The 56,694-nt window shown below is 59.3% G+C and carries 56 protein-coding genes and 1 pseudogene (1 of these 57 only partly in view); 24 read left to right on the top strand and 33 right to left on the bottom strand.

The window, feature by feature from the left end:
* The 10 genes in view from IED13_RS24610 to IED13_RS24565 are tightly spaced (at most 16 nt apart) and all read left to right on the top strand, a layout consistent with a single transcriptional unit that may run on beyond the window.
* On the top strand, positions 1 to 731 hold the 3' portion of the coding sequence (locus IED13_RS24610; protein WP_191125770.1) for a hypothetical protein. The gene continues 109 nt to the left of window position 1, outside the view; the window shows 731 of its 840 coding nt (coding positions 110-840); the start codon falls outside the window, past its left edge; the stop codon is at positions 729 to 731.
* A gap of 10 nt (positions 732 to 741) precedes the next feature.
* Positions 742 to 1,452, top strand: coding sequence for a type IV secretion system protein (locus IED13_RS24605; RefSeq protein ID WP_191125783.1), 711 nt, complete (start codon positions 742 to 744; stop codon positions 1,450 to 1,452).
* A 16-nt stretch (positions 1,453 to 1,468) separates the two neighbouring features.
* Positions 1,469 to 1,657 (top strand): hypothetical protein, encoded by a 189-nt coding sequence (locus IED13_RS24600; RefSeq protein WP_191125769.1) that lies wholly within the window; start codon positions 1,469 to 1,471, stop codon positions 1,655 to 1,657.
* Complete coding sequence (locus IED13_RS24595) at positions 1,654 to 1,848, top strand: hypothetical protein (protein ID WP_191125768.1); 195 nt, start codon at positions 1,654 to 1,656, stop codon at positions 1,846 to 1,848. The genes IED13_RS24600 and IED13_RS24595 overlap by 4 nt, the downstream gene beginning before the upstream one ends.
* 8 nt (positions 1,849 to 1,856) lie before the next feature.
* Positions 1,857 to 2,987 (top strand): TrbL/VirB6 family protein, encoded by a 1,131-nt coding sequence (locus IED13_RS24590; protein ID WP_191125767.1) that lies wholly within the window; start codon positions 1,857 to 1,859, stop codon positions 2,985 to 2,987.
* Positions 2,984 to 3,700, top strand: a complete 717-nt coding sequence (locus IED13_RS24585; RefSeq protein WP_191125766.1) for a VirB8 family type IV secretion system protein — start codon at positions 2,984 to 2,986, stop codon at positions 3,698 to 3,700. The genes IED13_RS24590 and IED13_RS24585 overlap by 4 nt, the downstream gene beginning before the upstream one ends.
* On the top strand, positions 3,697 to 4,500 hold the full coding sequence (virB9, locus tag IED13_RS24580) for a P-type conjugative transfer protein VirB9 (protein WP_191125765.1): 804 nt from the start codon (positions 3,697 to 3,699) through the stop codon (positions 4,498 to 4,500). The genes IED13_RS24585 and virB9 overlap by 4 nt, the downstream gene beginning before the upstream one ends.
* A gap of 6 nt (positions 4,501 to 4,506) precedes the next feature.
* Complete coding sequence (gene virB10 / locus IED13_RS24575) at positions 4,507 to 5,862, top strand: type IV secretion system protein VirB10 (RefSeq protein WP_191125764.1); 1,356 nt, start codon at positions 4,507 to 4,509, stop codon at positions 5,860 to 5,862.
* On the top strand, positions 5,825 to 6,880 hold the full coding sequence (gene virB11, locus IED13_RS24570) for a P-type DNA transfer ATPase VirB11 (RefSeq protein WP_191125763.1): 1,056 nt from the start codon (positions 5,825 to 5,827) through the stop codon (positions 6,878 to 6,880). The genes virB10 and virB11 overlap by 38 nt, the downstream gene beginning before the upstream one ends.
* Positions 6,858 to 9,050 carry a type IV secretory system conjugative DNA transfer family protein gene (locus IED13_RS24565; RefSeq protein WP_191125762.1) on the top strand — a complete coding sequence of 731 codons (2,193 nt, stop codon included), beginning with the start codon at positions 6,858 to 6,860 and terminating at the stop codon, positions 9,048 to 9,050. The genes virB11 and IED13_RS24565 overlap by 23 nt, the downstream gene beginning before the upstream one ends.
* 29 nt (positions 9,051 to 9,079) lie before the next feature.
* Here the strand turns inward: IED13_RS24565 and IED13_RS24560 are convergent, their stop codons facing one another.
* Both IED13_RS24560 and IED13_RS24555 read right to left on the bottom strand, forming a co-directional pair.
* Positions 9,080 to 9,556 (bottom strand): DUF4149 domain-containing protein, encoded by a 477-nt coding sequence (locus tag IED13_RS24560; RefSeq protein WP_191125761.1) that lies wholly within the window; start codon positions 9,554 to 9,556, stop codon positions 9,080 to 9,082.
* A gap of 4 nt (positions 9,557 to 9,560) precedes the next feature.
* Positions 9,561 to 10,061, bottom strand: a complete 501-nt coding sequence (locus tag IED13_RS24555) for a group III truncated hemoglobin (protein WP_318652314.1) — start codon at positions 10,059 to 10,061, stop codon at positions 9,561 to 9,563.
* A 171-nt stretch (positions 10,062 to 10,232) separates the two neighbouring features.
* Between IED13_RS24555 and IED13_RS24550 the strand changes: the two genes are divergently transcribed.
* Positions 10,233 to 11,096 (top strand): LysR family transcriptional regulator, encoded by an 864-nt coding sequence (locus tag IED13_RS24550; RefSeq protein WP_191125760.1) that lies wholly within the window; start codon positions 10,233 to 10,235, stop codon positions 11,094 to 11,096.
* On the opposite strand, the gene IED13_RS24545 is transcribed toward IED13_RS24550, so the two are convergent.
* From IED13_RS24545 to IED13_RS24485, 13 genes are all read right to left on the bottom strand, one after another.
* Positions 11,061 to 11,639 carry a disulfide bond formation protein B gene (locus IED13_RS24545; protein ID WP_191125759.1) on the bottom strand — a complete coding sequence of 193 codons (579 nt, stop codon included), beginning with the start codon at positions 11,637 to 11,639 and terminating at the stop codon, positions 11,061 to 11,063. The genes IED13_RS24550 and IED13_RS24545 overlap by 36 nt on opposite strands.
* Positions 11,636 to 12,682 carry a dicarboxylate transporter/tellurite-resistance protein TehA gene (gene tehA, locus IED13_RS24540; RefSeq protein ID WP_191125758.1) on the bottom strand — a complete coding sequence of 349 codons (1,047 nt, stop codon included), beginning with the start codon at positions 12,680 to 12,682 and terminating at the stop codon, positions 11,636 to 11,638. The genes IED13_RS24545 and tehA overlap by 4 nt, the downstream gene beginning before the upstream one ends.
* Positions 12,683 to 12,997: 315 nt before the next feature.
* Complete coding sequence (locus IED13_RS24535; protein ID WP_191125757.1) at positions 12,998 to 13,474, bottom strand: hypothetical protein; 477 nt, start codon at positions 13,472 to 13,474, stop codon at positions 12,998 to 13,000.
* Entirely contained in the window at positions 13,471 to 13,809 is a 339-nt protein-coding gene (locus tag IED13_RS24530) for a TehB family protein (RefSeq protein WP_191125756.1), read from the bottom strand. The genes IED13_RS24535 and IED13_RS24530 overlap by 4 nt, the downstream gene beginning before the upstream one ends.
* The gene (gene fdxA, locus IED13_RS24525) at positions 13,806 to 14,150 is read right to left on the bottom strand and encodes a ferredoxin FdxA (RefSeq protein ID WP_191125755.1); all 345 of its coding nucleotides are present in this window, start codon (positions 14,148 to 14,150) and stop codon (positions 13,806 to 13,808) included. Before fdxA ends, IED13_RS24530 begins: the two co-directional genes overlap by 4 nt.
* A 75-nt stretch (positions 14,151 to 14,225) precedes the next feature.
* Positions 14,226 to 15,236 carry a cytochrome d ubiquinol oxidase subunit II gene (cydB, locus tag IED13_RS24520; RefSeq protein WP_318652313.1) on the bottom strand — a complete coding sequence of 337 codons (1,011 nt, stop codon included), beginning with the start codon at positions 15,234 to 15,236 and terminating at the stop codon, positions 14,226 to 14,228.
* Positions 15,233 to 16,633, bottom strand: a complete 1,401-nt coding sequence (locus IED13_RS24515; protein ID WP_191125754.1) for a cytochrome ubiquinol oxidase subunit I — start codon at positions 16,631 to 16,633, stop codon at positions 15,233 to 15,235. The genes cydB and IED13_RS24515 overlap by 4 nt, the downstream gene beginning before the upstream one ends.
* Before the next feature lie 287 nt (positions 16,634 to 16,920).
* Positions 16,921 to 17,349, bottom strand: coding sequence for an Rrf2 family transcriptional regulator (locus tag IED13_RS24510; protein ID WP_191125753.1), 429 nt, complete (start codon positions 17,347 to 17,349; stop codon positions 16,921 to 16,923).
* Between the two features lie 228 nt (positions 17,350 to 17,577).
* The gene (locus IED13_RS24505) at positions 17,578 to 18,315 is read right to left on the bottom strand and encodes a superoxide dismutase (protein WP_191125752.1); all 738 of its coding nucleotides are present in this window, start codon (positions 18,313 to 18,315) and stop codon (positions 17,578 to 17,580) included.
* A 292-nt stretch (positions 18,316 to 18,607) separates the two neighbouring features.
* Positions 18,608 to 18,913, bottom strand: a complete 306-nt coding sequence (locus IED13_RS24500; protein WP_210323744.1) for a cupredoxin domain-containing protein — start codon at positions 18,911 to 18,913, stop codon at positions 18,608 to 18,610.
* Between the two features lie 99 nt (positions 18,914 to 19,012).
* Positions 19,013 to 20,041, bottom strand: coding sequence for a catalase family peroxidase (locus IED13_RS24495; RefSeq protein ID WP_191125750.1), 1,029 nt, complete (start codon positions 20,039 to 20,041; stop codon positions 19,013 to 19,015).
* Positions 20,042 to 20,337: 296 nt separating this feature from the next.
* A complete protein-coding gene (locus IED13_RS24490; RefSeq protein WP_210323743.1) occupies positions 20,338 to 20,973 on the bottom strand; it encodes a hypothetical protein in 636 nt (211 codons plus the stop codon).
* 301 nt (positions 20,974 to 21,274) lie between these two features.
* On the bottom strand, positions 21,275 to 21,934 hold the full coding sequence (locus tag IED13_RS24485) for a helix-turn-helix transcriptional regulator (RefSeq protein WP_191125749.1): 660 nt from the start codon (positions 21,932 to 21,934) through the stop codon (positions 21,275 to 21,277).
* A gap of 120 nt (positions 21,935 to 22,054) precedes the next feature.
* Here IED13_RS24485 and IED13_RS24475 point away from each other — a divergent pair, with 120 nt between their 5' ends.
* From IED13_RS24475 to IED13_RS24450, 6 genes are all read left to right on the top strand, one after another.
* On the top strand, positions 22,055 to 22,990 hold the full coding sequence (locus tag IED13_RS24475; protein WP_318652312.1) for a catalase family peroxidase: 936 nt from the start codon (positions 22,055 to 22,057) through the stop codon (positions 22,988 to 22,990).
* Between the two features lie 181 nt (positions 22,991 to 23,171).
* On the top strand, positions 23,172 to 23,897 hold the full coding sequence (locus tag IED13_RS24470; protein ID WP_210323742.1) for a helix-turn-helix transcriptional regulator: 726 nt from the start codon (positions 23,172 to 23,174) through the stop codon (positions 23,895 to 23,897).
* Positions 23,898 to 24,111: 214 nt separating this feature from the next.
* Positions 24,112 to 24,975 carry a hypothetical protein gene (locus IED13_RS24465; RefSeq protein WP_191125748.1) on the top strand — a complete coding sequence of 288 codons (864 nt, stop codon included), beginning with the start codon at positions 24,112 to 24,114 and terminating at the stop codon, positions 24,973 to 24,975.
* Positions 24,972 to 25,901: a hypothetical protein gene (locus IED13_RS24460; protein ID WP_210323741.1), complete on the top strand. Its 930-nt coding sequence runs from the start codon at positions 24,972 to 24,974 to the stop codon at positions 25,899 to 25,901. The genes IED13_RS24465 and IED13_RS24460 overlap by 4 nt, the downstream gene beginning before the upstream one ends.
* Positions 25,902 to 26,082: 181 nt before the next feature.
* Positions 26,083 to 26,901 (top strand): hypothetical protein, encoded by an 819-nt coding sequence (locus IED13_RS24455; protein ID WP_191125747.1) that lies wholly within the window; start codon positions 26,083 to 26,085, stop codon positions 26,899 to 26,901.
* Positions 26,898 to 27,542: an RES family NAD+ phosphorylase gene (locus IED13_RS24450; RefSeq protein ID WP_191125746.1), complete on the top strand. Its 645-nt coding sequence runs from the start codon at positions 26,898 to 26,900 to the stop codon at positions 27,540 to 27,542. The genes IED13_RS24455 and IED13_RS24450 overlap by 4 nt, the downstream gene beginning before the upstream one ends.
* 89 nt (positions 27,543 to 27,631) lie before the next feature.
* On the opposite strand, the gene pdxR is transcribed toward IED13_RS24450, so the two are convergent.
* The 5 genes from pdxR to IED13_RS24425 form a co-directional block, all read right to left on the bottom strand.
* Positions 27,632 to 29,053 carry a MocR-like pyridoxine biosynthesis transcription factor PdxR gene (gene pdxR, locus IED13_RS24445; RefSeq protein WP_248312756.1) on the bottom strand — a complete coding sequence of 474 codons (1,422 nt, stop codon included), beginning with the start codon at positions 29,051 to 29,053 and terminating at the stop codon, positions 27,632 to 27,634.
* 22 nt (positions 29,054 to 29,075) lie between these two features.
* Positions 29,076 to 29,810 (bottom strand): NAD-dependent epimerase/dehydratase family protein, encoded by a 735-nt coding sequence (locus tag IED13_RS24440; protein WP_318652311.1) that lies wholly within the window; start codon positions 29,808 to 29,810, stop codon positions 29,076 to 29,078.
* Between the two features lie 90 nt (positions 29,811 to 29,900).
* Positions 29,901 to 30,656: a DJ-1/PfpI family protein gene (locus IED13_RS24435; protein WP_191125743.1), complete on the bottom strand. Its 756-nt coding sequence runs from the start codon at positions 30,654 to 30,656 to the stop codon at positions 29,901 to 29,903.
* A complete protein-coding gene (locus IED13_RS24430) occupies positions 30,653 to 31,270 on the bottom strand; it encodes an FMN-dependent NADH-azoreductase (RefSeq protein WP_191125742.1) in 618 nt (205 codons plus the stop codon). Before IED13_RS24430 ends, IED13_RS24435 begins: the two co-directional genes overlap by 4 nt.
* Positions 31,267 to 31,758: a GNAT family N-acetyltransferase gene (locus IED13_RS24425; RefSeq protein WP_191125741.1), complete on the bottom strand. Its 492-nt coding sequence runs from the start codon at positions 31,756 to 31,758 to the stop codon at positions 31,267 to 31,269. The genes IED13_RS24430 and IED13_RS24425 overlap by 4 nt, the downstream gene beginning before the upstream one ends.
* Positions 31,759 to 32,159: 401 nt before the next feature.
* On the opposite strand from IED13_RS24425, the gene IED13_RS24420 reads away from it, so the two are divergent.
* Positions 32,160 to 32,621 (top strand): carboxymuconolactone decarboxylase family protein, encoded by a 462-nt coding sequence (locus IED13_RS24420; protein WP_191125740.1) that lies wholly within the window; start codon positions 32,160 to 32,162, stop codon positions 32,619 to 32,621.
* 43 nt (positions 32,622 to 32,664) lie between these two features.
* A complete protein-coding gene (locus IED13_RS24415; RefSeq protein ID WP_248312755.1) occupies positions 32,665 to 33,186 on the top strand; it encodes a nuclear transport factor 2 family protein in 522 nt (173 codons plus the stop codon).
* A 47-nt stretch (positions 33,187 to 33,233) separates the two neighbouring features.
* Here the strand turns inward: IED13_RS24415 and IED13_RS24410 are convergent, their stop codons facing one another.
* Complete coding sequence (locus IED13_RS24410; protein ID WP_191125739.1) at positions 33,234 to 34,193, bottom strand: LysR substrate-binding domain-containing protein; 960 nt, start codon at positions 34,191 to 34,193, stop codon at positions 33,234 to 33,236.
* 353 nt (positions 34,194 to 34,546) lie between these two features.
* Positions 34,547 to 36,721: a catalase/peroxidase HPI gene (katG, locus tag IED13_RS24405; protein WP_191125738.1), complete on the bottom strand. Its 2,175-nt coding sequence runs from the start codon at positions 36,719 to 36,721 to the stop codon at positions 34,547 to 34,549.
* Positions 36,722 to 36,904: 183 nt separating this feature from the next.
* On the opposite strand from katG, the gene IED13_RS24400 reads away from it, so the two are divergent.
* The gene (locus IED13_RS24400; RefSeq protein ID WP_191125737.1) at positions 36,905 to 37,117 is read left to right on the top strand and encodes a hypothetical protein; all 213 of its coding nucleotides are present in this window, start codon (positions 36,905 to 36,907) and stop codon (positions 37,115 to 37,117) included.
* A gap of 191 nt (positions 37,118 to 37,308) precedes the next feature.
* Positions 37,309 to 38,181: a bestrophin family protein gene (locus IED13_RS24395; protein WP_191125736.1), complete on the top strand. Its 873-nt coding sequence runs from the start codon at positions 37,309 to 37,311 to the stop codon at positions 38,179 to 38,181.
* A 77-nt stretch (positions 38,182 to 38,258) separates the two neighbouring features.
* On the opposite strand, the gene IED13_RS24390 is transcribed toward IED13_RS24395, so the two are convergent.
* From IED13_RS24390 to IED13_RS24365, 6 genes are all read right to left on the bottom strand, one after another.
* Positions 38,259 to 40,100, bottom strand: coding sequence for a ribonuclease J (locus IED13_RS24390; protein WP_191125735.1), 1,842 nt, complete (start codon positions 40,098 to 40,100; stop codon positions 38,259 to 38,261).
* Positions 40,101 to 40,360: 260 nt separating this feature from the next.
* The gene (locus IED13_RS24385; protein WP_210323740.1) at positions 40,361 to 40,882 is read right to left on the bottom strand and encodes a DUF805 domain-containing protein; all 522 of its coding nucleotides are present in this window, start codon (positions 40,880 to 40,882) and stop codon (positions 40,361 to 40,363) included.
* A 258-nt stretch (positions 40,883 to 41,140) separates the two neighbouring features.
* A complete protein-coding gene (gene ctaD, locus IED13_RS24380) occupies positions 41,141 to 42,739 on the bottom strand; it encodes a cytochrome c oxidase subunit I (RefSeq protein ID WP_191125733.1) in 1,599 nt (532 codons plus the stop codon).
* A gap of 464 nt (positions 42,740 to 43,203) precedes the next feature.
* Positions 43,204 to 43,956: an alpha/beta fold hydrolase gene (locus IED13_RS24375; RefSeq protein ID WP_191125732.1), complete on the bottom strand. Its 753-nt coding sequence runs from the start codon at positions 43,954 to 43,956 to the stop codon at positions 43,204 to 43,206.
* 116 nt (positions 43,957 to 44,072) lie between these two features.
* Positions 44,073 to 45,656, bottom strand: coding sequence for a DEAD/DEAH box helicase (locus IED13_RS24370; protein ID WP_191125731.1), 1,584 nt, complete (start codon positions 45,654 to 45,656; stop codon positions 44,073 to 44,075).
* Between the two features lie 163 nt (positions 45,657 to 45,819).
* The gene (locus IED13_RS24365) at positions 45,820 to 46,419 is read right to left on the bottom strand and encodes a carbonic anhydrase (protein ID WP_191125730.1); all 600 of its coding nucleotides are present in this window, start codon (positions 46,417 to 46,419) and stop codon (positions 45,820 to 45,822) included.
* Between the two features lie 499 nt (positions 46,420 to 46,918).
* Between IED13_RS24365 and cynR the strand changes: the two genes are divergently transcribed.
* Positions 46,919 to 47,800: a transcriptional regulator CynR gene (cynR, locus tag IED13_RS24360; RefSeq protein ID WP_318652310.1), complete on the top strand. Its 882-nt coding sequence runs from the start codon at positions 46,919 to 46,921 to the stop codon at positions 47,798 to 47,800.
* Between the two features lie 222 nt (positions 47,801 to 48,022).
* Here cynR and IED13_RS24355 read toward each other — a convergent pair whose 3' ends face one another.
* The 3 genes and pseudogenes from IED13_RS24355 to secA all read right to left on the bottom strand — a co-directional run bounded on the left by IED13_RS24355 (position 48,023) and on the right by secA (position 52,999).
* Positions 48,023 to 48,832 carry a HesA/MoeB/ThiF family protein gene (locus IED13_RS24355; protein WP_191125729.1) on the bottom strand — a complete coding sequence of 270 codons (810 nt, stop codon included), beginning with the start codon at positions 48,830 to 48,832 and terminating at the stop codon, positions 48,023 to 48,025.
* Positions 48,833 to 49,019: 187 nt separating this feature from the next.
* A pseudogene (locus tag IED13_RS24350) lies at positions 49,020 to 50,222 on the bottom strand (DNA polymerase III subunit gamma/tau); the annotation flags it as partial.
* A 53-nt stretch (positions 50,223 to 50,275) separates the two neighbouring features.
* Entirely contained in the window at positions 50,276 to 52,999 is a 2,724-nt protein-coding gene (secA, locus tag IED13_RS24345; RefSeq protein WP_191125727.1) for a preprotein translocase subunit SecA, read from the bottom strand.
* Positions 53,000 to 53,947: 948 nt separating this feature from the next.
* Here secA and IED13_RS24340 point away from each other — a divergent pair.
* Both IED13_RS24340 and IED13_RS24335 read left to right on the top strand, forming a co-directional pair.
* The gene (locus IED13_RS24340) at positions 53,948 to 54,451 is read left to right on the top strand and encodes a redoxin domain-containing protein (protein WP_191125726.1); all 504 of its coding nucleotides are present in this window, start codon (positions 53,948 to 53,950) and stop codon (positions 54,449 to 54,451) included.
* A gap of 17 nt (positions 54,452 to 54,468) precedes the next feature.
* A complete protein-coding gene (locus IED13_RS24335) occupies positions 54,469 to 55,011 on the top strand; it encodes a response regulator transcription factor (RefSeq protein WP_404801908.1) in 543 nt (180 codons plus the stop codon).
* Positions 55,012 to 55,050: 39 nt separating this feature from the next.
* Here IED13_RS24335 and IED13_RS24330 read toward each other — a convergent pair whose 3' ends face one another.
* Positions 55,051 to 56,385, bottom strand: a complete 1,335-nt coding sequence (locus tag IED13_RS24330; RefSeq protein WP_318652315.1) for an ATP-binding protein — start codon at positions 56,383 to 56,385, stop codon at positions 55,051 to 55,053.
* Positions 56,382 to 56,694: SURF1 family protein (locus IED13_RS24325; protein WP_318652309.1), on the bottom strand; the 313-nt coding region annotated here is incomplete at its 5' end. The genes IED13_RS24325 and IED13_RS24330, both read right to left, overlap by 4 nt.

Here is a 56,694-nt window from a genome sequence, read left to right as displayed (position 1 = left end):
CAGCAAGCACGACGATCAAGCTGGTGCCGGTGACGACACAGCGCAAGGAGGCCAATAGCGGCGTCAAATGCGCGGTAACGACGGGCAAGAAGGCCAGCGTTACCAATCCGACGGTTCAGCCGCAAGCCGGCGCGGGCGCGCAAACGATCCACTCGTATGGTCCCGACATGCCGCTGACGAAGGACGCGACCGCCCAAGGCGCTGCGCTCAACAGCCAAACCCTGTTCCAGTCGAGCGGCGACGTGGTTGGCGGGCTCGATGCGAGCCGCTCGACGATCGCTGCGGCGCAGTCCGGCTTTCAGGCGGCCACTGGCCAGGTCGGCACGGCGCAAACCGTCATGGCCGCGATCGACATGAACAGCGCCGCACGCCTGCAGAACAATCTCGTCTGGAACAATGTCATTGCCTCGGCGAACCTTTGGGTCACGGCGGTAAACGCGCTCAATCTGGCCCAGACCAGCGACATGAGCCGCACTGCCATGGGGATGCGCGCATCGACAAGCCCTCAGACGACCACGCAGGGTCCGGCCTGCCCCGTGGGCACGATCGGGACGGGCACGGCAAGCGATCCCTGCCGTTCTCCGTCGACCTGCCAGACGACTCCGCCGGGCGCCACGCCCGATCCAGCCTGCGTGAGCGCCCGCTATGTCGATACGAACAACAACGTTCTCTTCTATCTCGCCCAGATCCAGAACGCGGCAAACGCCGCAGCAACATCGAACGGTCGCTAGGGAGGTTCCGATGCGCGCTCTTTTCGCAACTGCAGTTCTTTTCACCGCCCTCGGATTGGCGCCCGCGCGAGCGCAGGTTCCTGTGATCGACAACGCCAATCTCGCAAAAGCGCAACAAATCGCCAGCGACACCAAATCGATCCTGACTGCCGATCAGCAGATCATGCAGTTCACGCAAAAGACGCTTGCCGCGGTGACCGGCGATCGCTCCTCGCAAGCCCAGGGATCGCTGGCGCAGATGGCCCTCGGCGGCGGATTCACCATGGCGCAGGCACCCTCGCTTGGCTCGGTGATCTCCGGCGGAGCATTGTCTTTCGCCGGCATGGGCTCCGGCTCCCAGAACATCGTCTCGACGTTGATCAACGGTCTTCAGCTCGTCCAGACGATCACCGGATTGGCCAATGGCCAGAGCCACGCGGTCGATACCGCCTACAAAAATTCGGTCAACGTCGCGGCGACGCTGTCGGGCTTGATCAACTCGACCCAGAGCGCGGTTCAGACGCGCTCGCAGGCCTTCACGCAAGGTGGCCAGCAAATCGGCAGCGCCCAGGACCTGAAGGGCAGCGTCGACCAGAACACGCAGGTCCAGATCCAGACGGGTCAGACCGTCAACGAGCTGAATGGCGTCGTGAACAATGCCGCGGCTGCTGCGAACCAGGCCAATCTCGACCGGATCGCAGCGGAGTCCTCGGCCGCTCGCGCCATGAAGTTCACGCAGTGATGTAGGGGATGGGGCTTTGTCACCACGTTTTGTTGTCGTCACTATTGTCGTCGCACTCGCCGTCGGACTTATCGCCGGACGCGCGATTTTCAGCTCACCGCATCCGAGCCCCATCAACAATCCCACTGCAGCGGCGCAGGACGATGCGGCCGCCGCCGCTTCCCGGGCGATGACCTTTACCCAGCCGAAGGCGCCGGCCAAATGACGACAATCGCCCGCTATTGCATTCTCGCCTTGGCGGCGCTCGCGCTCGGCGGCTGCGCCTACAAGCCTTTGAAGGCGCCCTGTTCTGCCGACGAGGCCGGGACGCCGCTCGCATACACAGACAGCCCCTCCCACCAGGTCCCGGCGTCGTTCACAGCGCTCGACAGCTGCGGCCCAATGCGGCCGATCTGAGGAGCACGATGGGCAACACCTTCAACATCACTTCACTCCTGCAGTCGGTTGACCAGATCGGCCAAAACTACGTTCAGAGCGCCTACCAGGCGCTGTCCAACGCCGCGACCTCCGGCGGTGCGACAAGCGCCGCCGGCCTCCTGCTGACCCTTTACGTGATCTTCTGGGGCGTTGGCATCTGGCAGGGCACGTCCACCGGCGGGCCCGCCGATCATGCCTTCCGGCTGTTCCGCGCCTTCATGATCTACGCGCTGGCGACCAGCTGGAGCGACTTTCAGACGCTTGCCTATAACGCCTTGAACAGCGGGCCCTCCGCGATCGGCAACGCCCTCCTGAGCGTCGTCACCACGCCGAACAACACCGGAACGGCTGCAAACCTCACCTCGGTCAACGGCGTGCAGTCGGCGCTGCAGAACATGTGGGACACGACAAACTCGGCGACCGAAGCTTTCCTCCAGAACGCCGGAATCACGAACTGGGGACCGTATATCTTTGCCGCTGTTTTCTACGTGGTGATGGCGATCCTGATCGGCTTTGCCATCTTCCTCATCATTCTGTCAAAGCTGTTCATGTGGCTGCTGCTGGCGCTCGCTCCAGTCTTCATCATCCTTTTGCTGTTCGGTGCCACCTCGCGCTTCTTCAGCGGTTGGCTAAGCTCGATCGCGCAATACTTCGTGGTTCAGGTGCTCGTCTACGCTTTCCTCGCCTTCTACGTCTCACTCATCCAACAGTCGATCGATGCGCTGAACGGCGTCGCCAGTTCAAAATCGGCAACCTGGGCGACGATCGGTCCCGTGGTCCTGCTGGCGATCATCGGCATCCTGCTGCTCAGCCAGATCAACAACGTCGCGGCGGCCATCGCTGGCGGCGTCCCGATCTCCTCACCACGGGTCGGCGCGGTCCTTGCGACCGCGACCGGCTTCCGGTTCGGTGTTGCTGCGAACCGTGCCCGGCTGGCCTTCCGCAATCCCTTCAACCCGGCCTCAGTCTCGCGGCGTGAAGAACTCGCTTCCCGCCAGCGCGCGCGTGTCGGCCTGCGCTCGGCCTCGTGGGCGCAGTCGGCGGAATTCCGGCGGCTGGCCGATCAGATTCGCAATTCGGCCTCGACGCCGACACCAGGCGGCGGAGGGAGGCCATGAGCGACGCGACCGCCCCTGAACCGAAACGTGTGGATCCCCGCTACTATGTCGAGGGTGCGACCTGGGAACAGGACATTGCCCGGCGCAATCGCAATTCGCGGGCGCTCGCCTGGATCGTCGCCGCCGTGATGAGCGTGGTCGCCGTCGCGGCGCTTGGCGTCCTTGCCTTGCTCGTCCCGCTGAAGACCTACGAACCGTACATGGTTGTCGTCGACAAGACGACGGGCTTCGTCGAGGTCAAGCGTCCGATGGCCGAGGGCGCACTCACCCAGGACGAGGCCGTCACGATGTTCAACGTCGTGCGCTACATCAAGGCGCGCGAGACTTACGACCCCCGTGCGCTGAAGGACAATTTCGATCTTGCCCAGTTGCTCGCCACCGGCGACGCCGCACGTGAGCTGACCGAAATCTATTCGCCCGCCAACCCCAACAATCCGGTCAAGCTGCACGGCACGAACACCGAGATCGCCGTCAACATCAAGTCGGTCACGTTTCCGAACAACCGCACGGCGCTGGTCCGGTTCTCGACGGACGAAAAGTCGGCGACCAGTGTCGTGACGCGAAACTGGGTCTCGCTCGTGCGCTTCCGCTATAGCGGTGCGCCGATGCGCAACGAGTGGCGCTTCGACAACCCTCTCGGCTTCCAGGTTCTGGAATATCGCCGCGACCAGGAGTCCGCGCCGTCTCCCGGCACGGCCGGAGCGCAGCAATGATCACGCGTCTCCTTGGCACTGCCCTTGTCCTTTGCCTCATCACCGCTCCCGCGTTCGGAGAGGCGCTTCCGCGACCGGGGCGGACCGATCCGCGCGTGCGTGACGTCGTCTACAACAAGGATAATGTGACGGCGATCGACGCAAGTTACGGCACGTCGACGATGATCCAGCTCCAGGCCGACGAAAAGATCGAGACGCTGGCGCTCGGCGACTCGGTGGCCTGGAAGGTCGAGCCGAACCGCAAGGGCGACATTATCTTCGTCAAGCCGGTCGAGAAGAACGCACAGTCGAACCTGAACGTGGTCACCGACAAGCGCATCTACGTTTTCCTGCTGCGCTCGAACACACGTCCGGCGACCAATCAGATTTACGCCGTGCGCTTTCGTTTCCCCGAGGACGAGACGAATGCGAAGCTGCTCGCCGAGGCCAAAGAGCGGGCCTCGAACCCCAATCTGGCCAGCCTCAACGTCGCCAACGCGAACAGCGACTACGGCTACAAGGGTTCGTCGGCAAACAAGCCCGTCGCAGTCTTTGACGACGGCACGAAGACGTGGTTCCGCTTCGAGGGCGAGACCCCGGCGATCTACATCGTCGATGCCGACCGCAACGAAAGCCTCGTCAATTTTCGCACCGAGGGACCCTATGTCGTTGTCGACAAGGTCTCGCCGCAGTGGACGCTGCGCAACGGCCAGGAATCAACCTGCATCTTCAATCGCCGGCTGACGAACATCCACGAGCCAAACGGGCTCGAGCCCTATGCGCCGCAGCGCGTCGGCATGGCCGCCAACGGGGGAGGGTGACGGGCGATGCCGACGCCTGATGATTATCGTTCATTCGAACTCGAGGCTTCGGCCGCGACTTCCGTCGCGCGCGGTAGCACGACCGTCAGCCGGTTCCTGAAATTCGGCATCCCGCTCGGCGCCGTTCTCGTCGCCGGATGGATGATCTACAATTCGACCAAGCCTCGCCCGACCAGCATGACGACGCCGGACAAGGAGGACTTTACGACCACGCAGTTCCCGGCGCCGTCGCTGTCGACACCGCGCCCGCAGACCGATCAGGGAACGATCGTGATTCCCAAGGCGCCGGAGGCGCCACCTCCTCCTCCCGTGCCACCGCCCGTCACCATCCAGCCGCCGGCGCCGCCCGAGCCGCCGCTCGCGATCAGTCCGCCAAACGACGACGAGGCTCGCCGTCTCGCCGAGCTCGAACGGCAGCGTCAGGAGGAAGAGGAGCGCCGAAAGTGGGAGCGCCTCCGTGCGCCGCAGGTGATCTCCGACAATGCCGCGGCGGCCGCCGCCGGGTCGGTCAATCCCGACAGCAGTGGCTCCGCAAACGCCGCTCAGCCGGACGATGATCCGAACCGGCGCTTCCTCGCCTCGGTGTCCGCGGGCGGCGTCGACACGGCACGTGCCACCAAGAACCCTCGCATCGATGCACTTGTCGCGCAGGGAACGATGATCCGCGGCGTTCTCGAAACGGCCGTGCAAAGCGATCTGCCAGGCATGGTCCGCGCCGTGGTGACCGAGAACGTATGGTCGTTCGACGGACGCCGCGTGCTTATTCCTGCCGGCACCCGTCTCGTCGGCGAGTACAAGTCCGGGATTTCGCAGGGCCAGACCCGCGTCTTCGTCGTTTGGACGCGTCTTCTTCGCTCCGATGGCGTTTCCGTGCAGCTCGGCTCGAACGGCACTGATGATCTCGGTCGGGCCGGTAACGCCGGCGTCGTCGACAACCATTACGTCGAGCGCTTCGGCGCAGCGATCATGCTCTCGGTCGTCGGTGGCGCGGCGCAGTTCTTGAGTTCGTACGGCCAGAATTACAGCAACACCAACGGCACCGGGACGATCATCACAACGACCGATCCGGTCACAGGGGCGATCACCCAGACGCAGACTGGCGTGAACCAGAACCAGCTGAGCCTGCAGGCGCGCCAGATCGCCGCCCAGAACGTCTCGCAAACGCTCACCAACATCGCGCAGGAGGCGCTCCGCAACTCGATCAACATCCCGCCGACGATCTATCTCGACCAGGGCACGCGGATCATCGTCTTTGTGCGCCGGGATCTCGACTTCTCTGCCTTCTATCCGGATCCGGTCAAGGAGGCCCTCCAGGAGATCAAACGTGAACGCGCCGGCCAGAAGCCTGACGGTCTTCATTGACCGAGCTTTGGAGCCGGTACGCCGCTGGCTCGAGGATGACCAGGTCGTCGAGATCTGCGCGAACGGTCCGGGCGAGGTCTGGGTCGAGCGCTTCGGTCAGGCGGCCATGGAACGTCACGCCGTCGAGCAGCTGACCGAACAGGCGATCCGCCACCTCGCCGAGCGCGTCGCCGGCCATTCCGGCCAGAGCGTCAACGAGGAGCATCCGCTGCTTTCCGCTGCGCTTCCGACCGGAGAGCGATTTCAGGGCGTGATCCCGCCCGCAACGACCGGTGGCGGGGGCTTTGCCATCCGCAAGCAGGTCATCAAGGAGATGCGGCTCGATGACTATCGCAGGCTCGGTTCGTTCAAACAGGTGGAAACGGCGGGCGAGGGCGCGCTATCGGATATCGACCGCCAATTGTGCGAGCACCTCGATGAAGGCCGCATCGAGGAGTTTATCAGGCTTGCCGTCGTCAGCCGGTATTCAATACTCCTTTCGGGCGGCACGAGCTCGGGCAAGACGACGTTTCTCAACGCGATCCTCAAAGAGGTGCCCGAAGACGAGCGCATCATCACCATCGAGGACACGCGCGAGGTCAAGCCGATCCAGAAGAACTATCTTCCGCTCGTCGCGTCGAAGGGGGACCAGGGCGAGGCGCGCGTCACGGTTGAGATGCTGCTGCAGGCGTCGCTGCGCCTCCGACCCGACCGCATTTTTCTCGGCGAGATCCGCGGTTCGGAAGCCTATTCCTTCCTCCGCGCGATCAATACGGGGCATCCCGGTAGCATCACCACGGTCCACGCCGACAGCCCGGCCGGTGCTTTCGAACAGCTCGCCCTCATGGTGATGCAAGCCGGTCTTGGACTTCGACGTGAGGAGATCGTCGCCTACATCAAATCCGTCCTGCCGATCGTCATTCAGCAGACCAAGGTCGGCGGTTGGCGGGGAACCTCCGCGATCCATTTCTCGCGCATGGCTGAGTGGCGGGCCGAGCGCGAAGCGGGGAGGGACCATGGCGCGCGTCACAGCCTTTAGGATTGGCGTCGCGATCATCTGCGCGGTCGCGTTCTGGCTGCTCTGGAGCCTCGCCTACGAGATTGCCGTGGGCCTGCGATGGGCGCCAACCCGATTTCCGAGCGAGGGCGCGACGCGATGGGCGCTGCTGCGCATGCAGAACGCCGACCGGTCGACGGGGTTCTTTCTGATCGCCTGGCAGCATTTCTACGAACGTGTTCTGTACGCGCCCACGCGGATCGAGGCGGTCATCCGTGCCGGCTACGCCGCGGGGGCGGTATTGGCGCTCGCAATTGGCGGTGTAATCTTCGGCATCGTGAACCGGCGGCAGATGCCTTATGGCGCAGCGCGATTCGGCACATTGATGGAGGCCGCCAAGCAAGGGCTGACAAAGAAGCAGGGCATCATTCTCGGCACATTGAACGGCACCACGATCCGTTCGGACGAACCAGCGCACATTCTCGTCGTCGGTCCCTCGCGCTCAGGCAAGGGCACGGGATTCGTCCTTCCGAACGGGTATCTCTGGCAAGGATCGGCCGTCTTCTTCGATCCGAAGCGCGAGAATTTCGATGCCTTGGCAAACCATCGGCGCACGATGGGCAACAAGGTCTTCATGTTCTCACCCGGTTCGCCCGACACGCACCGCTACAACCCGCTCGACTTCGTTCGCCGTGACGAGCGCATGGCGACCGACTGTCTGGTGGTCGCCTCGTTCGTCATCCCGGAGAAGGCCGACGACACCTGGGCCGGCGCTGGCCGGCTCCTGCTGTCGTCATTGATCGGCTATGTGCTCGCGTCTCCGCTCACCAAAAGCGCCGAGCACATGCGCACGGTCGCGCGCATGACGACGACGGGCAAGGACATCTCGACGGTCCTCAGGGCAATCGTGAAGACGGAGCGCCAGCACCTGCCAACCTGGGTCGTCGATAGCTTCAACCAGTACATCGCGCTTGAGCCGGAGACGCGAAACAGCGCGGTCTTCAACGTCAATATGGCGATGAGCCTGTGGAACAACGGATTGATCTCGGCGGCGACGGAAACGTCGGACTTCGACATCCGAGAGCTCCGCCGCACTCCCACGACCATTTTCATCGGCTGTACGATCGCCGAGCTCTCCATCTTCCGGCCGCTGATCCGCATTCTGTTCCAGCAAATCCACGACCTGCTGATGGAGAAGATCCCCGGCGCCGACGAGCCACATCAGGTGCTGCTCATGCTCGATGAGTTCTACCATGTGGGTCGGATGGATTCGCTGATCTCGAAAATCACGATCTCTGCAGGGTACGGTTTCCGAATGGCGATTGTAATGCAAGACATCGCGCAGCTCGATGAACTGTATGGGCGCAGCACACGCGTCACGACCGTTTCGGGTTCACAGATCAAGCTCTTCATCCAGATCAATGACCTCGACACCTCCGAATTCGTCTCTGAGATGCTCGGCGAGACCACGCAGGTCTACAAGACCCCTGTCATGCGACCGGGGCAGGGCATTTTCGCGCCTCGTGTCTGGGCGCCCCACTACACCCCACGACCGCTGCGCAGTCCTCTCGAGTTGCGCGAGATGTCGGCGCGTTTGTCGATTTTAATGGTGAAGAACTCGCCGTCGTTCGAACTCACGAAGATTCGGCACTATCTCGATAAGCCGTACCGCGCCCTTTATGAAGTGGCAAAGGGATCGCCGCCAGCGCTGCCAAGACTGAAGGAATGGCGGGACGAAGAGCTGGCGGGAGCCATTGCACCGAGACCGGAAGCGGACGGCGGTGGGGCCGAGGAGCCTGTCCTGGGGAAAGCGCCCACGCCGAAAACGAGCCAATCTCAGGCAAAGCAACGCAAGGGTCCCACCCGACGGAAGAAGGAAGCGGCGAGCGATACCCCGGCGGGTTCGTCACAGGGCAGGCGAGAGGAGCCACCGCCCCTGGAGCTCGCCCCGCGCCCATCGGTACCGCGCCCGCCTGCCAAATCGCTTTCGCTCGGTGCCGCGCCACCGGCTCCCCCCGGGGAAGGATGCGATGTGCGCGAGATCCTCGCGGCGGCGACGGAGGGACAAGATGAGGAATTCAATTCGATGATGAAGATTCTGCGCGCGGAATCCGCGCCGAAGGTGCGAGAGGCATCCGAGGCGCTGCGGGCGCTCAATCGGTCGTTCGGTGACGATGGCGGCACGCCGAATGATGCGCGACGGGTCGATTGAAGCCGCGCTCGTCTGACTGCGCGCGTCGTTCAGAATATCGACCAGCCCTGGCTGCCGGCCACCGCGCCGAGGATCGTTGCAGCGCTGAGTGCAAGCAGTATCAAATGGGCACGATGAAGTATGGTAAAGGCGTATTCGGGTTTTCGGCGTGCGAGTTCGGCAAAGCGTCTGTGAAGAATGAGCGGTTCCAATGCAAAGAGAAGCAACATAAACGTCAGCCAGACGCCGACCATCGCATGCATCCACCAGAAGCTTGCTTGGTGAAAACGGTCCCAGAGATCGAGACGCCAACACATATAAAAGCCGGTCAGGCCGACCACGAGAACTGTGCTTCGTGCGTACCGCACAAATCGGTGCTCGACGGACTGGAAAGCACCGAGCTGATCGTCCCCTAGTTCCCGCCGACGAATGGCCGGCAAGATAATCAATGTTACAAATGCGACGCCCCCGATCCAGATTACAACGCCGAGAACATGGATCGCCCGAGCGAGAATGACATCGTTCATTTGGCTATGGCGATGGCTGTGCAAGGCTGCGCCGATCGGGCAGCTCGCCGCGATGATGGGCTATTCCCAACTGCAGGCTTTGCGCGATCATTTTGGATTTCGTTACAAACAATTCGGCCGCGTCGGGAGGGCAGCGATCCGACACCGTCTCACGAAACATCCGCAGCCAAAGCGCGAAATGATGCGGGCCAAGCTCGGATATCTTCACGTGAACTGCCATGGGTGTCCCATGGAAGCGGCCCGTCATAAGCAGGACGGACGACCAGAAGTCGCACATCTTCGCCAAGTGCGTGTTCCAGTTATCGTCGATAACAGACTCGAAGATTGGACCGAGCGTCGCATCCGCGCGAATGCGAGTGTAGAATGCATGCACGACGTCGCTGATCAGCTCTTCCGTGATCCCGACGGCATGTCCGGGTCCTACTCGGAGATTGGCATTTGTCATTCCGAACCCTCTGCTGACCGGCACGTCTGGCGTGCTGTTGGGCGTCTGGATCAGCCACACGCTGTTGCGCTCGTTTGGCTCTGAAAATCCATTGGGCCGTGCCGAGCATTCAGCCAAAACCTAGACGGAAGCCCTAAAAGATGCAACTAGAATGTATCTTTTAGGGGCCGCCATGGAGTCGCATGAGTGAAGCCGTGCGAAGCGCCTTTTAGGGATTGGACAGACCTCACTATGGACATAGCAGCAGCGAAGACGTTCCTAGAAATCGTTAGCACCGGCAGCTTCGTCAACGCAGCGTCGAACCTTCACATCACGCAGACAGCCGTCGGCGCGCGCATGCGCGTTCTGGAAGAGGAGCTGGGCCAGCAGCTCTTCACCCGGACAAAGGCTGGGGTGACGCTGACGCCGGCCGGCGAGCGCTTCATGCGCTTTGCGATGGGCTTTGTTCAGATGTGGGAACGCGCACGGCGCACGGTTAGCGTTCCAGATGCGCAAATCGCGAGAATCACGCTCGGTGCGGAGTTGATCGTCTCGAATCCTTTGATCCAGAACTGGCTGCAGTGGATGCGGAACGCGCATCCTGAATTTGCTTTGGCGGCATATATCGATAACCCTGATAGTCTCGTCGAGCGGGTGCAGGCCGGGACCCTGGACCTGGCGGTGCTGTATGGAATGGCGCGCCATCCAAATCTCGTCACCGAGCTTCTCGTCGAGGAAAAGTTGGTTCTCGTCGAAACGACCGGCCACGAGAGAACGATGGGAATGGAGGACTACGTCGCGATTGACTGGGGGCGGGATTTCACGGCCGCCTACCAAGCGGCATTTCCGGACAGGACCTCACCGTCTGTCACGGTGAATTACGGTCCGGTCGCACTCGCTTACCTCCTTGCGGTAGGAGGAACAGCCTATCTACGAATGATGGTCGCGCGGCCGCTCTTGGAAAGCGGCCGAGTGCGTCTTGTCGGCGATGCTCCGCAGTTCCCGTATTCGATTCACGCCGTCTATTCGAGCGCTGCCGACGAAGAGATGGTACGGGTGATCCGACAAGGCTTGCGGACATCAATGGGCTGGTCTTCCATCAGCCGCGAAGCTTGAATGAGTTCGTTCCTGATCTTGGCTCGACTGCGGGATTTGCGAGCCCGGGCTGGGACGCGCGGCAAGAATGAGAAGAGCTGCGATAAGGAGGGAGAGCCCGGCGTTGATGTCAGCCATGCTGATGCCCAAAAGCTGCCATTGAATCTGATCACATGGAATCACTTTGACCTGGTCAAGCGCTGTAAGCAGATCGGTGCTTAAGGACTGAGGCGTCGCGGCGCAGGCGGTCGGGACTTCCCATAGCTTCATCTCTACTCCCGCATGAAACACCCCCAGATAGGCACTCCAGGCGAATATGGCTGCCACGAGCACCAAGGCTAGGCGCCGCAATAGTGGAGGAAGTCGGCTCCACGAGAGAAGCACAACACCGACGATCGGCAACGCAACATAGTATGGAATTCTTTCCCCTAGGCAGAGCTCGCAAGGCACCAGGCCTCCCCAGATCTGCGACGCCCATGCGATGCCGATTGCCATGCAGCCGAGAACGAAAGTCAGAAGGACGACAACTTTACAGAGGTAATCGTCGAGAGATTTGAACTTCATGAGTGTCCTCTAATCGTTTCGATGCCTCTCGGCACACTATCCATGTTGTCGCTTTGGATTGGTTGGGAGGCCGGAAACAGCGATCGGTTGAGCAGGAGCCGCACTGTGGCGAGGAAGATCGTCCCAACGACAATGTTGGCAACGATGAAGGTTATTGGAGCGAGCAGGTTCGCAGGCCCGTTGCCTCCTCGTTCAACCATTCGAAGGAGCGTTGTGGCCAACGATGCTGCACCGAAGGTAAAGGCCCAATAGGGCGGACCAAACGGCTGCTGGCGGATCCAGGGCATCAGTCGGAGGATCACCAAACCCTGGAGAATGCCGTACCCGACCAGGCCCGCAACAAAGATGTCCGGAGGCCCAGACGTAATGCTCATGTAGGTGACACCGCCCACCACGGGCGGAGCAAACTGGATCCCGAGACTCGGCCGCTGGGCGACCGGGAGACGATCGACCGTATAGAGGCGGTGGGCAAGGACAGACTCGATTGCGAGCCACGAGAAGACACCCGCGCCGAAGGCCAGTTGACCCCATTCAGGAAATCCAAGAGTGGCGGCAATCGTGCCGGTGACGAATGATCCTGCGACTGTTGGAAGATACATGACAGCCGTGGTTGCCCCGTGATGCCTGTCGTCCTGCCAAAGGCTGCCGGTCTGCCACACAGCATAAGCCAGACTGAAAATCGCTCCCGCTGCGAACAGAGCAAGGGCGCAGGCACGCCAATAAGGTGCAGCAACCCCCGCAATGAGCATTGTTGCAACTCCGATCAGCCCCACGAAGCTGCAGTCGATCGGATCCAGCAACTCCTTGACAGCATGCTCTCGCGCGAACAGCCACTTAGACAGGTAGAGGAGGAGGAGAACCGCCCAGACAAAGGCAGCGACGGCATTGATCGCCTCGCCGATGTCAGCCGGCAAACCCCAGACGCGATGCGCCACGCGCCATGTGTTTCCCAAGCCGGCAAGTCCTAGCACCATGCTGAAGAAGGAGACGGGGACGAGAGGAAGTCGAACCCTTATGTTGCCTGCCTGAATAATGCGCTTCATCTGCAGCTCCGGGCTCCAGACGTGACCGCGGAACCTGCCCATCGCACGCTGCAGCAAACCGACATTGGTTTGCGCGCCGCGATTTCGTGTGTCGTCTCGAAAATCAGTCGGGGAGCCGATGTGGTCTCGCCGGTGTTGCCTTACGTTGCAGTCAGATAGCGTCAAAGCTAAAAGACGCCTGTCCGGTGCAACGTTGCAATATCTGCATCGTCGATGCACCTGGCTCAAGATCATAATGTTGCGGTCGCAGCGCAAAGATTTTGCCGCCGTTCGCGGCCAACCGGTGTTTCTAAAGAGCGCTAAGCCGACGTCGCGCTAAATTGCGGTCTTCCGATCGCTCGACCTCCCTGTGGCATCGAGGATGCGCCATCCGAAGAAAAGGAGCGCAACCGTCTTCCCGATCTCCGCAGCGATATAGACAAGATGCAGCGGGGAGTTCGGCAGCGCTCGGTTGCCTTGGATGAAGGCCACAACGCCCTGGTCAAGGGCCGGGATCAACCAGAGCGTTTCGGTAAGGACGATGACCGCCGGAATTGCGACTGCACGCAGCAGGGCGCGCTGGTGGGTCGCGAGCGCAAAAGCCGCGATCACGACGACAAACACCAGCTCGACTTTATTGTAGACCGCGAACGTGTGACGCCCGACGTCGAGCCAACCGGGCCAGGTCAGTGTCGTAGCAAGAAACTTGGCGGGCGTCGCAATAAAGGCAACGCCGATCGTCACGCCCGCCCAGATTAATAGAGCGCACGGGCCAAGGATTTGCGAACGTGTCTGCAACGGATCCGCTTTCATCTTTTCGTTTTCTCATTAGCGTCGGACTGGTCGAGGATCCGGTAGAATTCGACTTGAAACCGAGCTCCTACGCCAGGTTCGACTCTGTGAAGGATCATCGGCTCGACCAGGCCGGGCGGCTCGCCGCATTTGAGCATGGCACGTGAAGCCGGGCGGCGGGGATCGTCGACGACATAGAGAAGCTCGCCTTCCAGCACATGGATCAGCGCCCAGCAACCAGCCTTTGTCGAGTGCGCTTTGAGCAACGCAACAGGGACCGTGTCTGTCGCGAAGATAGGCGTGCGCTTGTATGCTATGCTATTCCCCGGCAAACGAGCATCGCCGAACGCGGTCATGGCGTGCTCTCGGGGTGTGGCTTTGTGCTCAAATGGGCAAGCTTGCCCGCCACCCCGTCCCATTCCGCAGCATCCTGCGGAGGCGTTTCCTTGGCAGCGAGGTTCGGCCAGACCATTGCGTATTTTGCATTCAGCGCCAACCAATCAGGGGTCGCCTGCGGGTCGCTATCGGACACAATTGCTTCAGCCGGGCACTCTGGCTCGCAGACGCCGCAGTCGATGCACTCGTCGGGATGGATGACGAGCATGTTCTCGCCCGCGTAAAAGCAATCGACAGGACAGACCTCAACGCAATCCATGTATTTGCATTTGATGCAGTTCTCGGTGACGACGTAGGTCATGTGCGTATTCTCTCCTGCCAAGGTGGCTTACCCGCGCCCCCATCTGCACGGGCCGGGCGTCTTGGCCGATGGCAGTTAATGGTAGCCGACGTCGGCTCTGACTTTTCCGCGGAAGACCCAATAGGACCAGCCCGTATAGACGAGAATGATTGGTAGAAGAATGAGCGTTCCAATGAGGAGGAAAGCCTGAGTGTCGGGGGCCGATGCAGCCTGCCAGAGCGTGTAGCGATGCGGCACGATCATAGGAAATAGGCTGACCGCGATGCCGATATAGGACATCACGAAGAGGCCGACGGTCGCGAGGAATGGCGCCACTTCGCCATCCTTGGCAAGCGCGCGCCAAATCCAAAGCGCAAACAAGCCGGCGGCGATGGGGACTGGCGCGACAAAAACCATGTTCGGCCCAGAAAACCAGCGCGCGGCGATATCCGCGCTCATCAGTGGTGTCCAGACGCTCACGGCACCAATGGCAAGCAGAACGCCGGCAAGACAGCGTACCCCGTATCGGCGCATTCTCGCCTGTAATGGCCCCTCAGTCTTCATTACCAGCCAACATGCGCCAAGGAGCCCGTAGCCGAAGACAAGTCCCAAGCCCGTCAAAAGCGAAAATGGTGTGAAGCAATCCCAGCTCGAACCGACGAAGTGTCGGCCGTCGACCTTGAAGCCTTGTATGAAGGCGCCCAGCACGATGCCCTGCATGAATGTTGCGATCACCGATCCGTAGCAGAACCCGTGGTCCCAGAACGTCTTGTGCTCGGCGTCGCGATAACGGAACTCGAAAGCGACTCCGCGGAACACGAGCGCAAGCAGCATGGCCGCAATTGGGAAATAGACGGCGGGGATGATGATGGCGAAAGCGAGGGGGAAGGCGGCGAATAGGCCGACGCTTCCGAGGATCAGCCAGGTTTCGTTTCCATCCCAAACCGGTGCGATAGAATTCATGATCAGGTTGCGCGACGCGGTGTCTGGCGCAAGGCCGAACAACATGCCCACACCGAGATCGAAGCCGTCGAGCAACACGTAGAAAAGCACGCCGAGGCCAAGGATGAGTGTCCAGAGCGGGACAAAATCAAGCGTCATGTTCATTGGCCTTGCTCCGTCGAGCCCGTAGCAGCTGCCAAGATCGGTAACTGCGGACGACCGCTTTCGATCATGTCCTCGTGGGCGTCCGATCTTGCGACGCCGCGACGTACGATCCGCGCCATCAGAGCGATACCCGCTGGATACATGATCACGTACGCCAGGATGTAGCCGATAAGGCTAAGGAGGACATCCGGTCCGGTGAGCGACGGTGCGACAGAGTCTTGTGTCCGCAGGATTCCATAAACGAGCCAGGGTTGGCGACCCACCTCCGTAACGGTCCACCCGGCAAGAACTGCTATGAAGCCGAAAGGACCTGCGATTTCGCAAGCTCGCAAGAAAAAAGCGTTCTCGTGTTGAGTGCGGCGCAGGCGTAAGATCAGGCCCACCAGGACCAGCCCGAGCATGAAGAAGCCGAGGCCAACCATAATGCGGAACGCGAAGAACACGACAGCGACCGGCGGTCGCTGATCGGGCGGCACGTCTTTCAGACCGTGAACGACGCCGTCCATGCGATGGGTCAGGATGAGACTTCCAAGATCCGGAATATCCACGCTGAAACGGTTCGTCTCCCCCGCCTGGTCAGGAATAGCGAACAGCGTCAGTGGCACCTGCTTGGCCGTATCCCATCGTGCTTCGATCGCTGCGAGCTTGGTCGGCTGATATTCCAAAGTGTTCAGGCCGTGTGCATCGCCGAGCACAATCTGGAGCGGTACGAGTCCAAGCAACACCCACATAGTCGTCGAGAGCATAACGCGGCCTTCTTCAGGCGAACGACGCGATCTGATGAGGTAGGCCGCCACCGCGACAACAACAAAGCCGGTTGTCACGTAGAACCCGACGACCGTATGGGCCAGACGATAGGGAAAAGACGGGTTGAAAATGATCTCCAGCCAACTCTTCGGAAAGAAGCGTCCGTCTATCAACTCCGAGCCAGCAGGAGTTTGCATCCAGCTGTTGGTCGCCAGAATCCAGAAGGATGACAATAACGTCCCAAGCGCCACCATGAGGCTGGCAAAGAAGTGCGCCCATCGCGGCACGAGCTTGCGGCCGAAGAGAAGGACGCCGAGAAACGTCGCCTCTAGGAAGAATGCTGTCAGTCCTTCATACGCGAGCAATGGCGAAATGATGTTTGCGGTTGCATCCGAGAATCGGCTCCAGTTCGTACCGAATTGAAACGGCATGATGATTCCGGAGACGACACCCATCCCGAAAGCGATTGAAAATATCTTCGTCCAGAAGATCGAGATGCGTAGGTAGACTTCTCGTTTACGGAAGAAATACAGGCCTTCTACGAACGCTATATAGGACGCGAGCCCGACGGTGAACGCCGGCAGCAAGATATGCCAGGCGATGAGCCATGCGAACTGCATTCTTGAGAGGAGGACTGGATCGAGTGTCATCGTAACGTCGCCTTGCCTGCGCGAAACGCTGCGCGCGTTGTTTGCATAAACATATATTGCCGATGTATCTTTTAAGCAAGCCCGTTATGTCCGGCGTGTTCGAGATCTTCTCATCGCGCAGACATAGGATTCGAGTTGGTCGCGCTCTTGAGTGGCGGCGCAAATTCCGAGCAGAGAAAGGAGTGCAGGCTTTATCGGAGGCCAGGGATATGTCCCTGCACCATCGATCACCGATCTCACAGTATGGACGATTGCAGGTGGACCCGCGCGTGAACGGGCGTCTACGTCTATGCTACAGGTTCCAAGCCGAAGGTTTTTGGACTCAGCATAAGATCAGCAAGTGTATGGCGATCAAGAATATCGATGAAGGCAGCGAGCGCCTCGCCGAGCACGCCCCTGAGGCGACAGCGCGGAGTGATGAGGCATCCATTGTCGGCTCGGAAACATTCCACCAGAGCAAAATCTGGTTCCGTCACTCGCAAAACATCGCCCAGCCGTATCCGCTCAGGAAGCTTGGCGAGAGCAAGTCCTCCGGAGCGGCCGCGCACGGCCCGCAGAAAGCCCGCGCGTGTCAATTGATTGGCGACCTTCATCAGATGGGCGCGAGAAATCCCGTATACCTCCGCGGTCTCCTCGATCGTGATCAGCCGAGCTTGCTGAGCTGCGGCGTACATGAGCAGCCGCAGTGAGTAGTCGGAAAAGTCTGTCAGACGCATCCATTATCCTTCGACGCGGGTAGGCGATCCGGCCCTGGCGACAAAGATGCGTTACGAATATATGTTTTGCAAGGTCATCCTTCTCGCCGCTGCCGAAGCGACAAGTACGAGCCGGAAGTCTGTAGACCAGCTCGACGAGTCGCCTGTTTGAGGTAGGCGAGCCGCCCCGTATTTCGGCCTGATGCGGCGTCCTCCGAGGCGCGGATCGGGTTGCCCGAAGCCCCCCCGTCAGATCGTTAGGGTGCCCGCTCGAGCCGCCTCGTAGCGGTCGCTGATCCTCGACCAGTTGACCACGCTCCACCATGCATGCAGGTAATCTGTGCGACGATTTTGATATCTGAGATAATAAGCGTGTTCCCAGACGTCGTTGCCGAACAAAACGCGCTTGCCGTCCATAAGCGGGGAATCCTGGTTGGGGCGGGATTCCAGTGCCAACTTTCCATCGCGGGTCACCGTGACGAACACCCAGCCTGACCCAAAGACTCGCATGCCAGCGGCATCAAAGTCCGCCCGCAACTTCTCGATCCCTCCAAGATCTCGGTCTATTGCGCTGAGGACGTCACCTTGCGGCGTGCCGCCTTTGCCGCCCAAGACATCCCAATACATTGTATGATTGGCGTGGCCGCCCATATTGTTGCGCACGATCGAGCGAAACTCCTCTGGGAGCTCCATTAGATTAGCTAGGATCAGCTCCATGGGCTGGCTCGCAATCTGCGGAACTGCTTTTGCGGCTTCGTTGAGATTGTTGACGTAGGCTGCGTGGTGCTTGTCATGGTGCAGCTCAACGGTCTGTGCATCGATACAAGCCTCCAGACTGTCATAGGGGTATGGCAGCGAGGGCAGGGCGAATGGCATCCCGCCCAGCGGTTTTGAGCGATCGAGGACGTGTCCAAATGCGCTGTCAGAAGCCGCCGCCGCTGCTAGTGCGATGGCAGCGCCGAGAAACTGCCGACGTTCGAGCCCCATCGGAAGCGATCGACCCGCATAGTCAGTGGTCGGGGGTGCATCAGGATCGGAGCGCGATTCTCTGATAGTATGCATGGCCATTCCTTTTCTTTTACAACACGCCGCTAAATGCGGCATTCCACGCGCCGAACTCGACTGCCTCCTGTCATGAGGTTCAAGGGCGCAATCACGGCTCGTTCGGATAACCGATTACGGGAAGCACATTACTTCCCGCTGTCGTCATTAGCGGCGAGTGCCACGCCGCTGTTTGCCTGCACTGGCGGGAGCCGTTCTAGCCAGGCGTCGCCAAGAGTTAGGGTTCGACCAGCACTCGCCCCTTCATGGTGGGATGTATGCTGCATTGGTAGTCGATCTCACCGGGTTTTGCGGCGAGCACCGTGATGGACTGGCGCGGCGGGAGTTTTTCATCCCATATGCCTTGAGCCGTGACGGTGTGGGCCATGTTGTCCTTATTCACGAAGGTGACCTTGTCTCCCGCGTGCACCGTCACTGACGCGGGCTTGAACGACAGACCTTGTACCGTCACGGTGACGGGGTCCGCTAGCGCCGTTGACGCGCTCACTGCCAGCCAGACGATCGCGGCGAGACCTAGGGGCATCACTGCGAGACGTCGTCTCTGCGGGATCCGTTGCTTAGACATGATCATAGTGCGTATACCGTTTCTCGTTTCTGCTTGATCGACGTAGTGAGGTGTCCGTTACTGATGGCGCCGGCCGTACGAGACGGCATAGGCGCCTGACCTTTCCGATATCATTGGGTCTGCCGGCTCAATTCCGTCTGGTACATTGTCGGGCACGAACAACAGATCGCGTTGTGCCACCAGGCTGTCAGGCGCGAGCTTCGACACTTGGATCTCGCCGAGATTTATGAGTTTGCGGCTGTCGGGCCATGGGCGTGTTGGATCGGCTATTGGATCCCCTGCGTTAGCAATTTGCAGCAGGAGTCTAAATTTCACCGGGCCGGATTTGAGCCGCTCCGCCATTTCCGAGTGGAGATAATCCTCGGCGCTCTTTGCTCGCTGATCGTCGGTGAGATAATGCTCGCCGGCGATTGGCACGATTTGATACCTGCCATAAACCGCATCACCACGAGCGTTCGTGAATTTGAACGCGTTTACGCCGAAATATGGAAGCGTCCCGTAGCTGGCCGGAGCAGGTTTTACAGACGTCAGAAACGTCTTCGCCGCCGGGTGGCCGTCGAGAAATTTGTCAAGCGGTGTCGGCTTTTGGGCATTCGGACCGCTGGCACCGATTGCGAAAAATAAGTCTCGGAATTCTGCTCCGGTTTTAGCCGGGAAGCCGTTGACCGAGTGGGAGACGATGTCGGCAGAGGAGCCGTCCTTCATTTCGAATTTGATGGCCATCCCGCGTGGAGACGCCAAGTTTGGATCGTTATCCGCAACATCAAGCAATCCCGCGAAGTTTGAGAAGCGAACGGTGATCGGGATCTGGCCAGTGTCCTTCTGCAGGAAGTCTGCTTTAGACACCGTCTGCGCGGCACTGCTTGGAACGAATTCACCCGTCAATACGATGCCCTTCGCGTGCACGGCACGTGTATCGGGATGCTGCCCGAACGCGCTGTTGAGGGCGTTCACCAATTGCTCTGCCAATGGCGCATCCGAAGCGGAAGGAGCCGGGCTCGTGGACTGTGCCCAGGCACCGCTACCTGAAAACGCCAGCGCCGCCAGGGGGGCGATCAGTAAGGCAAGTTTTTTCGTATAACGCATAAGGTTAGGTCTCCCTTTGATCTGTAACACCATTTTAACGACATTACCGACATCTCTTATTGTCATTATCTGCCGCATGTTTGCCGATGTGTGAACTCCCGGGCTCGCCGATGCGGGCACGTTTTCCGGTTGTGATTGGGAAGCATCCGGAGCGGGATCAGCGATCGCTGAAGGCAGCGTGCGAGGCACGCATCCTATTGGCTAAACGCTGGGGGCAATCAGACGCCGATGACTTCACGGCAGAACATCGTCTGCCGTTGTTCGTCGGTGCGCCCGTCAGTGCGGCCAGGCGCGTTCTACCGAACGCGCCTAATCTTGCCGCAGGCGATGGGCAACGTCACATGTGGATCGTAAGGGCCGACGTGACCATCCACTGTGGAGGGCAGATCGTTCGTACTTACGACGCCATGAACGTAAATGACCCTCTTGTCGAGATCGAGCTTCCCCCCGCTGTATACGCTGGCGAATTTATCGCGCAGCTGCTGCAGCGGCACCGTCTTGGTGTAATCGAAGGATCCGCTTGAGTCCGCGTTCGGATAGGAATCATTCGGGATGTTCATCTTTTCGGGTGCCCCATCGAAGGGCACCATTGTCGTTCCGGACACCGCGCCCGTTTCGACCAGATCCACGTAGCCGTCATGGTTGGCATCCTGGGCAGACGTTGCGCATGCGGCACTTTTGCCGTCCGGATATCCATGGAAATGCTCCCAATGCTGCATGTTCGGCGGGGTACCCGTCATCTTGATGTGGACCTTGAGGCGCGACCCCACCACTTCGATCGTCGCCGTCCCGGTTGCGGTGGCCCCCGCCTTGGCGGAATTCAGCGCCACGAGGTCGGCCTGATACACCTCGTGCTGTTTCGCGGAGACCGCACACGCGCTAGATGCCAACAGCGCAAGGCCGAGGGCTGTTACACCGATATTGGTTCGCATTTTATCCTCCGATTTCGTGTTCCGTTCGATGCGGCGAGCGCATCTACGCGGGTTGTTTCACATGAGCCCAGCCGAGCGTTGGAAGCTGCTGACCGGTGCGGCGCGACGAAGAAGTTTTCGCCGTAGCTCAAACCCCCGTGACCACCGATGCTTAACGCTAGGCGTTATCACCAATTACGTCAATCTTTATTGTCATTATTGATCGTGGATTTTCAGGTCGTTCGGCGCGAGACCATTTAAAGGACGACGAAGGCGATCGGATGAGGAGCGCCGACGGCCACTCAGCGACGCAGCGCCAAGCCTATGTTGACGCGTGTCTGAGCTGCTTGAGAAGATCTCGCTGCGTTTTGCCAGCTTCGATGCGGAAGCAACATGTGAGCTTGTCCGCATAATCGCATTCGGCGGAGGCGGGGCATCCCGATGCCGCCGCCAGAAAGGATGCGATCGCAGAACATATGCATGTATCGGTACGCACAAGACGGCCAACCGGGCAAGAATGGCTCATCACCAGGATGTCCTTCCCATCCGGGGAGATTTCTATTTCAGCGCCTTGCTGCGACAGAAATTTCAGCGCTGCGGCAAGTCCGAGACGCTCGGAGCGGCCGACGGCCTCGTTGACTTCCTTGTGCATGCTTTTGCCGACTGCTTCCATCGCCTCGCCGGTTGACGAGGTCGTGCCACTCGCCAGAACCGCGAGGAGATGAGGCGATATCGATTGGTAGGCCGGCGACGTAGCCTCGAACATTTCTGGGACGATCTCGTAACGTTGGGCTGGCTTACCGGCGCGCCCTGTTCGCTCAACGGATACTCGCCGAATCAACCCACGTGACTCCAGGTCCGTGAGAGGGACAAGCACAGCATTGCGCGTCACTTTGAGTTCGTGGCCGAGCTCGCTGATTGTCATCGGGCGGTGCCGCAGCTTGGTGAGAATCTCTGTTTTCGTCGATCGGATTTCGCTCATGTCGTAGCTATAAGCAGGGCAGGCCCTATCGGCAAGATCAAACAATAATGACAACGCTTATTGACATAATTTAGGCGTCCGGTTAGATCGCTCTTAGGACAGCAAGAGGGGTCACCGATAATGAGCGACGTGTCTCACGATCAGCCAAGCGCCACTGCGATGGTGGATGCTTTGAACAATACTTTTGGCTCTCACGGGAAGCGGGCGTCACACCCGAAGGGAGTCTCGGCTCTGGGATTTTTCGAACCGAACCCAACCGCTCATACATTCTCTACGAGCGCCATTTTTGAGCCCGGCCACTACCCCGCCAGAGTGAGATTTTCGATTGCTGGTGGAAATCCCAACGTTCCCGACAAAGCGCCGGCCGCTCGGGGCATGGCCATTCGGATCGACGGGCCTCGAGGCGAACGCTTGACCCTGGTTATGATCAGCGCGCCGGTTTTCTTTGCAGCAAGCCGTGCGAGTTTCGTGTCTTTTTTGGAAGCGCGACGCCCTGACCCTGAAACCGGTAAGCCCAACCCCCAAAAGATCGACGAATCGAACATGACCCACACTGACAGCGAGGCACAACGTCGGTGGCTCGCATCAACGGCTCCGTCGATCAGCTACGCCACGGCACCATATTTCGCGGTGCATACCTATCTGTTCGACCAGTCGAATGGCACCAAACGTCCGGCGCGGTGGATTTTCGAGCCCGTTGCCGGTCGCATCGGCTTTTCGCCCGCAGAATTAAATGGGATCCCTGATCATTTCCTGGTTGATGAGTTGCGCGCGCGGCTGAGGGAAGGGCCGGCTCAATGGCGCGTCCTTGCTATGATTCCGCAGGCAATAGATCCACTTCATAACCCGACTGCGAATTGGCCAGAGACAAGGGAGACTGTCGAGCTTGGCATGCTCACGGTGACTTCATTGGCTGCTCTTGGAACGGTGGAAGATTCTGACGGGACGGTATTTGATCCAATGAACCTTCCCCAAGGCATAGCGCCCGCTGGCGACCCAATTTTTGATTCTCGCAGCGAGGCCTATGCGGTCTCCGCCTTGCGGCGCGGACTCTGATCGCCCATCGAGGGCGAAGAGGAACGGGGAAGGCTGGCCCCCTCAGTGCGTACAACGCCGACGGTTAGTCGCTTTCGATCATGCGAATGTAGCGCGCGGACGTTGGCGATGCTCGGGGTGGGCCGGCCGGCACGCATGACGCTGCCCGCGCGGCGTTCGCATCCCACGGGAGTTTCGGGAATTGTCGGACCGTTTCATACGAACCATCCACTTTATCGACACCGTGGAGCGGACGAATACGGCGGCCGATGTCGAAGATTGCTTGTTAGCACTGGCAGGAGAGTTCGGCTTTACCGGGGTTTTTGGGGGCATATTGCCGACACGACCGTTGCCTCTGAACGAGATTTCATCGCGCGTTTTGTTTCAGCGGTATCCGGCGGAGTGGGCTGCTCGCTACAACGCGCGAGGTTACATCTTTCTTGATCCCGTCGTTGAGCGGCTCTCATCCGCGCGCAACCCATTCACTTGGCACGAAAGCTACGAAACCGGCACTCAAAAGCAAAATGTGGAGCTGATCCGGGGCGAGGCTTCAGAGTTTGGACTGCGCGACGGCTACGTTGTGCCGGTCTCAACTATTGATGGCCATATCGCTGCGTTATCGTTCGGCGGCGAAGGGGGAATCCCGGATTCCGCGGATTTGTCAGTTTTAAACTTCGCGGCGAGCTATGTAGTCGGTCGCCATCTGCATCGCCTGGCCACCCGCAATCCGCGACCGGATCTGACGCCACGCGAATGGGATTGCCTCCTGTGGGCGGGCGAGGGGAAGACGGATTGGGAGATCTCCGTCATACTCGGCATTTCCAGGTCTACCGTGATCAAGCACATCACCTCGGCTCGAGAGAAGCTTGGTGCAGCCAACCGGGCACATGCTATTGCGATGGCGATCCGGAAAAACCTCATCCGCTAACGCACACACAGGCGCTCGTTTGGTCTGGTGAGGCAGCCGTTGTGTTTTTCGAGGATCTTCGACCGCTTTCCACGGCGAAGCGTAGCGTTGGAGATCGTTCGAGACATGCGCTATGACAACGAAGCTCGCTGCTTTGCTGAACGTATCCGGTAAGGCTTAACATTATAAACCCAGCTGACCGTGATCGAAGATGGAGTCACCAAAGAAATCCACGTTGAAGGAAACGCTCGACCATCTCTTTGAGTCTATGGATAAGGCTCCCACCGCAGCGGATCATCCCATTTTTAAGAATGCGGCTGACAAGGAATATTACGAGACGCAGCTGATGTTCGCGTACCGGAAGTTGGAGGCAGGCCGCCATCACCTCGAGAATGTCGAGGGTATGCTCGAGAAATCGAAAGCCCAAGCCATGACTGCGATGAAAAAGCACAAGAAACCGGGAAAGAATGCCATCGCTTCAACAGCATCCATGATTGTCAACGGCGGCTCCGCCGCCGGCTACATCCATGAGCTGTCCGCCTTCCTGGCCGCAATTAGGTCCGGCCTCGATTTCCTCACTGTTGCGGCGGCGCGCACGATCAAGGGGGTTAAGGCGCATTCGGTTCATGATCTCGAAAAGATGGCGGCCAAGGGCCACACCGGTCACGTCCTCGATGCCGTCAGAGCACATCACGCTTGGCTGGCTGAGCTCAGGGAATACCGTGATGAGGTCGTACATCGCCTCGTCGTCCAGGCGCCGGCCGAGGGCTGGCTGATCTCCACCAAGGGCAAGACCTCGAAAACCGTGCTTCCCATCGTAGTGCCTCGGAAAACGCCGGAGAGAGCATCGGACACCAGACGGTCTCGGATGACGGAGGATCTCGATCCTCCCTTCGGGCTTGAACGCTGGGAATCGCATGGGGCGGTGTCTCTGCCGGACGGAACTAAGGAGGTCTGGAACCACGAAGTTGTTTTTACCCCGGCCGATTCGCATGTCCCGATCGTCGAGTTGATGGAATACCATCTCTCTGCGTACCAGAAGTTTTCGGCCGCTATATTCGATGCGATCGTGTCCAGCAAATTTGGGAAAGCGAAATGATCGTCGCCGATATGATGCAGTCCGGCGGCCGCGTCTTCCTGAAAAGCGTATTCGGCCAGATCGGGGACGACTGGCCGTGTGTCTCATTCTCAAGGCCATCTGTCGGTACGCGCCTGCGACAGGAGTTCGTACCGGGCAGGGACGTCATGATGTACGTCGGGACCCTCAACCGGGAGCTGACCCACGATCCCGACCACAGAGGCCGCCTCATCGCGGCGGTTGTCATCGAGCCGAGCCAGATCCTCGAAACCCGTAAGATCGTGTCGTCGACGGCGTGGGCCAACAGCGACGAGCGCTGGCCGCATTCCATGGCGGTGCTCAACGCGGCCATCCTGAAGGGGCCGCCGTTTCCAGATGCCCATAATGTCGTCCCCGATGCCTACCGGTCTTTCGGCAATGTCGAGAACCGAGGCGGTGTTGTTCTCGCTGAAGGAGATGAGCGCGCTGCGGTCATGGCACTGGCGGCGGATCCGCTTGCGATCCATCTTGCACCGAATGTACAGGCCTATGTCGGCCTCCGCGCCAGCTACAGCGCCGACATTCCGAAGAATGTCAAAGAGCAGGCGACCCGAATGGCCGGGCTCATCATCGAGCGCGTCAAGAAAGGCGGCGAGCCTCGCGTCGTTATCAACCCACAGCGTACAGCACCGGGTTTTGCCGACCTTTACAAACTACTGGTCGACAAGTGGCAGACCGAGCAACGGGGACTCTGCGCGCTGTGCAATGGAGTGCTTGTGGCGACAACAATGAACAAGATGGTGCAACCTTCGGCCGACCGCATCGACAGCTCCAACGGCGCCTACGACGCCTCGAACGTCCATGTCACGCACCTAGCCTGCAATTTGGCCAAGAACCAATACGGCCTCGATCATTTCGAGGAATGGCTGGTGGCGCTGCGGGGCGCCGATCCGCGGACGGACGGGTAAACAATCCTTGACATTTGGGTCCGCGACAGTAACCTCGGTGTCCTGTTAACCCATTGTTTTTGTTCCATAATGTTGATTATGCGAACGACAATTTCGGACTTGCCTTCGTTCTGTCCTTGCAATAGACGCCGCGTGACATACGTGATATAAGACCTGTCATACGCAATATCACGTGGTCGCCATGTCCGACGCTTTGTTCTCATCCTTTCTGATGGTCGACCGGCCCGTTTCGCCGGTCGCGGGTGGACACACGTTTGGCGGAACCGATGCATCGGAGCGCCACGAGCGTCCTTTGCTAAATGATCGCGAGCGCCTTCTTGCGGCGATCCTGCGGGCGCTTGAGGAAGCTGCGCCGTCCGGCGGGGGAACGCAAGCTTCCGTCTCGCCAAGCATCGGGGATCTCGCGGCCGCGGCCGCGGATATCGCGCTCGGCCAGTCCGTCGTTCTCCAGCTTAAGCCCGATCTCGGCGAAGGCCATCGAGGAGCGGTGCGCGCTTTCCTCGAAATGGTGCTGCGCGTGAGCGCTACGTTGGACGAGAGTCGTCTCGAGTCCGCGATCAGTAAGCTCGCCGAGGTTCTCCTGCCCGACGACCTTGCCGACGCGCGCGGGGCGCTAGCCGCAGATAACCTCGAGCTCCGCGACCGCTTCATTACCGAAGTCCCTCAGTTCACAAGCGCCGAGATCAGCGCGCAGGCTGGGCTGAAGACCAAGAATCCTTATGCGACGGCAGCTCGTTGGAAAAAGAGTGGCGACATCTTCTCGGTTCAGCACCGTGGCAAGGAGTATTTCCCGGCTTTCCAATTCCGCGAGGGACGGCCCCATCCAACGATCAAGAAGGCGCTCGCGGCCCTCCCCGCCCGGATGTCTTCGTGGCAGCGAGCGTTCTGGTTCGTGTCGACGAATGGTTGGCTGGATGACAGGGCTCCTGCCGACGCGCTCGACGAATCACACTCCGTGGTCGCCGCCGCTGAAAGAGAGGGCGAAGAGGTGGTTGGGTGAGCGTTGTAAGCGTACCCTCCCCGCCCTCGCCTTTTCCAAGCATCAATACCCAAACGGTCGCGAAAGGCACGATCCTCCATCGGACGCACGGCTCTGGCTATCGATCGGCGCAGTTCAACCCGTGTATGGGCCAGCCTACCCGTTTCGCTCCATTCGCTGACGCATCCGGCGCCTGCGTACCGACACTTTATGCGGCGACGTCGCGCGAGGCCGCAGCCTTTGAATCGATTTTCCACGACATCGATGCGACTGCCGCTTTTAAGACGGTGCGCCTCGACGTCGTAGAAGCGCGCAGCGTTAGCCGTATTTCACCGACACGGGATCTGCTAGTGGCGGGCATGTTCGCACCCGATCTCAAGCTGTGGGGATTGAGCCGCGGCGAGCTCATCGAGACCCCCAAATCGACCTATGTCCGAACTGTCCTTTGGGCCGAGGCGATCCACCGTGCCAGGCCGGATATCGACGGCTTGATATGGACATCGCGGCAGTGCGATCCCGACCAATGCGTCATCCTCTTCGAGGATCGCGTCCGCGAGGCTGACTTCGAGGCGCTCGATTGCATCGAGGTGAGCGCGGACGCAACCCTTCTGCTCGAACTGCGCGGGTTCGGCCAGCGCGCCGGCATCACCATCATTTCGTAGCAAGCCATCCAGCGGGACATGGCGATCGGCGATCAATCCTCTTCAACGCGCCTTTGCGACGTGAAGACGCTATTCTCATAGGCCTCGCGTCATTGAGAAAGAACATTTGCATATCCGGGGCGCTGGCCTGGGTTGCGGAGCAACGCCAGAAGGTTTCGGCAGTCCTGTTCAATTCGATGCTCGAGCACGTTGGCTACGCCGAGAAGCAATCCGGAGCGTGGCCGTGATGAAGCCGCGAACCAAGGTGACAGTGGAGCGGGGGCTAGATCGATAGCTCGTGCATCGAGCGAAAGACGCTGATCGTCGAAGCCGTCGGGCAACGGCAGCATAGCCGAAAGCGCTGCCGGCACCGACGTATACACTCCAAGTTTTGCTATGGTGGCCAGGACGCAGCTTCTGCGCTCCTCATAAAGTCGCCGCATCTTCCTGAGGTGGCGAAGATAATGGCCTTCGCGAATGAACGTCGCTAGGGCGAGCTGAACCGCCGCTGTTGGGGGGCCGCCTAACCACGTGGTCACGTCGATCAAACGTCGAGCAAGTGGCCTGGGCGCTACGATGAAGCCGAGCCCGATCATCGGCGCTATCGTTTTACTGAAGGTACCGACGTGGATGACGTGATTGGCGCCCTCTCCCGATGCAAGGGCCGGCGGCGAACGACCTGACAAGTGTAGTTCGGCAAGGTAATCATCTTCGACGATCCACGCATCGCGAGAAGCCGCCCATTGAAGCAGTTCCTGGCGGCGACCTTCCCCAAGTGGTACCCCGGTCGGAGCCTGCTGGCCTGGCGTGACGATTGCAAGGGCCGCGTGCGGAGCCAGCGCGCGGCCCTGCTCGACGATGAGGCCGTCTTCGTCGACCTCGACGGAGACGGGATGTACGCCAGCCAGCTCGAGAGCAAAGCGGGTCACAGGATAGCCGGGATCTTCTACCCACGCCTGCCTACCCGTCGCGCCTATCGCGCGCAATGCGATTCCGAGGCCGCTGCGGAAACCGCTCGTCACGAGAATCTGCTCGGGCGAGCACTCAATCCCTCGCGCTATCGCGACATGGGAGGCGATCGCAGATCGAAGCTCGGAAAGTCCGCGTGGATCGCCATAGTCAATGCGCGTCGAGGTCGATTGCACCGCTTGTCGATAGAGCCGCGCCCAGAGGGTTGCCGGAAATGCGTCGTTAGCCGGAATTCCCATCTGGAAGATCAAACCCCGGGTCGCACCAAATTGGAAGTCCGGGGGGCGAAGGCTCTCTGCATCTGAAACCGTTGTGACCGTGGTTGGAGGAAAAGATGCCGCTACGCGGGTCCCCGCTGACCCCGCCGCGACGAGCAATCCCCGATCGATCAGTTTTTCATACGCGGCGCTTACTGTGCCGCGAGCCACCCCGAGTTGGCCCGCGAGATCCCGCCAGGAGGGAAGACGGCCCCCCGGTTGCAATGAGCCTTCCGAAATAGCGACCTCAATATGGTGGGCAATCTGATCGACGAGCGTGGTCCGGCTGACGCGATCCAGCGTCAAAGCCGTTGTTTTCCAGGGCCCGTCAGTTCCCATCGCTATCCCCGCGGCAGCGAAAGTCGGGGCTCCAGCGCAGCTCACGCAGTGCCTTGTCGATAACCACTTCGCCTCCCGAATCCGCAATATTGTATACACCGCGCGACCCGCGATCGACCGCCAGTGACGCGGCGTAGGCTGCCGCCTCAACATGCACTGGAGACGAGCCTGTCGGCGTCTGTGTCCAGGTCCCAGGCCCATACAGCTGGCCATATCGGAGCACGATGCCGTCGAGATCATCCGGCTGCAGCACCGCTGCCTCCAGGGGCACAACGCCGTCTCGCACCGATACACCGCGGGGACCTTGAGCGGCGGCATCAAGGGGATCGATTTCGGAATAAGGCGGTGTCTTCGGGGCATACGCCCAAGCTATGCTTTGTGCAATTATGCGTGTGACCCCCGTTTTGCGCGCCGCATCCACAAGGTTTTTCGTTCCTTCGCGCCGTAGGCGAGCATTGCGAACCAGAGATTGCAGGTCAGTGCCACCCGCCAGGTCAGTAAGCTGGTGAATGACCACGTTTGGAGCTGATGTCAGCATCGCTTCATCCAGCGCATCCCGGTCGAATACGTCCACAATCAGCGCATCTGCGCCCAAAACGTTAAGCGTCCGCACGCCTTCGGTTGTTCGGCTGGTGCCGGTGACTCTATGCCCGGTCTTCAGAAGCAGCGGGATGAGATTCCGGCCTATTACGCCGGTGGCCCCAGCTAAGAATATTCGCAACACCGCATTCCCTTAATTAAGCGCCACGGCATACAGCCCGCGCGTCTTCCAGCTGCGCTCCCCCAAGTCTCCTGAATCTCGCGGTCGACGAAACTACTCTATCAGGCCATTCAGTTTAGCGAAGGGATCATCCAAAGAATCACGGTTCCACCGATACTCAGCGCCATTCGCAACCTCCTGCGCCCGCTCGGGACCATAAAGCTTAACGATGAGTGCCAAGGCCATGTCGGTGCCGGCAGAGATGCCGGACGACGTGAAATACTTACCGTCCTCGATCCAGCGAGCTTGGCGTACCCACTGGACATTTTGGCCTTGGCTGCTCGCCCACTTGAACGCACGCTTGTTCGTCGTTGCGCGGACTCCGTCGAGTAGCCCGGTTCTAGCGAGAAGCGCGGCTCCTGTGCATATGGAAGCAACGTGCGGCGTGGCCTCTGCCACCGATCGCAACACGTCGATGAGCGCCGTGTTGTTGACCTCGCGACGCGTCCCTCCGCCTCCTGGGATCATGAGGATGTCGAGTTTCGGTGCAGACGCGATGGTGGCGTCGACCATGACCTGCGGGCCGGCGCTGCTTGCAATCGGACCTTGACGCTCGGCGAGCATGACAATTCGGACCTGATCGCGCATATCTCCAAACATCTCAAGCGGCCCGAAGACATCGAGCAACTGGAAGCCGTCAAAAATAAGCATCCCGAGGATCATCTGCTCGCCCTCCTGCGTGTTGCTAGACCGTGATGTCGCTGGCGCGGCATGGCTCGCGCGTGGAAGCGCCAACATCGCGGCCGACAATCCCATCGCGGCCATTACCGATCGTCGAGATGTTCTGTGCACGTCCGCTTTCTCCGTCATTGTGATTGCTCGATCATCGAGAGGTTGATGTTCGACAAGGCCGCTTCCCGCGCCGACGCCGCTTGGTTTTCGTCGATGAATGCAGTCGCCTGCACCGGAACAAATTGCAGGCTCAGAAGGCCAACGCAGCCAAGAGCCGCGGAAAGATATGGCGTAAGGAAGTCCGGTTGATTGGCGCCCTCTCCCGAAAACACCCCGCCTGAGGCGATCGCGACGAAAACGGGGCGGTCCTGCAAAGTGCCCACCTTACCTTCGGGTGTTGGCATGATCGTTCGACCGACCCGTAAAATCTGGTCAATCCACGCTTTCAGCACCGAGGGTACGGTAAAGTTATTCATCGGCGTTCCGATGACGATGACATCGGACGCCTCGAGTTCTTGGATGAGGGCTTCCGATAGTGCGGTTGCCTCCTTCGACGCAGCCGACGATGCCGCTGCGCACGATAACGCGGCGGCGTATTCGGGAGCAGCATGTGGCAGCGGTTCTGCGCCAAGGTTTCGCCGTGTGACGATCGATCCAGGAGCAATTCGGAGGAGTCTCTCGACAATAGCAGCGGAGATCTTTCGGCTATGCGACTCTATCCGCGGGCTGCAATCGATATGGAGGATGTTCATGTCTGCTGTCCTAATGGCTTGACGAACCCAATCACGGCATCGATCAATCCTTCGCGTTTATAAAAGCGGCGGGCCTTCTCGTTCGTTGCGGCGGTGTCGAGCACCAAGCGATTGCATTGCTGGTCGACGGCAATCGCCGAGAGCTCTGTCAAGAGTGACGCTCCAAGCCCCCGCCCCCTTTGTTCGTCGGATGTCACCAGATCGTCGACGTAGAGGAAGCGATCGTGAATCAGGTTCTGCGTAATGCGATAGCCCGCCACCGCCACTACGCGATTGTTTTCCCATGCCGCAAGGATACGGTATCCGTCTCCCGCCATTTCGGATGCTCGTTCCAGCCATTCGTCCGAGCCTTTGAGTCGGGGGCGCAGCTGCGAAATCACGGGAAAACAGGCGGCGAGCTCGTTTGGGGTTTGCGCATGCCGAAACGTGACCTTCTCGGGGAGGCCATTTTCCTGGGCGGCATCCGGCGCTGAAATGGGATCCGGCATTATGCTCCTCATGCATGGGTACATCGATGAGGAGATACGCGGAGTCCGTGCGCGACGTCAGGACCAGGAACCGCTAACCGGAGTGGACCATGGCAATGGCTCAGGTGGCGACCATCTGTTGTGCGCCCGCTGACATCGGACACGGGCCACGGCTGAAGCAACGGTCTCTCGTGGGCTGATGGCCCATTGCGAAGAACCGATTTTGGTTCTGTTTAAGACGACGGCGCCGGCTCATTGTGGCGGGCAAGCGGGCGTTCTTTCCCGAGGGTGGCGGTGCTCCCCCCGAGGCGCCCCGCGCGCAGTATCTGAAGCCACGGCACAGACGAGCTCGCCAAGCTGCTCGCAGTCTTTGCCGTCCATAGCGGCGGGAGTACCGCCCAAAAAGCAAGGAGTGGTGTTTCGTGAGCGTTCGTATCGACTATGAGAAGGTTGCGCCTGCCGGCTACAAGGCATTAGGCGGTGTGTACGGCTACATCACGCAGTCGGGCCTAGACAAAGTTCTGGTCGAGCTGGTGTATCTGCGTGTGTCGCAGATCAATGGCTGTGCTTACTGCCTCGATCTCCACACTCGCGACCTTATCAAAAGCGGCGTCACGCCTGAGAAGCTGGCTCTTGTACAGGTCTGGCGAGAGGCAGGCCCGGTTTTCGACTCTCGGGAAAGGGCGGCACTGGCATGGGCCGAAACGGTCACTCTCGTGGCTGAAACATCGATTCCAGACAAGGATTTTCAGACCGTTTCTGCCGCCTTTAGCGAGAAGGAAATCGTCGATCTCACCCTCGCGATTGGACTCATGAACACCTTCAATCGTTTCGCGATCGGATTTCGCCGCCCGCCGAAGGCTGCGGTTTCTGCAGAGCCCTAACGCGTATTCGGCCAAAGGCGCTGATTTGGTCGAACGCGGGATCATGTCTGGTCCGGAAAAGGGCTTCTCAGACGAGGTGGCGACCGGAACGCGATCGCATTCGCCTAACCGCGTCCACGAAGCGAACGGAAGTTATAAGGAGGATTTCGAGATGGACAGCAGTCGGATTGTCTCGAGCGTGGGGACGCGTCAGGAAGAGGCTAACAAGGCGACCTCGATCGCCTTCTACGAGGCGGCGCTCAACGAGCACAACTTTGAGAAGGCGCTACAATATATCGGCCCGACCTATACACAGCACAACCCGAACGCATCCGACGATATCGCGGGCTTCGCTGGATTCCTGGCATTCCTGCGTGAGAATCATCCGCTATCGCGGGGCATCATTAAGCGGATATGGGCAGATGGCGATTATGTCATCCTTCACGTATTGGAGCGCCGTCATCCGGACGATCGTGGCGATGCCGTGGTTGACATTTTCCGCCTCGACGCTGGCAAAATCGTCGAGCATTGGGATGTAACGCAACCGATTCCCGAAACTCTCGCGCACGCCAACGGTATGATCTAGTCATCGTCGGCGCCACGAGTTGCAGCTGCCGCCGAGATTCGCGCGCCTTAGATCTTCTTCAAAGGTCTTTTATCGCCGCCGGAAGCGCGTTTCCTCTGTTGAGGTGTTGATGCCATATCAATACCTTCAGGGCTCAACTCCTGCAGGTAAGTGGCGAGAGCTCGGAATTCATCATCCCGCGGGTCGCTCAGTCGCCAGGCCAAAACAATCGTGCGGGCATACTGCGCCTGGTGTAACGGCACATACTCCAGGCCGTTGAAGGGGCGGACCGCAAGCGCCGGAATCAACGTACATCCTTCGCCGGCCGCGACCATGTATTTGAGTGTCTCGAGGCTAGTGGCATGGCGAGCAGAAGGATCCACATCGGCGCACGCGGCAATCGCATGGTCGCGAAGGCAGTGCCCTTCCTCAAGCAATAAGCGCTCGTGAGATGCCAAACCTTTCCAGCCAACGGCCGCTTTGGAGGCGGCCGCATGTCCGCTTGGACAGGCCATCACGAGCGGCTCGCGAAACAATGGGACGTGCGCAAGCGCAGGATCTGCAACTGGAGCCGCAATGAGCACGGCATCTAGGCCGCCGCCCACCAACGCACTCACGAGATCTCCGGTTTTGCCCTCCCCCAACACGAGGGAAAGGTCGGCGTAGTTCGCTCGCAAACCCTGGAGGATCTGGGGAAAGTAATAAGGTCCCAACGTCGAAATTGCGGAGAGCCGAAGCGAACCACCGAACGGCCGCTTCGAGCGGGTGGCAAGGACAACAAGATCTTGGGCCTCAAGCAGGACCTTTCGCATTTGCTCAATGAGAACGCGTCCCTTCTGCGTCACAATCACCCGTCGCGTAGTTCGTTCGAAGATGACGGTCCCGAGCCGGGCTTCAAGTTTACTTATTTGCACCGAGAGAGATGGCTGCGCGACGTGGCACCGTTCTGCCGCCTTCACGAAACTACCGAGTTCAGCGATAGCGACCACATACTCGAGGTCGCGGAGAGAGATGCTGGACAAATTCATTTGGCGATTATGCCGCTCGTGCTTACGAATTGGAACGAATAAATATACGAGCCCTATTTATGTCTTGGCCCCTGGCGGCGTGGCCACGTCACATCAACCGGGTCCGACAGCTGCGGGCGCAGCAAACTTGTAGGCGCACCATTTATGCGCCGAGAGGTCGCCTCACACGAGGCTGCGCGCCCAGACCAACAGACTCTGCTCGTGGCTCGCCAATAAGCGCATCCGCCCGCGGGAGACGCGGACGGATCCATCCGAGCGGTCGGCCGGCTTGTCGCCGAGCTCTGGACGGGACAACGCGGGTGCGGCGAACCGCTCGTGATCCTCGCCCAATCGAGGTGTAGTAGGATCCAGGCTCAGTGCAGATCAAAGCGATCAGCGTTCATTACCTTGGTCCATGCCGCCACGAAGTCCGTGACGAATTTCGCCTTGTTGTCATCTTGAGCGTAGACTTCGGAGTAAGCGCGAAGGATCGAATTGGAACCGAAGACGAGATCTACCCGCGTCGCTGTCCACTTGAGCATCCCGGTCTTGCGATCGCGCACGTCATAATGCCCGGCGGCGGTTGGCTTCCACGTATTAGCCATGTCAACCAGATTGACGAAGAAATCGTTGGTCAAGACGCCTTCCCGATCCGTGAAGACACCATGCTTGACCCCGCCATAGTTAGCGCCGAGCACCCGCAACCCACCGACTAATACGGTCATTTCGGGGGCCGTGAGACCCATGAGCTGACTCCGTTCCAGCAACAACTCTTCCGGGCTAACGACATAGTCCTTCTTCATCCAGTTGCGGAATCCGTCTGCAAGGGGCTCCAGAACGTCGAAGGACGCGGCGTCTGTCATCTCGTCTGTTGCATCGCCGCGGCCTGGGGCGAAGGGCACGGAAATATCGAAACCTCCGGCTCTAGCCGCTTGTTCAATCGCCAGATTACCAGCAATGACGATGACGTCGGCGACGCTTGCGCCTGTTTCGGCTGCGATGCCCTCAAGCACCGGTATCACTTTGCACAGGCGCGCGGGCTCGTTGCCCTCCCATGCCTTCTGCGGCGCAAGCTTGATGCGCGCGCCATTGGCGCCTCCACGCAAGTCCGAGCCGCGGAAAGTCCGGGCACTGTCCCAGGCTGTCGTCAACCTATCTTTGATGGAAAGACCGCTGGCTGCGATGCCGGCTCGGACAGCGGCGACATCATAATCCGTCCGGCCCGCCGGCACGTGATCCTGCCAAATCAGAGCTTCCGCCGGCACATCCGGACCAATGTAGCGCGTCCTCGGCCCCAAATCGCGGTGCGTGAGCTTGAACCAAGCTCGCGCAAAGGTTTTCGTGAAGTAGGCCTGATCTTTATGGAAGCGTTCGGATATTTCTCGGTAAATCGGGTCCTTTATCATCGCCATATCGGCGTCAGTCATCACCGGATTGTACCGGATCGAAGGATCCTCGACGTCAACTGGCTTGTCTTCCTCCGCGATATTAATGGGCTCCCACTGCCAAGCGCCCGCAGGGCTTTTCCGGAGCTCCCAATCGTATTTGAACAGCAAATGGAAATAGCCGTTGTCCCACCTTGTTGGATGCGCGGTCCACGCCCCCTCGATGCCACTCGTGACGGTATGGCGCCCCTTGCCGGCACCGCCAGCGGTATTCCATCCAAGCCCTTGCTCTTCGAGATCGGCAGCTTCGGGTTCGGCACCGAGAAGGCTTGCGTTGCCGTTTCCGTGGCACTTCCCGACAGTGTGACCCCCAGCGGTGAGCGCGACGGTCTCCTCATCATCCATGGCCATGCGAGCAAAGGTCTCGCGCACGTCCTTTGCGCTCAAGAGTGGGTCAGGTTTGCCGTCGACACCTTCCGGGTTCACGTAGATCAGACCCATCATCACGGCCGCGAGAGGATTTTCCAACTCCCGCTCACCGGTGTACCGACTGTTAGGACTACTGCTCGGTGAGAGCCATTCCTTCTCCGACCCCCAATAGACGTCTTTCTCCGGACTCCAGATATCCTCGCGACCGAAGGCAAAACCGAAGGTCTTCAGGCCCATGGATTCATAAGCCATCGTGCCAGCGAGAATGATCAGGTCTGCCCAGCTGACCTTGTTGCCGTACTTTTTCTTGATCGGCCACAACAAGCGACGCGCCTTGTCCAGGTTGACGTTATCCGGCCACGAGTTCAGCGGCGCGAAGCGCTGATTGCCCCGGCCTCCGCCGCCCCGCCCATCGGCGATGCGGTAGCTCCCAGCCGAGTGCCACGCCATGCGGATCATCAGGCCGCCGTAGTGGCCCCAGTCTGCCGGCCACCACTCCTGACTGTCGGTCATCAACGCGACCAGATCGTCCTTGAGCGCTTGAACGTCGAGCGTCTTTACCGCTTCACGATAATCGAAAATCTGGCCCATGGGATTCGTCTTGGTATCGTGCTGATGCAGGATGTCGAGGTTGAGACCTTTGGGCCACCAGTCCGTGGAGGATTTCTCGGTGGATGTATTTCCACCATGTAACACCGGGCATTTTGCGGCACCCTCACCGACTCGTGCGTCCATCTCAGTCTCCTGTCGAGGTTAGTATCCAACTACGGATCGACGGTTCGCGAGCGGAATGGCTTCGCGTCGATTGGTTGGTTCGGGAGGACGATGACAGGCGATGACCCATAAGAGAATGATAAGCTCCCTAACCCTTTCATAGGCGTGTCCTATTTATCGCCCACCACACGCAAGGAGGCCATCGTGACAGTTACCTGGAGCGATCTCACCGACGAAGAACGAACCGCACTTAAGCGAATGAACCGCGGCCCCTACCCCTCTCTCTCGAAGGCCTTGGCGGAACGCCTTATTTTTCTCGGACTGGCGGAAGAAAGGGCGAGCGGCATCGGGATAAACCGAACCGGGCGGGAGCTGGTGATAGCAACATTGCTTGGTGCTCGTTCTGACCTGCTTTGAAGATTGCGAGTCGGATCATACCGGAGAGCCCGCAATGCTGGTCGCGTCAACGGAGTCGCATCGCGACTTACGAAATCATCGTGCGTAGCTTCACGAGCGACAAGTGATGTCGCTGGCGGCTGCACTGAATGAGCATTGGTTGCGTACGATCGGACAGCTGAGGACCGACGCTGGTCCCTGAAAGACCTTCGATGGCCATCTGCCGCCGCGTGATATCTGCGCACCTTGACCTTCTCGCGCTCGACCCACTCTTGCTGCGGATTCTGCCACGCGTCCTGGGGTTTGCGCTCTATTCGATGACCGTCTGCTTCGTGTTGCGCCAGTACGACCTCAACTTAAGTGCGTTCCGCATCGCGCCGCTCACGTTGGCGGCCGCGCCTCTTTGGATTCATATGATGGTCCGGAACAACGCTGCTTACGAGCGATGCTGGGCGGCGCGCAAACTAGCGTGCACCCTTGTTTCCGAGATCCGCAATCTGGCTCGGGCCGCGACCTCTTTCATTCCTGAACGGTCAGAGCAACGTGCCCTACTCATGGAGGCGCTTGCCTTCTGCCATTTCCTGCGCGGACAATTGCGCAAGACCGGCAGCACGAATGATGCCGCCTTTGCTGATATGGAGGCGAGGCTTGCGAATCCGGCCGACGAAATGATCAGGCGCATGTGCAGTCGCACTCAGTCATATCGCAGCCTCGGCGCCGTGGATTCGATCGGCTTTGGTATTCTGGATGAGAGACTGACATCGATCTCGGGGATCCAGAGCGAATGCGAGCAGATCGCCGCCAGACCTATGGCTTTTGCTCACTCGTTGCTGGTGCACCGCATGGCCTTCATCGCCTGCCTGTTGCTCCCGATTGCGCTGAACTCGACGACCGGTTGGGCATCTCCGGTGTTCACCGCGATGATCGCCTATTCCTTCTTCGGCCTCGACGCGCTGTCTGAAGAACTCGAGGATCCGTTCGCTGCCGCGTCCGACCATCCCGGCCTCGACGGTCTCTTCAATGCCTGTGAGATCTCGGTGTTCGAGACGCTGGGGGAGACGCCGCCGAAAATGATCCTGAATTGAGCGCAGCAGGTGTGAGCGGCGAGGTCTGATGCGCAGGTAAGCATTGCTAGGCCGCGACATCGTTGTCCGACGACCGGTTATATTCCCATCTCGCGGTACCCTCCGAACTGCTGGATGAATTTACTGTCGAGCGCTATCGAGGCTTTCCGCGCGAGCCCGCTACTCCGCCCTGCCCGCGTCTCCTTCACGTGTGCTTCGGCGACGGTCACTGGCTCCCTTTGTCGCCTTTGGGCTCCAGGCTTGTCGTTACGTTCGACCTTGGCGGTGCTCGCCACAGCGGAATTTCGGCTGCGTCCCATCTTCTCCCGTGGAGACCCGGCCCGCTCACTCCGACCCTGGCCGACATCCCGCTTCGCCCCTCTCCTTCCGGATGTCTGGAGGTCGTTGCGGGAAGTGCGAGACGTCCGGCGCGCTGTGCGGTCGCGCTGATGCTCCGTGTGCGCTTCGAAGCGACTTCGTGCAGCCGCATCCAGGACAGGGCTCTCAGCTGCTCCGTCCCATGGGACAATCGAACCTTCGCCGTCTTCCATGACGGCGACGAGATCCGCCGCCAACCGGCCGATAAATGAGAGTTGATGGTTGTGAACCTCATAGACCCCACCTGGGACCGGTTCGAGGGACGGGATGCCCAGCGATTCTGCGAGTTGCGCGTGCGCGGCAAGGTGAGAGGGGCTCCCGTGAATTGGCAAGGCAAATCGTGGCTGGACCGCCGCATAGATCGTACGAAGATCCTCTCGGCACGGGTGTCCGGTAACATGGAGAGGGTCGCCTCCGACAAGACTGTCTGCAGTCAAAACCTCCGCCCCGAGTTCTTTCAATCTGTCGAGTATAGGCCGAATGTAATCCTCATTCCCTGGAATGATGCGCGCCGAGTGGACAACGACGTCGCCTGGTAGGACGCGTGGCAGCCGCGCGTCACCACCAGGACCGTGGTCGGCAGCGAGCTTGGCGAGGGCGGCGTTGTCCTCCCCCTGCGTCCCAGTGCACATCAATACCCGAGCCCGCCGGTCCGTGCCCTTGAATTTTGCGGCGTCCTCTAGAAAGGCGGGGACATCCTTGGTCAAGCCAAGCGCCTGTGCGGCGTCGGCAGCACTCCGGAGAGAGCGACCGGCAAGGGCGACTTTGCGACGTGTAGCTTTAGCAGCATGGGCCACCGAGGCCATGCGCGCTACGTTCGAGCCAAACGACGAGACGAAGACCATTCCTTTCGTACGGCGAAACACACTCTCCATCGCGCGCCGCACGGCGGCTTCCGTCGTCTGAGGCACTTCACGGTCGGCATTGGTCGAATCGCAAAGCATAACGTCGACGCCCTTCACTCCGAGCTCGGCGAGAGCCTTCAAATCTGTCACGCTGCCAACGCCGGGCTTGGCATCAATCTTCCAGTCGCCGGTGTGCAGAACGCGCGTTTGCTTCGTCTCGATCGACAGGGCAACACAGTCTGGCGTCGAGTGCGCAACCGGTATCGTCTTGATTCGAAATGGGCCGACCCGGAACGACGAGCCGGGGTCGAATGTCTTTAGAGAGATCTGGCCCTGGGTTCCGGCTTCTTGAAAGCGGCCGGTCAGCATTCGCGCGGCAAACGGCGGGGCGAAGATTGGACATTTCGCGTAGCCCGGCCACAGCCGGTGAATCGCACCGACGTGGTCCTCGTGGAAATGGGTGACGACGAGTCCCTTCAGTCTGTCGCCGAGCGTGGTGAGGATTCGCGGGTCGGGCATCACAGCCGCTACTCCGGCGACGGTGCGCGGCGCGAAGGTCGTCCCAGCATCGACAAGAATGAATCCTCCCTCGGTGCCATACAGGGTCCAATTCATTCCGATGCCGCCGACGCCACCCAAGGTACATATTAGGATGGCACCGGACGTCGACGCTGGCATTTCCGCCAGCGCATCGATTTCGATGATTTCATTGTGCATTCGATATTCTTTCTTCGAGTGTAAGGGGCTGCCTCCGGGTGACGGCCGGCAACAAATTAGGGACGGATGTTTTGTTTGATCTCGGGTCGTAAGCGCCGCCGCGCCTTAATAAACCGCAACAGGGGCGATATCGCGCTCTGCCGATGGTCTGAGTCACGCGGTCTACATGCGCGAGAAGTGCTAGAACTTCTGGCAATCGTTGGCGCTCGGGTCCGCCTTCCGGCAGCGTTATAACCTGCTTCAAGTGCTTCACAGGCGCTCTATTCCGCCGCCTGTTCTTGGAAGGCTTGCACTTTCCCGATCGTGTTGTCAGTACGCGGGGTGTCGATGATGCGATCAACCCGCATACCGCCTTTCAAGCCGTGAACATTCGGTCCGATCGTTCCTGGTGCCAGTGCTAGCCAGCTAAGTACAGTTGACAGCGCTCCAATGTCTGCCATCGCCCAACTCGGAGCCATCCAACCCAAAGGGAGCAAGAATAAAGGACAGATCCACATGCTGTGGAAGCCTGAACGATCCATATCGTGAAGACGCTTGCAAATGATGGCGGCAGCAGGCCAAGCCCCTATCGCACACATGATGGAAATTGCGGACACCTTAGCGGGTTGCAAGACCACAACCAGCTCATCGACCAATGCCGAACAGAGCACAAAGCCTATGAAGAGACTTATACAGAGAATACCAGTGTATTTGAGAAATCCGCAGCGGCCAATTCGACCGTCGAAGCCGAACATCAGCTCCCGGAGGCTTAGCTTTTCATTGATGCCCACGCTGGATTCCATTCCATAGAGGTCTTGCGCATTTTTTCATTACTCAGCGAGGCCCGAGGCTTTCGAACTTGAGGAGAGGGTGAGGAGATGCGGCTTCACGCGCCGGATTCTTCCCAATGCGAAGGTTGACGAGAATACTGAAGAGCGCTCGCGCCAGGGCGAGGAGCTTCTCAGTGGGGTAGGACTGCTGATGGCAGACCGGTCTTGGCGCGCCTCGGTTCGACTGCGAAAAAGATCGGAGGCGACGAATGCGGCCACGGCAATGCGCGCTCAACGGATCATCGGCAGCACGCTAAACTGATGGAAAAGAGGCGGCGAGGATAGAGTCCACTCGAGGGTTGTTGCTCCAACCCCCCACGGATTATCCCCTGCAACCCGCTTCCGCAGGAAAGCTTCTGCCATCACAACGAAAAATACGACAAGGCCCAGCCCGGAGAGAAAGGCACCTGCAGACGAAATCTCGTTCCAAGGCGTGAAAGCGTCTGGATAGTCGACGACACGCCGTGGCATGCCGGCCAGACCGAGAAAATGCATCGGGAAAAATGCGAAGTTAACGCCGACAAACGTGAGCCAGAAGTGCAGCTTTCCGAGTCGTTCCGAATACATATAGCCAGTAATTTTCGGAAACCAATAGTACCATCCCGCGAAGATTGAAAAAACTGCTCCGAGCGAAAGGACGTAGTGGAAGTGCGCGACCACGTAGTAGGTATCCTGCAGCGACCTGTCGAGGCCAGCGCTGGCGAGCGCAACTCCGGTCACGCCTCCGACGGTGAACAATAGCACGAAGCCGATCGACCACAGCATCGGCGTTTTGAACGTGATCGAGCCTCCCCACATGGTCGCGATCCAGGAGAAGACCTTGATGCCGGTCGGAACTGCGATGACCGCGCTCGCGGCGGCGAAATAGGCCTGCGAACTGGCCGACATGCCGGCGGTGTACATGTGGTGCCCCCACACGACGAACCCAACGGCTCCGATGGCAACCATGGCATACACCATGCCGAGATAGCCGAAGATCGGCTTGCGGCTGAACGTCGAGATCACGTGGCTGACTATGCCGAAGCCGGGCAAGATCATGATGTAGACTTCGGGATGGCCGAAAAACCAGAACAGATGCTGGTAGAGCACCGGATCGCCCCCGCCTTCTGCGGCAAAGAAGCTGGTCCCGAAATTGCGGTCCGTGAGCAGCATAGTGATTGCGCCGGCGAGGACCGGCAGCGAAAGCAGCACTAGGAAGCCAGTCACCAGAACGGCCCAGGCGAACAACGGCATCTTGTGCATGGTCATTCCTGGCGCTCGCATGTTGAAGATCGTGGTGATGAGATTTATCGCACCCAAGATCGACGAGGCTCCCGCGAGGTGAACCGACAGGATGACGAAATCCACCGCTGGCCCCGGGTGACCAGCCGTTGACAGCGGAGCATAAAGTGTCCACCCGGTTCCCGCGCCATTGGCGCCGGCAGGGCCTTCGACGAAGACGGAGCAGACAAGGAGAGCGAACGAGGCCACCAGCAACCAGAACGAGATGTTGTTCATGCGCGGAAACGCCATATCGGGCGCGCCGATCATCAGCGGCACCATCCAGTTTGCGAATCCGCCCATCATCGCCGGCATGATCGTGAAGAAGATCATGACCAGACCATGGTTAGTCACGAATACATTGTAGACGTGCGGGTCCCCGAATAGCTGCAGGCCTGGATGCGCCAGTTCATAGCGAATGCACAGCGACAGGATTCCTCCGATTGTCCCGCCTAAAATCGCGAAGACGAAGTACATCGTGCCAATATCTTTATGGTTGGTCGAATACATAAACCGCAGCAGACCGGACGGCCGCTCGTGGCGCGCGTTGATACGGGCTATGGCGGACATCGCTCCTCCTCACTTTCATTTGCGGGTGTCCTCAGACGCCTGCCAGAATTGGCACGAGCGTAGGGCCCCGTTCAGCGGACCTGACGCGCGTCGCGTCGCTCGCATGGCGGATCAGGTCGGTAGCGGTTCGGGCCTGCTGATAGTGACCGGACGCTCTTCCGCGACCATCAGTGTCAGCATAGCGACGCTTGCGTGTCCGGAGACGGCCGCGTCATTGGCCACTCGTAGCTAATCCGCCCATTGGTCTATAATGTCAAAGACTGGATTTTGATAACCTTCATAAGTTTTTGCTTATGTCTAAAAAACGGGCGCAGATGATGTGCTAACGATCCGCGGCGGATCGCCCCTGGCCGATGCGAGATTTTTGTCTCGCGGGGGTCGCATCGCATGAGTTGCGGTGTTGGTAGATTGTCGGGGACTTCCATCGACCAGCGGACCGCCGCGAACCGCGAGTCCATACCATTTCACGGGCGCCGAGACAGGAAATCCAGCACGCCGGCCGAAAAAGCCCGATCTCCGACAGCCCGCATGTGGTCGCGGTCTGGAATATCGAGCACCTCAGCACCGGGAATGAGGGCGGCGAGTGCCCGGGCCGAACCGGCGATCTCGTCGATGGTCCCCACCGCGATTAGCACCGGCACCGCAATGCTGGCGATCTCTTCGCGAGTTGCCAAGCATCGCGACCCACGCAGACAAGCCGCAAGTGCCTTAAGGTCCGAGCGGGTCTGGTCCGCGAAAGCGCGAAACGTCCGGCCGACAGAATCGGTAATTCCGTCCAACGAAACGGCCTCAAGCGCGTTGGCGACGTTCTCCCCGGGCCCACCGCCTTCAATCATGTCGACGCCCAACCCGCCCAAAATGGCAGAACGAACGCGTTGGGGTTCGCTCCGCGCCAGGCAGCCGGTGACGCGCGATCCTAACGAATAGCCCATCATGTCGACGCGATCCAAACCAAGATGGTCCAGGAGAGCCCGCACATCGCCAACCATCGCGTTCAGATCGTAGTCGTTTGGGTCGTAAAGCTTCGTCGACTCGCCATGCCCCCGATTATCCAGCGCGATGACCCGCCGGCCATGCCTCTTCAATTCCGAGACCCACCTCGGATAAACCCAAGTGATATTCTTGTTCGACGCAAAGCCGTGGACAAGAACAATCGGGTAGCCCTCACCTTCGTCCAGATAAGCAATTTCAACAGGGCCGTTGCGGAAGCTCGGCATCGTGAATTCCATAGCCTAGAAGACGATAGGATCATTCGTCATTTAGATGGCCCAAGGTATTTGTGACGGACGACAAGCATGCGCCTCCTTAGCCGCTGCGGGCGCGCTGGAAATCGTCAGCGCTTAGCGCCGGCGCCGAAGACTGTCAGCATGAAGGCTGGAACATCTTCGCCGAAGCCGACAGTGGTCGGGCCACCGTCGCGATCCCTACTATCGAGGGCGGGACGTTTGTCGTCGCTTGCACCGGGAATTGGCCGTCGATTGTCCGTGCGAGAGCCATTATGGTTTCTGCCGCTGCCAAGTCCCCCGTTGTCGTGTGGCCGGGTCCGTTCGGACACGCTATACTCGGACTTGCGTTCTTCTCCCACCAATTCATCCTTTACTGGCACTGGCCCTGCTAGGGATGGCGGCGGCGTGGCTGCTACCGGTCGCTCGATGCGGGGGCGAGCCGGACCGACCTCAGATTTCCGAGCCACAGCGCCACGGCCCCTGACTGACCGATGCTTGTCGCGAGTAACCCCATCACGGACACGTTCATCGCCCTCGCCATCTTCGCTTGGCGGCAACGCATTACAATCGCCGCTGAGCCACTGAATCTTCTGACCAATCAACTTCTCGATCTTGTCGGCGTCCTTGGTGTCGCGCTTGGTCACAAGGGTGAACGCGGCGCCCGACCGACCCGCTCTGCCGGTGCGTCCGATCCGATGGACGTAGTCCTCCGAATGGATCGGAACGTCGAAATTGAACACGTGGCCAACATCGGGAAGATCGAGACCTCGAGCGGCGACATCGGATGCGATAAGAAGCTGGACCTGCCCGTCGCGGAAGCTTTGAAGCATCGCGGTGCGTGAGCGCTGGTCCATATCGCCGTGCAGAGCGCCGACTGAGAAGCCGTCAGCCTCCAGCGAACGCGAGAGATCGGCGACGTCCCTCTTGCGATTGCAAAAGATGATCGCATTCTTAAGATCGGCTTGGGCTTTGATCAAATCGCGCAACGTCGCCCGCTTCTCGTTTGACTTCCCATGAGTCGCAACGAATCGCTGGGTCACCGTCACCGCCGTCGATGCCGGGAGGGAGACTTCGACGCGTTCGGCATTTTGAAGGAAACGGTCAGCCAGCTTTTGAATTTCCGGCGGCATGGTAGCCGAGAAGAAGAGAGTTTGTCGCGTGATCGGAATGAGCTTGGCGATGCGCTCGATGTCGGGAATGAAGCCCATGTCGAGCATACGGTCGGCTTCGTCGATGACGAAGATTTCCACGGCGCTCATCAGTAGCTTGCCGCGCTTGAAATGATCAAGCAATCGGCCCGGAGTGCAAATTAGGACGTCTGCGCCGCGCTCGAGCTTCTTGTTCTGGTCTTCGAACGATACACCGCCGATCAGAAGGGCCACGTTCAAGCGTTGATTCTTGCCATATTTTTCAAAGTTTTCGGCAACCTGCGCTGCGAGTTCCCGTGTCGGCGCGAGGATCAGCGTGCGCGGCATGCGATTACGTGCTCGTCCGCTTTCGAGAAGGGTCAACATCGGGAGAACAAACGAAGCAGTCTTGCCCGTGCCTGTCTGTGCTATACCGCAGACGTCGCGGCCCTGAAGCACCAACGGGATGGCACCGGCCTGGATTGGCGTCGGGATCGTGTACCCGGCCTCCGTAACAGCAGAGAGGACCCTTTGGCTCAGGCCAAGCTCAGCGAACGTGATCATAGATGGAACTGCTTTTCTGACGAGATTCGGTAGGGAGAGTACGCACGAGGCGGACGGTTGAGGTATTTCCGACGCAGCCCGGGCCTCCGCACGCACGCGTCAAGAAACGCGCGAGCATCGTACGCACACCGGTCGTCGACGGGGCTGACGGGGTCGGAAGAACTCACAACCTCGCACCGTTGCAAGAACAGTTTAAATCAGTGATGAGTCCATCCCGTAGGCCATAGATCCACCCGTGGATTGAAACGTTTCTCCCCTTCCACCACGCCTCTTGTAAGGTAGACGTGGCGGCGAGACGTTTAACTTGCGACACGACAGATTCTTCGCATAACTGATCGATATCGACATCGGTTGGCGCGCTCCCTTCTTGGAAGCCGCAACTTAGTTCGGCGACGTCGCGTATTGGCTGAAGCCAATTGTCCACCAATCCGGAACGCTTGGCGCCGACCGCCGCAGCGACACCGCCGCAGCCGTAGTGGCCGCATATAATGATGTGTTTGACGCAGAGCTGGTTGACTGCAAACTCGACAACCGACAGCATGTTAAGGTCTGTCGGATGGATGACATTTGCCACATTGCGATGAACGAATACCTCGCCGGGCTCTAGTCCTGTGATGACATTCGCGGGAACGCGGCTATCGGAGCATCCAATCCAAAGATATTCCGGTTCCTGCAGCTTCGCTAAACGCTCGAAATAGTCGGGCCTCTCTGCAATGCGCGCTGCAGACCAACACCGATTTGCTTCGAACAGATCCTCGATCACTATTGATTTCCTTGCAAATGAGGTCCGGCATTTGAACTAATCGCCGTAGGCCTTGGAAAGGATAACGTTGTTGACGATCGCGAAAGGCGCGCCGTGAATGAGAAGAAGCGATTGCTCGCTTTCAGCAACCGCACTTCAATCGCGATCGCAATGAAGCGATGCATTGAGCCGAGATGGAGCGACCCGTGGCAGACCGCCACTGCTGCCGCAGCGTAAGTCCCTCGATTGAAGATCACGCGGTTCAAACTATTGGCGAGCACTTATGCCCTTGTCGGCTTTTGCGGAGCCGCACGTATTATTACGCATCAGTCTCCAGGTTGACGGGTTTGCCGCGTCGCACGAGACGGTAAGACGAGGGGGCGCTTTGAGGGAGGTTGTCGCCCGCTCGCCGCGCGTGTCCCGGCTCGTCCGCTCGGTCGGCGGCATCATTGGCGTGCATTGCCTAATGCATCCAGTTTCTTCATAATGTCAAAGACCGATTTCCGATCGAACCCATAAGGTGCCTGTTATAGTGCTACGCCCTGCCCGCTACCTCATCGCCGTTGCCGATCATGGCAGTTTCACCCGCGCGGCAGCGGCGCTGCACGTCTCGCAGCCCGCGATGTCGCAGCAAGTGAAGCAGCTTGAAGAGTCGCTGGGCGTCAAGCTGCTCGACCGGAGTCATGCTAGGCTCAAGCCGACCGATGCAGGCCGCATCTACATCGAGCACCTCCGCCGAGCGCTCCAGAGTATCGATGCCGCCGGACGAGCCGTACATGACGTGGAGAACCTCGCGGAAGGAACGTTGAGGATCGCGTTTCTACCCCTCTTCACACCCTACTTGGTCGGGCCGGTCGTCGCGGAGTTCTATAGGCGCTACCCCGGCGTCACGCTGTCAGTTGAGATCTTGGCCCAGGCCAGAATAGAGGCGGCTCTTGCGGACGACCAAATCGATGTTGGCGTCGGTTTCAGCACCGTTGAGCTGGACTCCATTACCGTAGAACCATTGCGCGACGAGGAGCTGCACCTCGTTGTGGGGAAGAAACATCCAGCGTTTTCACGAAAGACGTATCCGGTAAAAGCACTCGACCGAACGGACCTCGCGCTGTTCACGCCCGCATTCATCACGCGCGTGCCGATCGACCTTTTCCTCCGAGAACACTCAGTACATCCGCGCATCGCAGTGGAAGCAAACTCCGTAGATTCGATCGTCGCAGTCGTGAAGGACAGTTCGCTAGCCACTATCCTGCCCGCCTCCATAGCGAGACATGACGATCATCTGCGCGCGATCCCGCTTACGCCGGCCATGGCGCCGAGAACGGTTTCGATTCTTCTCCGCGCGGATTCTTATCTGAGTGCCGCCACGAGAGCTTTTCAGGAACTGATGCGGAATTGGAAGTGAAGTCCGCAGCGAAAGGATCCCACTCCTCGGATGCGCCCATCGTAGCAGTGCCAATCCGTGCAAAAGCCAACGCTGGTCGTCGATAAGCACTAGCCTTCGCTCCGCTTACTCAATCGTCCCGGTTAATTCCGTCGTTCGGGCGTCTCACTGAGCGGCCGGCGCCAGGCGCCGCTTCCTGATTCCGCTCGGCCACAAGGGGTATTGGCGACAGACGCCCGCGTTCTAGGCCGCTTGCTCGTGTAGGGACAGGTCGGTGATCGTCGGACAATCGCCGTTGAGCGGATTAGAGGGATCACGCGAATAACGCAGCATCTCGAAGCGCATTGCCAGGGCGTCGATCATCAGGAACCGCCCGACCATTCCTTCGCCGAAGCCGACGATCTCTCGGATGACCTCCAACGCCATCATCGATCCGAGCATCCCCGCCGACGCGCCCATGATGCCGGCCTCGGCACAAGCGGGAACGGTGCCGAGCGGCGGCGGCTCCGGAAACAGGCAGCGATATGGCGGATTTGGGTCACCACGAGCGTTCGTCTCGTGCGCCGGTATTGTCGTGAGGGATGCGTCGAACACGCCGAGCGCGCCGGTGATCAGAGTCTTGCGCGCCAAATAACAGGCATCCGACACCAAATAGCGCGTTGCAAAATTATCCGAACCGTCGGCAACCAGATCGTACTGATTGAACAGCGCGACGGCATTATGGGCATCGAGCCGGACGTTATGGGCGCGCACCGCGACGTGCGGATTGAGTGCTTGTAGCGTCTCGGCGGCACTTACCACTTTTGCACGGCCGATATCGGGCGTGGCGTGAATAATCTGACGTTGCAGGTTTGAAAGCGACACAACGTCATTGTCGACGACGCCGAGCGTACCGACCCCAGCGGCAGCCAGATACATCAGCCCGGGCGCGCCAAGTCCCCCGGCACCGATCACCAGCACACGAGATGCCTTTAGCTTCTGCTGACCCGGGCCACCGACCTGGTGCAAGACGATGTGGCGAGCGTATCGCTCGATTTCATTGGTCGTCAGCATCGCCGATCGCTCCGGTACTGAGTCTTGCTATGAGGCGGTCCGACGTTCGTGCCGCGGTACGTAGGCGATCAACCGCTACTGGACAAGCGCCACACCAACGGCAACCGCGATCGCACCCATGACAGTCCGTTCGACGGCGAGGAGCCATCCCTTCGCCTCCGATTAGCTCTCACCGTCCCAGCGGAAAGCCAAGCGCCTGGAGTGCTCTGACAAGTTCGTCTGGAGTTGGAAGATTTGCGACGTAGGCAACTCGAGCCAGCACCATCTCAGTTGCTGCGTCCGGTCGACGAGCTGACTGAACCTCGCTGATCCCCTTGACGAGCATTTGCCAGAGCCGCATGAGGACACGTATAGAAAGCGCCGTCGAGAAGTCTCGAGCGCGATCTCGCTCGATCTCGTTTAGTATAAGTTTATTCGCGGCCGTCGGGAGGATCTTAACTCGAGTCACAAGATTCACGAACTCGGCGACGCCGACCAATACGGAGACCGGATCGGCGCCCATCTCGTATTGACTACGAAAGCCCTGGAATGCCGCGCATGTGTTGCCTTGCACGAGGGCAGTAAAGAGCTCAATAATCTGCGTGTGGTCTGGAAGGCTTAGCATCTGCCGTACGTCCGCTCCGCGGATTGTGCCGGCCGCATAAGCGATGGCCTGGTCGAGCAATGACAAGGCATCGCGAACGGAGCCTTCAGCCGTGCGGGCGATCAACCGCAGCGCTTCGCCATCCGTCTGGACCCTTTCTTTTTGCGCAATATCTGCGAGATGCTGCATCAGCACATCGGAATCAACGCGCCTCATGTCGAACCGTTGACACCGGGACAGGATGGTCACTGGCACCTTGCGGATCTCCGTCGTCGCAAAAACGAACTTTGCATGCTCTGGAGGCTCTTCGAGTGTCTTCAAGAAGGCGTTGAACGCACTCTCCGACAGCATATGCACTTCGTCGATGATATAGACCTTATAACGGGCAGTGACCGGCGCGTAGCGTACGCTGTCGATGATTCTTCGTACGTCAGCGATGCCGGTGTTGGAGGCTGCGTCCATTTCAACGACATCATCATGACGGGCGTCGATGATCGCGTCGCAATGCACGCCCCTGATCGGCATTTGGATCGTGGGCTCTTTGACCGAGCCGTCGGCCAGTTCATAATTGAGCGCGCGGGCGAGAATTCGAGCGGTCGTTGTTTTGCCAATCCCGCGAACCCCCGTCAAAATCCAAGCCTGTGGAATGCGTCTCGTTTCGAACGAATTCGCTACCGTGCGAACCATTCCTTCTTGGCCGACTAGATCATCGAAGGTGGCTGGGCGGTATTTGCGCGCGAGGACACTATGTCCGAGAGTCGACCTTTCGGCGCGCGTTTGACTTTTTATATCCGACTCGATCACCACCCGCTTTCCGCTCTCCGCGTTGGATATTCAGATAACATCAACTCGCGCGCGGATCAGACGGGCTCGGCCTGCGCAAATGATCCGTGGCAATGTTTATATTTCCTGCCTGAACCGCACGGGCAGGCCTGATTTCGGCCGATACGACCCCACGTTGAAGGCTTGTCCGGGTCTCTTTCCGGTTCGGCGACCAGGGGACCGTTCGCTATGAAACCGCTCGCGAAGCCATCGACGCCCAGATCCACGCTGGGATGGTCCAGCCGCATGGGCGGCAACTCCGGCTCGGGCTGCTGTTCCTGAACGATTTCGACGCGTGAGAGTTGTCCGATGACCGCGAAGCGAAGGTTATTTAGCATCGCCTGAAACAGGTCGAATGCCTCGGCCTTGTATTCCTGCAACGGGTCTCGCTGTGCGTAACCGCGGAATCCGATGACCGAACGTAGATGGTCGAGGCTCACAATATGTTCCCGCCAAAGACCATCCAGCGTCTGTAGGACTATGGAGCGTTCGACATAGTTCATGATGTCAGGCCCAAAGCGCTCCGCCTTCTGAGCGGCCGCCTTTTCGGTAGCCTCCTCGAGGCGAAAGCGAATATCGTCCTCCGCGATTCCCTCTTCCTTGACCCATTCATGGATGGGAAGGTCCAAGTCGAAATGCTGGCTGACTTCGGCCTTCAGACCATCGACGTCCCACTGCTCGGCATAGGCCGTCGAGGGTACATGTTGGGAAACAAGGTTATCGATGAGATCATAGCGCAGCTCCCGGACGAATTCCGACAGATCCTTTGATTCCATCAGCTCCACGCGCTCATCGAAGATGACCTTGCGCTGATCGTTGAGCACTTCGTCGTATTTGAGGACGTTCTTACGAATATCGAAGTTGCGAGCTTCGACCTTCTTCTGAGCGCGTTCGACCGCCTTGTTGATCCAAGGATGGACGATGGCTTCGCCTTCCATCAGGCCGAGCCGCTGCAGCATGCCATCCATCTGCTCAGAGCCAAAGATTCGCATCAGATCGTCTTGGAGCGACAGGAAGAATTTCGATCGGCCGGGGTCGCCCTGGCGGCCTGACCGGCCGCGCAGCTGGTTGTCAATCCGGCGAGACTCGTGGCGCTCCGTAGCGAGGACGTAGAGGCCGCCGGCGTTTAGCGCCTTCTCCTTGAGCCTCGCCACATCCTCACGGATTGCCTGCTCACGCGTCTGGCGCTCAGGACCAGCCGGCATGTCGGCCAATTCCTGTTCGATACGCATTTCGGCATTTCCACCAAGCTGGATGTCCGTGCCGCGACCGGCCATGTTGGTGGCGATCGTCACCGCGCCGGGAACACCCGCCTGGCTAACGATATAAGCCTCCTGCTCGTGATAGCGTGCATTTAGGACCTGAAACTCGTTGAAACCCTTCGCGCGCATGAGATCGGCGAGATGTTCCGATTTTCCGATCGAAGTGGTACCAACGAGAATTGGCTGTTCGCGCCGGTGCGCGTCCAAAATCTCCACAACGATCGCGTTGTATTTCTCTTTGTCGGTGCGATAGACTTCATCGTCCTCGTCGATGCGTCGAATGGGCAGATTCGTCGGCACCTCGATCACATCAAGGCCATAGACATCGCCGAATTCTTCCGCCTCCGTCGAAGCGGTTCCAGTCATCCCGGCGAGCTTTTGATACATTCGGAAGTAATTCTGAAAGGTGATCTGCGACAGGGTCTGATTTTCAGGTTGGACCTGAACCCTCTCCTTCGCTTCCAACGCTTGATGCAATCCGTCCGAATAGCGGCGGCCGGGCATCATGCGACCGGTCGATTCGTCGATGATGACGACTTCGCCATTTCTGACGATATAGTCCTTTTCGCGCTGGAAGAGCTTATGAGCCTTGAGGGCGTTGTTGATGTGATGAACGATTGCAACGTTTTCGATGTCGTAAAGGGATTCGCCTTTTAGCAGCCCAGCCTCTCGAAGCATGTTCTCGAGCTTTTCGTTTCCGTCTTCGGAAAAGCTGGCAGAGCGTTGCTTCTCGTCGATTTCGTAGTCGTCCTTCGACAAACGCGGGACAAACGTGTCGAGGGTCAAATAGAGATCGGACCGATCATCGAGCGGGCCGGAGATGATCAGCGGGGTCCGAGCCTCATCTATGAGGATTGAATCCACCTCATCGATGAGGGCGTAGCTATGGTCCCGCTGAACCATCTGCACGCGTTCATGTTTCATGTTGTCGCGCAGATAGTCAAAGCCGAGTTCGTTGTTCGTGGCATACGTGATGTCGCAAGCGTAGGCTGCTCGGCGTTCGTCATCATCCAGACCGTGCACGATGACGCCTGTCGTCAGGCCAAGGAAGCCATACAGGCGCCCCATGTAGACGCTGTCGCGCTGCGCCAAGTAATCGTTGACAATCACCACATGTACGCCCTTGCCGAGAAGCGCGTTCAGATAAAGCGGTAACGCGGCGACAAGAGTCTTGCCTTCTCCGGTTTTCATTTCGGCGATGGCGTTTGCGTGTAAAATCATGCCGCCGATCAGCTGAACGTCAAATGGACGCAACCCCAGCACACGTTGCGAAGCTTCTCGAACGACTGCGAAAGCCGGGACGAGGAGATCGTCCAGCTGTTTGCCATCGGCAAGCAGCTTGCGAAATTCTATCGTCTTAGCCGCCAACGCCTCGTCCGACAGCTCCCTCATTTCTTGCTCAAGTGCGTTGATGGCAACGACATTTGCTTGGAAAGACTTGACGCGACGGTCGTTTGCCGAGCCGAACAGCTTCCTGGCAATTCCACCTAAATTGACCATTCGACTGGTCCTTTCTGATATCTCAACGTGTTATTTCCCGAGGGCTAGCGCGACGCGCGCCTCGTCGATGGATTGGACGATAGAGCCCAGTGCAGCCGACATGCTCATTAGGGCTTCGGCGGCCCGGCAGAGCGCACACACAACGTGGCGCGCGCATCGGGCTCATGCGCCGAGCTGGTGACGTGACCCCGCGCGCAAGCAGTCCAAAAGCGGGGTTGACCCGAACAGTGCCGATTAAGCGATCGGCGCGGCGCGGCGAGAGAAGAGGCACCATTGGTCTTATGGCGAATGCTGGGCTCTGGAGGCCCAATGAATGCAGATCCAACCTAGAATCCAGACGCTGTCGCGGATCGCCTCTCCCGAGAGGGCAGGCTTTCCAGTGCTCGTTCGTGTAACACCCGGGCCAATTCGGCTGGCAGCCGACACCCACTATGTGTGCGTAATCGGTCAATAGCTTCATAATGTCAAAGACCGATTTATGATGAACCCAATAAGATTTACCTTATACGCTCATTTTCGCGATTGGGATTTTTCCGATCGGCGGGACGGGTGGCGGCAGCCATCCGTCAACACTGCTTCCGACGTCGTCTTGGAAAGCCCTTAGGAACGGCGCACCTGCTCAATCTCTGCCGGAAGCTGGCCCTCGAGCGTCCCCCTGTCCCGATGCGCCTAACGGCAGCCTGATTGCATCCTGCCAACCGCCGCAAAGGCATACCTATAAGATTCGCCTTATGACACCTATTCGATATCGATCTTTGACATTATGAGGACATTGGCAGACTGATAAGAGCGGCCACCGGCAATACCGACCGCAATGGCCAGATTGATGAACGAAGACTAGGAAGCCCCGCTATGGAGTTTTGGACTTCAGCATCGTGTCGGCTCTGTTGTGACTAGGCCAAGCCTAGTCGCGCACAGATCCATCGCATGCACAAACAGGAGTCCACCATGGCTATCCAACTTGGGCAGATCGCCCCCGATTTCGAGCAGGACACTACTCACGGTCCAATCCGCTTTTACGACTGGCTCGGATCGAGCTGGGGGATGTTGGTCAGCGGCCCCAAACAATTCACTCGAAGTGCCGCAACAGACCTTACGGAAATGGCGAAACTTCGGGATGAATGGGAACGGTTCGGTGTCAAGCCGATCGGATTATCGGCGGATGACGTCGAAACGGATCAGCCACAGCAGCCTCGCCTCGCAGATAGGCAAAAGGCTGCCTACCCTCCGATAATCACAGACAACGACGCGAAAGTTTCCAAGCTCTACGGCGCTGTCTACGTCGAAAACGATCCCGCGGTCTCGTCCCGATCGATATTCGTCATCGATCCCACAAAGCAAGTGCGCCACATCGCTACCTATCCCGCGAGTGCGGCAGAGAGCGTGTTTACCGAAATATTGGGGGCGATCGAAAGGCTGCAACAGGCCGACGCGTTTGATCCCGTGATTTGAGTTTATCGGAGGCACTCGTGCTGACTGAACACGATGACCGACGCCTGTTGATCGTCGAAGACGACGTCAAGTTCGCGCGAGCTCTCCGCCGCTCATTGGAGCGACGGGGCTATGCGGTGGAACACGCTGCTCAGCTCGCCGAGATGACATCGGTCTTGGATCGATTTGCTCCACGCTACGCGGTTGTCGATCTGAAGCTAGAGAACGCCAGCGGCCTCGCTGCCGTCGAAGCCTTGCACGCCCATGACCCTGACATGCTGATCGTCGTTCTCACGGGTTACGCCAGCATCGCGACGGCAGTGGAGTCGATCAAACTGGGGGCTTGCCATTACCTAGCCAAACCCTCCAACACCGATGATATCGAAGCAGCATTCGGCCGAGAGTCAGGCAACGCATCCACCCCGCTAACGGCCCGCCAGACATCGCTAAAGACCCTGGAATGGGAGCGAATACATCAGACGCTGGCAGAAACCGACTTCAACATTTCTGAAACCGCCCGCCGCCTCGGCCTGCATAGGCGCACCCTTGCCCGCAAACTGTACAAGAGGCAGGTCAATTGACGTCCAAGGCGCCTCCGCGGGGCGCCTGTGCAGCGCGCTTTACGGGCCGCGTGACATTGAGCCGTGGTTGACGGTCGCGTTGCCGTCGAGGGTGGTCTGCGAGAGGGCGCTCGGCGAAAGCGCCGCTAAGGGAAGGCTCATGGTCACTACGGCGCCAGAGCCAGTATTCCGCGCGTCGACATGCCCGCCAAGCTTGCGTAGCACGTTGACGACAAGGAAGAGACCAAGGCCGCCACCGAGTCGACCTTTCGTGGACTGATACGGCCTACCAAGCTGCTCAAGGACTTCAGCCGAAAAACCCGGTCCATGATCCGAGACGGTGATTGTCAGCGCATCCTCGACGCGAGACGCTCGGAGGGTGACCTGGTCCCTCGACGCTTCAGCAGCATTGTCAAGGACGTTGAAGATGACCTGTTTCAGCGCGGAGTCAGCTACGATGAGCACGTCATCCGTGAATTCGCGCTGATAGTTTATGTTCGACGCCATCTTCTTGGCGCGCCAGTCGTCGACCACGTCATCGAGAAACGCTTTGACCGTTGTAACATCGGCCCTTTCTCCGCGCGCTTGTCCCGCTGACACCAGAACTCCGGTCACGATCGCCTTGCAGCGCTTCACCTCCTCTTCCATATCCTGCAGTTCCTGAAGCCATTCCGCGTTTGCTCTTAAGGCCGGCTCACGCCCCCAATCATTCAGAATAACCGACAGGGTTGCCAACGGCGTGCCTAACTCGTGCGCGGCGCCGGAAGCCAGTAACCCCATGCGAACGATGTGTCCCTCCTCGGCCGCTTGTTGGCGCAAGTCCGCTAGACGAGCATCACGCTCGCGCAAATTCAGAGTGATCCGGTTCATGAATATCACCACGAGTGCGGCGTCGAGCAGAAAGCAGGTGAGCATCCCGAAAATGTGCAGTTGGAAGAGATCGAGCCTTGCGCCAGGAGGCAAGCCTAGCGGCTCGTAAAGGATCGTTAGCAAAGCAAACCCAGCGCCGGAGACAGCGACCACCGCCCAAGTCGACCAAGCTTCTACAAGCACAGCGCCGAGCGTCACCTGCAGGAGATAAAGATAAATGAAAGGATTGGTGGCCCCGCCGCTCAAGTACAGTTGAGCCGTGAGCGCAACGACATCCAGCAGCAACGAGAGGAGAAGTTCGCTATTGCGCACTGCGGATGGCAACTTTAGCCGCGCAATGCTCAGGACGTTCAGCACAACCAGAAACACCAAGACGAGCGACATCGCGGGTAACGGCAGGGCAATATGAAAGACCATCAATGCCGTGATAATCGTCGCGACCTGGCCGCCGACGGCGAGCCAGCGCAGCTGGATAAGCTGCTGCATGTTTTTTCGGCCGGCGACAGCGGCGCTCAAGGCGCTCACCTTGTCGAGCGTGGGCGGCGCATCGTCCACACGCCAAAGCCCATCAGCATCGCTGCCAAGCTGAACCATGTTAAAGCGTAGCTGAGGTGAGCATTGCGAAAGTCTACCACTGTCATGCCGCCGGCCGGCCAACCAGCGTAACCAGTTGTCGCATCAGCATCTACGAAATAAGGCGCTACCGTTGATAGACCATATGTTCTGGCGATCGCTATCACGTCGCGCGAATACCATCGATTGGCCGCAGGCGCGTTGCGACGCAAAAAGCCGCCGTCCGGCTCGCTTGCGCGAAGCAGTCCGGTGACCTTCACC

Origin of the sequence: Allobosea spartocytisi (assembly GCF_014764685.1) — a bacterium.
Lineage (GTDB): Bacteria > Pseudomonadota > Alphaproteobacteria > Rhizobiales > Beijerinckiaceae > Allobosea > Allobosea spartocytisi.
The sequence above is the reverse complement of the archived record's forward strand: the minus strand, read 5'-3'. Positions and strand labels throughout refer to the sequence as shown.

What these genes read in the sequence shown, in the direction of transcription:
- IED13_RS24605 (WP_191125783.1), top strand. Translation starts at nt 742, where the DNA reads ATGCGCGCTCTTTTCGCAACTGCAGTTCTTTTCACCGCCCTCGGATTG.
- IED13_RS24595 (WP_191125768.1), top strand. Translation starts at nt 1,654, where the DNA reads ATGACGACAATCGCCCGCTATTGCATTCTCGCCTTGGCGGCGCTCGCG.
- IED13_RS24590 (WP_191125767.1), top strand. Translation starts at nt 1,857, where the DNA reads ATGGGCAACACCTTCAACATCACTTCACTCCTGCAGTCGGTTGACCAG.
- IED13_RS24585 (WP_191125766.1), top strand. Translation starts at nt 2,984, where the DNA reads ATGAGCGACGCGACCGCCCCTGAACCGAAACGTGTGGATCCCCGCTAC.
- virB9 (WP_191125765.1), top strand. Translation starts at nt 3,697, where the DNA reads ATGATCACGCGTCTCCTTGGCACTGCCCTTGTCCTTTGCCTCATCACC.
- virB10 (WP_191125764.1), top strand. Translation starts at nt 4,507, where the DNA reads ATGCCGACGCCTGATGATTATCGTTCATTCGAACTCGAGGCTTCGGCC.
- IED13_RS24565 (WP_191125762.1), top strand. Translation starts at nt 6,858, where the DNA reads ATGGCGCGCGTCACAGCCTTTAGGATTGGCGTCGCGATCATCTGCGCG.
- IED13_RS24560 (WP_191125761.1), bottom strand. Translation starts at nt 9,556, where the DNA reads ATGAACGATGTCATTCTCGCTCGGGCGATCCATGTTCTCGGCGTTGTA.
- IED13_RS24550 (WP_191125760.1), top strand. Translation starts at nt 10,233, where the DNA reads ATGGACATAGCAGCAGCGAAGACGTTCCTAGAAATCGTTAGCACCGGC.
- IED13_RS24545 (WP_191125759.1), bottom strand. Translation starts at nt 11,639, where the DNA reads ATGAAGTTCAAATCTCTCGACGATTACCTCTGTAAAGTTGTCGTCCTT.
- tehA (WP_191125758.1), bottom strand. Translation starts at nt 12,682, where the DNA reads ATGAAGCGCATTATTCAGGCAGGCAACATAAGGGTTCGACTTCCTCTC.
- IED13_RS24535 (WP_191125757.1), bottom strand. Translation starts at nt 13,474, where the DNA reads ATGAAAGCGGATCCGTTGCAGACACGTTCGCAAATCCTTGGCCCGTGC.
- IED13_RS24530 (WP_191125756.1), bottom strand. Translation starts at nt 13,809, where the DNA reads ATGACCGCGTTCGGCGATGCTCGTTTGCCGGGGAATAGCATAGCATAC.
- fdxA (WP_191125755.1), bottom strand. Translation starts at nt 14,150, where the DNA reads ATGACCTACGTCGTCACCGAGAACTGCATCAAATGCAAATACATGGAT.
- cydB (WP_318652313.1), bottom strand. Translation starts at nt 15,236, where the DNA reads ATGAACATGACGCTTGATTTTGTCCCGCTCTGGACACTCATCCTTGGC.
- IED13_RS24515 (WP_191125754.1), bottom strand. Translation starts at nt 16,633, where the DNA reads ATGACACTCGATCCAGTCCTCCTCTCAAGAATGCAGTTCGCATGGCTC.
- IED13_RS24510 (WP_191125753.1), bottom strand. Translation starts at nt 17,349, where the DNA reads ATGCGTCTGACAGACTTTTCCGACTACTCACTGCGGCTGCTCATGTAC.
- IED13_RS24505 (WP_191125752.1), bottom strand. Translation starts at nt 18,315, where the DNA reads ATGGGGCTCGAACGTCGGCAGTTTCTCGGCGCTGCCATCGCACTAGCA.
- IED13_RS24500 (WP_210323744.1), bottom strand. Translation starts at nt 18,913, where the DNA reads ATGCCCCTAGGTCTCGCCGCGATCGTCTGGCTGGCAGTGAGCGCGTCA.
- IED13_RS24495 (WP_191125750.1), bottom strand. Translation starts at nt 20,041, where the DNA reads ATGCGTTATACGAAAAAACTTGCCTTACTGATCGCCCCCCTGGCGGCG.
- IED13_RS24490 (WP_210323743.1), bottom strand. Translation starts at nt 20,973, where the DNA reads ATGCGAACCAATATCGGTGTAACAGCCCTCGGCCTTGCGCTGTTGGCA.
- IED13_RS24485 (WP_191125749.1), bottom strand. Translation starts at nt 21,934, where the DNA reads ATGAGCGAAATCCGATCGACGAAAACAGAGATTCTCACCAAGCTGCGG.
- IED13_RS24475 (WP_318652312.1), top strand. Translation starts at nt 22,055, where the DNA reads ATGAGCGACGTGTCTCACGATCAGCCAAGCGCCACTGCGATGGTGGAT.
- IED13_RS24460 (WP_210323741.1), top strand. Translation starts at nt 24,972, where the DNA reads ATGATCGTCGCCGATATGATGCAGTCCGGCGGCCGCGTCTTCCTGAAA.
- IED13_RS24455 (WP_191125747.1), top strand. Translation starts at nt 26,083, where the DNA reads ATGTCCGACGCTTTGTTCTCATCCTTTCTGATGGTCGACCGGCCCGTT.
- IED13_RS24435 (WP_191125743.1), bottom strand. Translation starts at nt 30,656, where the DNA reads ATGACGGAGAAAGCGGACGTGCACAGAACATCTCGACGATCGGTAATG.
- IED13_RS24430 (WP_191125742.1), bottom strand. Translation starts at nt 31,270, where the DNA reads ATGAACATCCTCCATATCGATTGCAGCCCGCGGATAGAGTCGCATAGC.
- IED13_RS24425 (WP_191125741.1), bottom strand. Translation starts at nt 31,758, where the DNA reads ATGCCGGATCCCATTTCAGCGCCGGATGCCGCCCAGGAAAATGGCCTC.
- IED13_RS24415 (WP_248312755.1), top strand. Translation starts at nt 32,665, where the DNA reads ATGTCTGGTCCGGAAAAGGGCTTCTCAGACGAGGTGGCGACCGGAACG.
- IED13_RS24410 (WP_191125739.1), bottom strand. Translation starts at nt 34,193, where the DNA reads ATGAATTTGTCCAGCATCTCTCTCCGCGACCTCGAGTATGTGGTCGCT.
- katG (WP_191125738.1), bottom strand. Translation starts at nt 36,721, where the DNA reads ATGGACGCACGAGTCGGTGAGGGTGCCGCAAAATGCCCGGTGTTACAT.
- IED13_RS24395 (WP_191125736.1), top strand. Translation starts at nt 37,309, where the DNA reads ATGGCCATCTGCCGCCGCGTGATATCTGCGCACCTTGACCTTCTCGCG.
- IED13_RS24390 (WP_191125735.1), bottom strand. Translation starts at nt 40,100, where the DNA reads ATGCACAATGAAATCATCGAAATCGATGCGCTGGCGGAAATGCCAGCG.
- IED13_RS24385 (WP_210323740.1), bottom strand. Translation starts at nt 40,882, where the DNA reads ATGGAATCCAGCGTGGGCATCAATGAAAAGCTAAGCCTCCGGGAGCTG.
- ctaD (WP_191125733.1), bottom strand. Translation starts at nt 42,739, where the DNA reads ATGTCCGCCATAGCCCGTATCAACGCGCGCCACGAGCGGCCGTCCGGT.
- IED13_RS24375 (WP_191125732.1), bottom strand. Translation starts at nt 43,956, where the DNA reads ATGCCGAGCTTCCGCAACGGCCCTGTTGAAATTGCTTATCTGGACGAA.
- IED13_RS24370 (WP_191125731.1), bottom strand. Translation starts at nt 45,656, where the DNA reads ATGATCACGTTCGCTGAGCTTGGCCTGAGCCAAAGGGTCCTCTCTGCT.
- IED13_RS24355 (WP_191125729.1), bottom strand. Translation starts at nt 48,832, where the DNA reads ATGCTGACGACCAATGAAATCGAGCGATACGCTCGCCACATCGTCTTG.
- secA (WP_191125727.1), bottom strand. Translation starts at nt 52,999, where the DNA reads ATGGTCAATTTAGGTGGAATTGCCAGGAAGCTGTTCGGCTCGGCAAAC.
- IED13_RS24340 (WP_191125726.1), top strand. Translation starts at nt 53,948, where the DNA reads ATGGCTATCCAACTTGGGCAGATCGCCCCCGATTTCGAGCAGGACACT.